60 protein-coding genes (1 of these 60 cut by a window edge) are annotated in these 55,101 nt (G+C 69.8%); 30 read left to right on the top strand and 30 right to left on the bottom strand.

Annotation, left to right across the window (positions count from 1 at the left end; all coding sequences use genetic code 11):
- Positions 1-872, bottom strand: the 5' portion of a protein-coding gene (locus ACZ5IK_RS28710) for an ABC transporter substrate-binding protein (RefSeq protein WP_465490540.1). It extends 769 nt beyond the left edge of the window; 872 of the gene's 1,641 nt are visible here — the first part of the coding sequence; it begins with the start codon at positions 870-872; the stop codon falls past the left edge of the window.
- A gap of 9 nt (positions 873-881) precedes the next feature.
- Positions 882-2,222 (bottom strand): serine hydrolase domain-containing protein, encoded by a 1,341-nt coding sequence (locus ACZ5IK_RS28705; protein WP_465490539.1) that lies wholly within the window; start codon positions 2,220-2,222, stop codon positions 882-884.
- A gap of 617 nt (positions 2,223-2,839) precedes the next feature.
- Here ACZ5IK_RS28705 and ACZ5IK_RS28700 point away from each other — a divergent pair.
- The 3 genes from ACZ5IK_RS28700 to ACZ5IK_RS28690 all read left to right on the top strand — a co-directional run bounded on the left by ACZ5IK_RS28700 (position 2,840) and on the right by ACZ5IK_RS28690 (position 4,585).
- Positions 2,840-3,253, top strand: a complete 414-nt coding sequence (locus ACZ5IK_RS28700; RefSeq protein WP_465490538.1) for a hypothetical protein — start codon at positions 2,840-2,842, stop codon at positions 3,251-3,253.
- Positions 3,254-3,353: 100 nt separating this feature from the next.
- On the top strand, positions 3,354-4,031 hold the full coding sequence (locus ACZ5IK_RS28695; protein WP_465490537.1) for a DsbA family protein: 678 nt from the start codon (positions 3,354-3,356) through the stop codon (positions 4,029-4,031).
- The gene (locus ACZ5IK_RS28690) at positions 4,028-4,585 is read left to right on the top strand and encodes a vitamin K epoxide reductase family protein (RefSeq protein ID WP_465490536.1); all 558 of its coding nucleotides are present in this window, start codon (positions 4,028-4,030) and stop codon (positions 4,583-4,585) included. Before ACZ5IK_RS28695 ends, ACZ5IK_RS28690 begins: the two co-directional genes overlap by 4 nt.
- A 45-nt stretch (positions 4,586-4,630) precedes the next feature.
- Here the strand turns inward: ACZ5IK_RS28690 and ACZ5IK_RS28685 are convergent, their stop codons facing one another.
- Genes ACZ5IK_RS28685 through ACZ5IK_RS28675 form a run of 3 tightly spaced genes read right to left on the bottom strand, consistent with a single transcriptional unit; the run spans position 4,631 to position 7,350 of the window.
- On the bottom strand, positions 4,631-5,857 hold the full coding sequence (locus tag ACZ5IK_RS28685; RefSeq protein ID WP_465490535.1) for an MDR family MFS transporter: 1,227 nt from the start codon (positions 5,855-5,857) through the stop codon (positions 4,631-4,633).
- A complete protein-coding gene (locus ACZ5IK_RS28680; protein WP_465490534.1) occupies positions 5,854-6,951 on the bottom strand; it encodes a PLP-dependent cysteine synthase family protein in 1,098 nt (365 codons plus the stop codon). The genes ACZ5IK_RS28685 and ACZ5IK_RS28680 overlap by 4 nt, the downstream gene beginning before the upstream one ends.
- Positions 6,952-7,005: 54 nt before the next feature.
- Entirely contained in the window at positions 7,006-7,350 is a 345-nt protein-coding gene (locus tag ACZ5IK_RS28675) for a hypothetical protein (RefSeq protein ID WP_465490533.1), read from the bottom strand.
- A 143-nt stretch (positions 7,351-7,493) separates the two neighbouring features.
- On the opposite strand from ACZ5IK_RS28675, the gene ACZ5IK_RS28670 reads away from it, so the two are divergent.
- From ACZ5IK_RS28670 to ACZ5IK_RS28655, 4 genes are all read left to right on the top strand, one after another.
- A complete protein-coding gene (locus ACZ5IK_RS28670; RefSeq protein ID WP_465490532.1) occupies positions 7,494-8,546 on the top strand; it encodes a C40 family peptidase in 1,053 nt (350 codons plus the stop codon).
- Positions 8,547-8,583: 37 nt separating this feature from the next.
- Positions 8,584-8,943 (top strand): BlaI/MecI/CopY family transcriptional regulator, encoded by a 360-nt coding sequence (locus ACZ5IK_RS28665; protein WP_465490531.1) that lies wholly within the window; start codon positions 8,584-8,586, stop codon positions 8,941-8,943.
- Positions 8,940-9,857, top strand: a complete 918-nt coding sequence (locus ACZ5IK_RS28660; protein WP_465490530.1) for a M56 family metallopeptidase — start codon at positions 8,940-8,942, stop codon at positions 9,855-9,857. Before ACZ5IK_RS28665 ends, ACZ5IK_RS28660 begins: the two co-directional genes overlap by 4 nt.
- A gap of 343 nt (positions 9,858-10,200) precedes the next feature.
- Entirely contained in the window at positions 10,201-11,295 is a 1,095-nt protein-coding gene (locus ACZ5IK_RS28655; protein ID WP_465490529.1) for a S1 family peptidase, read from the top strand.
- Here the strand turns inward: ACZ5IK_RS28655 and ACZ5IK_RS28650 are convergent.
- From ACZ5IK_RS28650 to ACZ5IK_RS28630, 5 genes are all read right to left on the bottom strand, one after another.
- Complete coding sequence (locus ACZ5IK_RS28650; RefSeq protein ID WP_465490528.1) at positions 11,268-11,678, bottom strand: hypothetical protein; 411 nt, start codon at positions 11,676-11,678, stop codon at positions 11,268-11,270. The two genes, ACZ5IK_RS28655 and ACZ5IK_RS28650, sit on opposite strands and share 28 nt — an antisense overlap.
- An 85-nt stretch (positions 11,679-11,763) precedes the next feature.
- Entirely contained in the window at positions 11,764-12,894 is a 1,131-nt protein-coding gene (locus ACZ5IK_RS28645; RefSeq protein WP_465490527.1) for a VanZ family protein, read from the bottom strand.
- The gene (locus ACZ5IK_RS28640) at positions 12,887-13,192 is read right to left on the bottom strand and encodes a hypothetical protein (protein WP_465490526.1); all 306 of its coding nucleotides are present in this window, start codon (positions 13,190-13,192) and stop codon (positions 12,887-12,889) included. The genes ACZ5IK_RS28645 and ACZ5IK_RS28640 overlap by 8 nt, the downstream gene beginning before the upstream one ends.
- Positions 13,193-13,288: 96 nt before the next feature.
- A complete protein-coding gene (locus ACZ5IK_RS28635) occupies positions 13,289-13,537 on the bottom strand; it encodes a hypothetical protein (RefSeq protein WP_465490525.1) in 249 nt (82 codons plus the stop codon).
- A complete protein-coding gene (locus ACZ5IK_RS28630; RefSeq protein WP_465490524.1) occupies positions 13,534-14,460 on the bottom strand; it encodes a MurR/RpiR family transcriptional regulator in 927 nt (308 codons plus the stop codon). The genes ACZ5IK_RS28635 and ACZ5IK_RS28630 overlap by 4 nt, the downstream gene beginning before the upstream one ends.
- A 135-nt stretch (positions 14,461-14,595) precedes the next feature.
- On the opposite strand from ACZ5IK_RS28630, the gene ACZ5IK_RS28625 reads away from it, so the two are divergent.
- The 3 genes from ACZ5IK_RS28625 to ACZ5IK_RS28615 are packed head-to-tail and all read left to right on the top strand — an operon-like array spanning position 14,596 to position 17,632.
- The gene (locus ACZ5IK_RS28625; RefSeq protein ID WP_465490523.1) at positions 14,596-15,987 is read left to right on the top strand and encodes an MFS transporter; all 1,392 of its coding nucleotides are present in this window, start codon (positions 14,596-14,598) and stop codon (positions 15,985-15,987) included.
- Positions 15,984-16,421, top strand: a complete 438-nt coding sequence (locus ACZ5IK_RS28620; RefSeq protein ID WP_465490522.1) for a GAF domain-containing protein — start codon at positions 15,984-15,986, stop codon at positions 16,419-16,421. The genes ACZ5IK_RS28625 and ACZ5IK_RS28620 overlap by 4 nt, the downstream gene beginning before the upstream one ends.
- Positions 16,418-17,632: a metal-dependent hydrolase family protein gene (locus ACZ5IK_RS28615; protein WP_465490521.1), complete on the top strand. Its 1,215-nt coding sequence runs from the start codon at positions 16,418-16,420 to the stop codon at positions 17,630-17,632. Before ACZ5IK_RS28620 ends, ACZ5IK_RS28615 begins: the two co-directional genes overlap by 4 nt.
- Positions 17,633-17,699: 67 nt before the next feature.
- Here ACZ5IK_RS28615 and ACZ5IK_RS28610 read toward each other — a convergent pair whose 3' ends face one another.
- The 7 genes from ACZ5IK_RS28610 to ACZ5IK_RS28580 form a co-directional block, all read right to left on the bottom strand.
- On the bottom strand, positions 17,700-19,145 hold the full coding sequence (locus tag ACZ5IK_RS28610) for an aldehyde dehydrogenase (NADP(+)) (protein WP_465490520.1): 1,446 nt from the start codon (positions 19,143-19,145) through the stop codon (positions 17,700-17,702).
- Between the two features lie 23 nt (positions 19,146-19,168).
- Positions 19,169-20,170, bottom strand: a complete 1,002-nt coding sequence (locus ACZ5IK_RS28605; RefSeq protein WP_465490519.1) for a proline racemase family protein — start codon at positions 20,168-20,170, stop codon at positions 19,169-19,171.
- Positions 20,171-21,082, bottom strand: coding sequence for a dihydrodipicolinate synthase family protein (locus ACZ5IK_RS28600; RefSeq protein ID WP_465490518.1), 912 nt, complete (start codon positions 21,080-21,082; stop codon positions 20,171-20,173).
- On the bottom strand, positions 21,079-22,428 hold the full coding sequence (locus ACZ5IK_RS28595) for an FAD-dependent oxidoreductase (protein ID WP_465490517.1): 1,350 nt from the start codon (positions 22,426-22,428) through the stop codon (positions 21,079-21,081). Before ACZ5IK_RS28595 ends, ACZ5IK_RS28600 begins: the two co-directional genes overlap by 4 nt.
- A complete protein-coding gene (locus ACZ5IK_RS28590) occupies positions 22,425-22,691 on the bottom strand; it encodes a (2Fe-2S)-binding protein (RefSeq protein WP_465490516.1) in 267 nt (88 codons plus the stop codon). The genes ACZ5IK_RS28595 and ACZ5IK_RS28590 overlap by 4 nt, the downstream gene beginning before the upstream one ends.
- On the bottom strand, positions 22,688-23,860 hold the full coding sequence (locus tag ACZ5IK_RS28585; RefSeq protein WP_465490515.1) for an NAD(P)/FAD-dependent oxidoreductase: 1,173 nt from the start codon (positions 23,858-23,860) through the stop codon (positions 22,688-22,690). The genes ACZ5IK_RS28590 and ACZ5IK_RS28585 overlap by 4 nt, the downstream gene beginning before the upstream one ends.
- A gap of 78 nt (positions 23,861-23,938) precedes the next feature.
- On the bottom strand, positions 23,939-24,538 hold the full coding sequence (locus tag ACZ5IK_RS28580) for a helix-turn-helix domain-containing protein (RefSeq protein ID WP_168214308.1): 600 nt from the start codon (positions 24,536-24,538) through the stop codon (positions 23,939-23,941).
- Between the two features lie 245 nt (positions 24,539-24,783).
- Between ACZ5IK_RS28580 and ACZ5IK_RS28575 the strand changes: the two genes are divergently transcribed.
- Positions 24,784-25,923, top strand: a complete 1,140-nt coding sequence (locus tag ACZ5IK_RS28575) for a metalloprotease (RefSeq protein WP_465490514.1) — start codon at positions 24,784-24,786, stop codon at positions 25,921-25,923.
- A 44-nt stretch (positions 25,924-25,967) separates the two neighbouring features.
- Here ACZ5IK_RS28575 and ACZ5IK_RS28570 read toward each other — a convergent pair whose 3' ends face one another.
- Complete coding sequence (locus ACZ5IK_RS28570) at positions 25,968-27,383, bottom strand: aminopeptidase P family protein (RefSeq protein ID WP_465490513.1); 1,416 nt, start codon at positions 27,381-27,383, stop codon at positions 25,968-25,970.
- A 90-nt stretch (positions 27,384-27,473) separates the two neighbouring features.
- Here ACZ5IK_RS28570 and ACZ5IK_RS28565 point away from each other — a divergent pair, with 90 nt between their 5' ends.
- Together ACZ5IK_RS28565 and ACZ5IK_RS28560 are read left to right on the top strand one after the other, a co-directional pair.
- Positions 27,474-28,460, top strand: coding sequence for a LysR family transcriptional regulator (locus tag ACZ5IK_RS28565; RefSeq protein WP_465490512.1), 987 nt, complete (start codon positions 27,474-27,476; stop codon positions 28,458-28,460).
- Positions 28,461-28,553: 93 nt separating this feature from the next.
- Positions 28,554-28,766 carry a hypothetical protein gene (locus ACZ5IK_RS28560; RefSeq protein ID WP_465490511.1) on the top strand — a complete coding sequence of 71 codons (213 nt, stop codon included), beginning with the start codon at positions 28,554-28,556 and terminating at the stop codon, positions 28,764-28,766.
- Here ACZ5IK_RS28560 and ACZ5IK_RS28555 read toward each other — a convergent pair.
- Positions 28,763-29,320, bottom strand: a complete 558-nt coding sequence (locus ACZ5IK_RS28555; protein ID WP_465490510.1) for a carboxymuconolactone decarboxylase family protein — start codon at positions 29,318-29,320, stop codon at positions 28,763-28,765. The two genes, ACZ5IK_RS28560 and ACZ5IK_RS28555, sit on opposite strands and share 4 nt — an antisense overlap.
- 68 nt (positions 29,321-29,388) lie before the next feature.
- On the opposite strand from ACZ5IK_RS28555, the gene ACZ5IK_RS28550 reads away from it, so the two are divergent.
- Entirely contained in the window at positions 29,389-29,727 is a 339-nt protein-coding gene (locus ACZ5IK_RS28550; RefSeq protein WP_465490509.1) for a winged helix-turn-helix transcriptional regulator, read from the top strand.
- Between the two features lie 230 nt (positions 29,728-29,957).
- A complete protein-coding gene (locus tag ACZ5IK_RS28545; RefSeq protein ID WP_465490508.1) occupies positions 29,958-30,416 on the top strand; it encodes an STAS domain-containing protein in 459 nt (152 codons plus the stop codon).
- A 13-nt stretch (positions 30,417-30,429) separates the two neighbouring features.
- Here the strand turns inward: ACZ5IK_RS28545 and ACZ5IK_RS28540 are convergent, their stop codons facing one another.
- Entirely contained in the window at positions 30,430-30,774 is a 345-nt protein-coding gene (locus ACZ5IK_RS28540) for an STAS domain-containing protein (RefSeq protein WP_465490507.1), read from the bottom strand.
- A 159-nt stretch (positions 30,775-30,933) separates the two neighbouring features.
- Between ACZ5IK_RS28540 and ACZ5IK_RS28535 the strand changes: the two genes are divergently transcribed.
- Positions 30,934-31,347 (top strand): ATP-binding protein, encoded by a 414-nt coding sequence (locus tag ACZ5IK_RS28535; protein ID WP_465490506.1) that lies wholly within the window; start codon positions 30,934-30,936, stop codon positions 31,345-31,347.
- A gap of 12 nt (positions 31,348-31,359) precedes the next feature.
- Here the strand turns inward: ACZ5IK_RS28535 and ACZ5IK_RS28530 are convergent, their stop codons facing one another.
- The 5 genes from ACZ5IK_RS28530 to ACZ5IK_RS28510 all read right to left on the bottom strand — a co-directional run bounded on the left by ACZ5IK_RS28530 (position 31,360) and on the right by ACZ5IK_RS28510 (position 35,467).
- Complete coding sequence (locus ACZ5IK_RS28530) at positions 31,360-31,911, bottom strand: DUF4232 domain-containing protein (protein WP_465490505.1); 552 nt, start codon at positions 31,909-31,911, stop codon at positions 31,360-31,362.
- Positions 31,912-31,936: 25 nt separating this feature from the next.
- A complete protein-coding gene (locus ACZ5IK_RS28525; protein WP_465490504.1) occupies positions 31,937-32,461 on the bottom strand; it encodes a DUF4232 domain-containing protein in 525 nt (174 codons plus the stop codon).
- A gap of 488 nt (positions 32,462-32,949) precedes the next feature.
- Positions 32,950-33,525, bottom strand: coding sequence for a dihydrofolate reductase family protein (locus ACZ5IK_RS28520; RefSeq protein WP_465490503.1), 576 nt, complete (start codon positions 33,523-33,525; stop codon positions 32,950-32,952).
- A gap of 85 nt (positions 33,526-33,610) precedes the next feature.
- Entirely contained in the window at positions 33,611-34,282 is a 672-nt protein-coding gene (locus tag ACZ5IK_RS28515; RefSeq protein WP_101607485.1) for a response regulator, read from the bottom strand.
- Positions 34,283-35,467: a sensor histidine kinase gene (locus ACZ5IK_RS28510; RefSeq protein ID WP_465490502.1), complete on the bottom strand. Its 1,185-nt coding sequence runs from the start codon at positions 35,465-35,467 to the stop codon at positions 34,283-34,285.
- A 179-nt stretch (positions 35,468-35,646) separates the two neighbouring features.
- Between ACZ5IK_RS28510 and ACZ5IK_RS28505 the strand changes: the two genes are divergently transcribed.
- Both ACZ5IK_RS28505 and ACZ5IK_RS28500 read left to right on the top strand, forming a co-directional pair.
- Positions 35,647-35,880 (top strand): hypothetical protein, encoded by a 234-nt coding sequence (locus ACZ5IK_RS28505; protein ID WP_465490501.1) that lies wholly within the window; start codon positions 35,647-35,649, stop codon positions 35,878-35,880.
- An 89-nt stretch (positions 35,881-35,969) separates the two neighbouring features.
- Entirely contained in the window at positions 35,970-38,282 is a 2,313-nt protein-coding gene (locus ACZ5IK_RS28500; protein ID WP_465490500.1) for an ATP-binding protein, read from the top strand.
- A 3-nt stretch (positions 38,283-38,285) separates the two neighbouring features.
- Here the strand turns inward: ACZ5IK_RS28500 and ACZ5IK_RS28495 are convergent, their stop codons facing one another.
- From ACZ5IK_RS28495 to ACZ5IK_RS28480, 4 genes are all read right to left on the bottom strand, one after another.
- Entirely contained in the window at positions 38,286-39,440 is a 1,155-nt protein-coding gene (locus ACZ5IK_RS28495) for a helix-turn-helix domain-containing protein (RefSeq protein WP_465490499.1), read from the bottom strand.
- A gap of 190 nt (positions 39,441-39,630) precedes the next feature.
- Positions 39,631-40,383, bottom strand: a complete 753-nt coding sequence (locus ACZ5IK_RS28490; protein WP_465490498.1) for an NPP1 family protein — start codon at positions 40,381-40,383, stop codon at positions 39,631-39,633.
- A 51-nt stretch (positions 40,384-40,434) separates the two neighbouring features.
- A complete protein-coding gene (gene ilvD, locus ACZ5IK_RS28485; RefSeq protein WP_465490497.1) occupies positions 40,435-42,114 on the bottom strand; it encodes a dihydroxy-acid dehydratase in 1,680 nt (559 codons plus the stop codon).
- A 63-nt stretch (positions 42,115-42,177) separates the two neighbouring features.
- Positions 42,178-43,458, bottom strand: a complete 1,281-nt coding sequence (locus tag ACZ5IK_RS28480) for a hemolysin family protein (protein ID WP_465490496.1) — start codon at positions 43,456-43,458, stop codon at positions 42,178-42,180.
- A 128-nt stretch (positions 43,459-43,586) separates the two neighbouring features.
- Here ACZ5IK_RS28480 and ACZ5IK_RS28475 point away from each other — a divergent pair, with 128 nt between their 5' ends.
- The 3 genes from ACZ5IK_RS28475 to ACZ5IK_RS28465 are packed head-to-tail and all read left to right on the top strand — an operon-like array spanning position 43,587 to position 45,638.
- Positions 43,587-44,921: a cytochrome P450 gene (locus ACZ5IK_RS28475; RefSeq protein ID WP_465490495.1), complete on the top strand. Its 1,335-nt coding sequence runs from the start codon at positions 43,587-43,589 to the stop codon at positions 44,919-44,921.
- A gap of 49 nt (positions 44,922-44,970) precedes the next feature.
- Positions 44,971-45,360 carry an LLM class flavin-dependent oxidoreductase gene (locus ACZ5IK_RS28470; RefSeq protein WP_465490494.1) on the top strand — a complete coding sequence of 130 codons (390 nt, stop codon included), beginning with the start codon at positions 44,971-44,973 and terminating at the stop codon, positions 45,358-45,360.
- Positions 45,357-45,638, top strand: coding sequence for a hypothetical protein (locus ACZ5IK_RS28465; RefSeq protein ID WP_465490493.1), 282 nt, complete (start codon positions 45,357-45,359; stop codon positions 45,636-45,638). The genes ACZ5IK_RS28470 and ACZ5IK_RS28465 overlap by 4 nt, the downstream gene beginning before the upstream one ends.
- Positions 45,639-46,373: 735 nt before the next feature.
- On the opposite strand, the gene ACZ5IK_RS28460 is transcribed toward ACZ5IK_RS28465, so the two are convergent.
- Positions 46,374-46,748 carry a winged helix-turn-helix transcriptional regulator gene (locus ACZ5IK_RS28460; protein WP_465490492.1) on the bottom strand — a complete coding sequence of 125 codons (375 nt, stop codon included), beginning with the start codon at positions 46,746-46,748 and terminating at the stop codon, positions 46,374-46,376.
- Positions 46,749-46,796: 48 nt separating this feature from the next.
- Here ACZ5IK_RS28460 and ACZ5IK_RS28455 point away from each other — a divergent pair, with 48 nt between their 5' ends.
- The 9 genes from ACZ5IK_RS28455 (at position 46,797) to ACZ5IK_RS28415 (ending at position 54,998) form a co-directional block, all read left to right on the top strand.
- Entirely contained in the window at positions 46,797-47,726 is a 930-nt protein-coding gene (locus ACZ5IK_RS28455; RefSeq protein WP_465490491.1) for an NADP-dependent oxidoreductase, read from the top strand.
- 60 nt (positions 47,727-47,786) lie between these two features.
- Entirely contained in the window at positions 47,787-48,269 is a 483-nt protein-coding gene (locus ACZ5IK_RS28450; protein ID WP_465490490.1) for a hypothetical protein, read from the top strand.
- Between the two features lie 62 nt (positions 48,270-48,331).
- Entirely contained in the window at positions 48,332-49,330 is a 999-nt protein-coding gene (locus tag ACZ5IK_RS28445) for an AraC-like ligand-binding domain-containing protein (RefSeq protein ID WP_465490489.1), read from the top strand.
- Positions 49,331-49,370: 40 nt separating this feature from the next.
- Entirely contained in the window at positions 49,371-50,138 is a 768-nt protein-coding gene (locus ACZ5IK_RS28440; RefSeq protein WP_465490488.1) for a MoaF C-terminal domain-containing protein, read from the top strand.
- Between the two features lie 10 nt (positions 50,139-50,148).
- Positions 50,149-50,541: a nuclear transport factor 2 family protein gene (locus ACZ5IK_RS28435; RefSeq protein WP_465490487.1), complete on the top strand. Its 393-nt coding sequence runs from the start codon at positions 50,149-50,151 to the stop codon at positions 50,539-50,541.
- Positions 50,538-51,728 (top strand): ABC transporter substrate-binding protein, encoded by a 1,191-nt coding sequence (locus ACZ5IK_RS28430; protein WP_465490486.1) that lies wholly within the window; start codon positions 50,538-50,540, stop codon positions 51,726-51,728. Before ACZ5IK_RS28435 ends, ACZ5IK_RS28430 begins: the two co-directional genes overlap by 4 nt.
- A 12-nt stretch (positions 51,729-51,740) precedes the next feature.
- Positions 51,741-52,601 (top strand): branched-chain amino acid ABC transporter permease, encoded by an 861-nt coding sequence (locus tag ACZ5IK_RS28425; protein ID WP_465490485.1) that lies wholly within the window; start codon positions 51,741-51,743, stop codon positions 52,599-52,601.
- Positions 52,588-54,306: a branched-chain amino acid ABC transporter ATP-binding protein/permease gene (locus ACZ5IK_RS28420; RefSeq protein WP_465490484.1), complete on the top strand. Its 1,719-nt coding sequence runs from the start codon at positions 52,588-52,590 to the stop codon at positions 54,304-54,306. Before ACZ5IK_RS28425 ends, ACZ5IK_RS28420 begins: the two co-directional genes overlap by 14 nt.
- Positions 54,303-54,998, top strand: coding sequence for an ABC transporter ATP-binding protein (locus ACZ5IK_RS28415; protein ID WP_465490483.1), 696 nt, complete (start codon positions 54,303-54,305; stop codon positions 54,996-54,998). The genes ACZ5IK_RS28420 and ACZ5IK_RS28415 overlap by 4 nt, the downstream gene beginning before the upstream one ends.
- The last annotated feature ends 103 nt before the right edge of the window (positions 54,999-55,101 follow it).

The following is a 55,101-nucleotide window of genomic DNA, read 5'->3' as shown; positions in this document are numbered from 1 at the left end:
CGCTGTTTCGGGTTCGCGTTGACGGTGATGCTCTCGAATCTCAGTCCCGGCGACGAGATGACCTCGAACCCCGCGGACTCGAGGTTGGCGACCGAAGTGGACGGTACCGTCCGGACGGCGTCGAGCTGACGGCTCTTCAGCGCCGTGATCATCGCGTCGTCGGAGCTGAAGAACTGGATGCCGAAACCCGCGATATGCGGTTTCGGCCCGTAATAGGCCGGATTGCGTTTGAACAGGGCGACCTGCTTGGGTACGTGCCGGACGAGGACGAACGGACCACCGGAGACGACCGGGGCGTTGTTCGGGAAGGTGGTCAGCGCCTCCCCCTCGCCACCGGCGTACTCACGCCAGACGTGCTCGGGCAGGATCGGCACGCTCATGAGCCGGTTGAGGACGTTCGCCACGGGGCGGGAATACCGCAGTACCAAGGTGTTCGGGTCAGGTGTGCTCGCTTCGTCCAAATCGGACACATAGTTGGCGAGGCCTGCGGTCGGGCCGTCCTTGAACGCGGCGATCGTGTTCAAGGTCCAGGCCGCGTCGGCCGCCGTGAGCGGCGCGCCGTCCGACCAGGTGGCACCGGGATGCGTGTGGAAGGTCCAGGTCCGCCCGTCCTCCGAGGTGGTCCAGGCGCTCGCGAACTCCGCGACGAACTTGCCTTCCGGATCCAGCTGGACCAGCGTCGGATAGATCTGCTCGTACACCGCGAACGCCGTCGTCACCACGGAGACGAACGGGTTCATCGAGTCGATGGCCTGGTCGGAGCCGAGGCGGTAGATGTCACCGTCGGCGGTTTGGCTTCCGGCACGGGCGCAGGCGCTCAGGCCAGTGCAGGCCAGGAGCACCGCGGCGAGTGCCGCTAACGCTTTTCTCATCGATTCCACCTACGGGGTGAACGTGCGGTACAAGGGACATCCGGAGTAGTCGGCGCGGATCGCGGCCCCGTCGATGACGACGTCGAAACGCAGCCGCTCGGGCGAACGCTCGTCGGACCCGACGCGGAAAGCACCGTCCGGCAAGGGAACGAGCTGTTCCGGCTCGCCGCCGCAGACCGAGACCCACAGGTTGTCCCCGGATGCGTGGACGTGGAGATTCGACAGCCAGGGGTTGTGGCAGCGGTAATGCCCGACCACGGCCGCCCATCGCTTCGGCGGGTTCTCCGCGGGTGGCGGTGGAGCAGGTTTCTTCAGCGGCGGCGCGAACTCGGGCGACAGCACACCGTCACGCCCGGCCCGCGCGGCCGTGACCAGGTGCACGGCCAAGTCCAGCCACGGTCCGACGCCGTTGGCCAGGACGGCGGCCCCGATCCCGGCGTCGAGATCGCAGGCGATCGCCGCGTGGTAGCCGATCATCCCGCCGGTGTGCCAGGCGTGCGGACGGCCGTCGAGGTCACCGACCTGCATGCCGAGCCCGTACGCGCAGCCCGGGTAGTCCTCCTCGTCGAGGATGGCGGGCGTGAGCATCTCCCCCACCTGCCCCGTCTCCCTGCCGAGTAGGAGCCGCAGCCAGGCCGTCATGTCTCTCGCCGTCGCCGCGACACAGCCGTCCGCGGTGGCGTTCTCGATCCAGGTCGCGGGGACGACGCCGTCCTCCCGGACGGGGTGACGGTCGTCGTAGCGCGGTTCGTACCCCACCGCCAGACGCGACCGGAGGTCATGAGTGACCGCGGGTGCGGAGGCGTGCATCCCGAGTGAGGCGAGCAACTCGCCGAGAAGCTCGTGATACGGCCGCCGGTGGACGGCCTCCAGCACGAGGCCGAGCGCCTTGTACCCGGCGTTCGAGTAGTGGAACCAGGTTCCCGGCGGCGTCGTCGCCTCCGTGTCCCGCAGCGCCCACACCTCGAAAGTGGCGTCCGGGGAGACGTCCGGACCGGCGATGATCCCCGCCGTATGGGTCATCAGGTGGCGGAGCGTGATCGGCTCGTGGCTCGACCGCACGGAGAACCACGGCAGGTAGGCGGTGACCGGCGAGTCCAGGTCGACGAGGCCCGCATCGCGGGCACGCAACAGCAGGACGCAGGTGAAACCCTTGGTGATCGACCCGATCTGGAAGAGCGTGTCCTCGGTGACCGGCGAACCGGCGGCCTGGTCGGCGTGACCGAACACTCCGGACGAGACGACTTCCTCGCGGTCGGTCACCGCCACGGACAGACCCGTGGCGAACGACCGATCACACAATGTCTTTCGGCAAACTTCGTCCGGCACGAAGGACGCGGCTGCGCTCATGCTGACTGGAACCTCCGGGACCTCGACGTCCGATGGGGCGCCAGTATGTGTCCCGGCCGAAACAGAGCACTTTGGACGAGCCGCCAGAGATTCGGGCACGGCCTTGTGGGTCCGGCCATAGCAGCGTCGGACCGTCTACTGTGGCCCGCGCCGTGGCGGGGATGGAAGATCCCGAACAGGAGGAGGACTTCGCCGACAGGGTGCGGCAGGATGACAAAGTCGCCGAACCGCGACCCCGAATCGCCACTCACGACCAACCCAACCCACCACGGCCCGCCACCCTGGTCACCCGAAGTACGTGAAGGACCCCTTCCTTGCGCCTAGGTACAGGAAGGGGGCCTTCACGTACTGGGAAAGGTGTGAAGGTCGCGTTTCCTCGGCTGAGCCGAGGGAAGGGGGCCTTCACGCGGCCCGGGGGTGTGTGAGGGGAACTTTGAGGGCCCCAGGGTCCCTCAAGGCGGCCTTCACGGACTGCGCGACCCGAAGTAAGTCGGACACCGCCGACGACCAAGGACAAGTTATTGACCCGAATCGCCACTCACGACCACCCGCACCGACGCCTCACCGCACCCCCGAACTCGCCGTGGCTTTACAAGGTCACCTTTACCCTGCTGTCCGTGCCCGGCGGAAAGACAGCGACGACGGCCGCGCGGCTTCTCGCCGTGCTGGCCGTGCTCACCGCTGTCGCCCTGCTGCAGAGCGCGCTGTGCAGTGACGGCGCCGCGGCGGCGGGCTCACCCTGCGCTCCCCTGTTCGCCGCCGAAGCGACCCACGCCACAAACCCGGCGAGCGAATGCGACCCGGGCACGTCCCACCTGAGCGCCGACCACGCCGCCTGGCTGGTCCCGGCCGAACCGCCGCACAACCACCTCGACGACGTCACGGGGATCGGCGCGGCGCTGCTGGCCGCTCTCCTCGTGCTCGTCCGGCGCAGCCGGCCCGCGACAGCGGGCGTGCCGCCGGGCACCCGGGCGTTCAAGCGTCCGACGGCGACACCTCTTCTCGTCCAGCTCTGCGTTTCCCGCACCTGATCGGCAGCCCCGGTCGTGACCGGTCCGCCCTCGCACCGAGGGCGGACCGGTCATGCCCCACGCCTTCAGTTGCCCGGATCCGAGCTAAGGACTCAGCAGAATGACCAAGAATGCCAAGGTTTCCCTGACGGTCGTGGCCGTCGTGATCGCGGTGGTGGCCGCGTTGCTCGTCTTCACCAGGCTGGGCGAGGACGCCCCTGCCTCGCAGACCGGCGGCGACGGCGAGCCTCCCGCGGTACCCGCGTCGCTCCTGGTCCGGCCGGACAGCCATCGCCTGTCCGATCCGGCCGGTGCCAAGGTGACCGTCGTGGAGTTCCTCGACCTGGAGTGCGAAGCGTGCGGCGCCGCGTATCCCGGCGTCGAGCGGCTGCGCGCCGAGTACGGCGACCGCGTCACCTTCGTGATGCGCTACTTCCCCATCCCCAGCCACCAGAACGCCGAGCTCGCCGCGCGGACCGTGGAGGCCGCGGGCAACCAGGGCAAGCTCGAACCGATGTACCGCCTGATGTTCGAGCGGCAGTCGCAATGGGGCGACCAGCAGGTCTCCCACCGCGAGACCTTCCTCGGCTTCGCACGCGAGCTCGGCCTGGACCTGCCCGCCTTCGAGGCCGCGCTGGACGATCCGGCCACGCTCGGCCGGGTCCAGGCCGACCGCACCGACGGCGCCAACATCGGCGTCGAGGGCACGCCGACCTTCTTCGTCAACGGCGTCAAGTTCTCGGGGTCGCCGTCCTATCAGGCGCTCAAGGGCGTCATCGACCGGGAACTGGCGAAATGACGCCCTTCGCCACCCGCGTGACGCCGTGGGTGCTGCTGGTCGGCGGCGCCGTCGGCCTGGTGGCGGCGTTCGTGCTCACCATCGAGAAGATCAAGCTGCTCAAGGATTTCTCCTACATCCCGACCTGCAGCATCAATCCGGTCCTCAGCTGCGGATCGATCATGAAGACCCCGCAGGCGGACCTGTTCGGCTTTCCCAATCCGTTGCTGGGGATCGCCGGGTTCAGTGTGGTCGTGACGACCGGTGTCGCGCTACTGGCCGGCGCACGGCTCCCTCGCTGGTACTGGCTGGGCCTGCAAGCGGGTTCGTTTCTCGGTGTCGTCTTCGTGCATTGGCTGATGTTCCAGAGCCTCTACGTCATCGGCGCGCTCTGCCCGTACTGCATGGTCGTCTGGGCGGTCACCATCGCCGTCTTCTGGTACACGACCCTGCACAACCTCCACAAAGGACGGATGGTCGTCCGCTACCACAGCGTGGTCCTCGTGGTCTGGTACGCGGTCATCGGCGCCGCGGTCCTGCAGGCCTTCTGGGACTACTGGAAGACGCTCGTCTGACACCGCCGCGAAGGCCACCGGCGGTCGGTGGCCTTCGCGGCGGCACTACACCGACACCAGACGCCTGCCCCGGTCGAGAGCGCGCAGCCCCACCGCACAGGCGACACCGAGCACTGTCAAGGCGAGCCAGGGGATCTCCGGCCAGCCCGCCCGGCGCGCGAGGTCGAAAACGGTACCGGTGAAGAGATTCCCGAGCAGGATGCCCACGCCGACGATCGTGTTGTAGAAGCCGTAGTGCGTGGCGACCAGCCGGTCACCCGACAGCCGGACGACGGTGTCCATCTCGAACGGGAAGACGACGACCGTGCCGACGGCCAGCAGCGCGGCGGAGACGAGCAACCCCGCCCCGGCCGTGACCGGACCCGCCCTGGCGACCGTCAGCGGCGCGACGAACGCCGCGGCCATGAACACCATCCCCGACGCGAGGCAGGTGCCGGGCGACCACCGGTTCTTGAACCAGGCGGTGATCTTGAGCTGACCGGCGATCGCAAGACCGCCCGAGATCACGAACAGCCCGGCGATGAGCGCGGTGGCCGACGTCTCCGAGCCCGTGATCCGTCGCGCCTCCATCGGAAGTGCCAGATAGGTCTGGAAGGAAAGCACGTACGAGCCGATCATGACCAGCGCGAAGAGCAGGAAGGCGCGGTTCCCGGCGACGACCCGCCAATCCGACCAGATCGACGACCGTTCCCCCTCGCTTTCGTGCGCGGGCAGCGCCCGCACCTGCACCACGGTCAGGACACCGAAGACCGCGGCGGCGACCAGGCAGGTCAGCCGGAAATCGACGGCCGTCAAGGCCAGCCCGACCACCGGGCCCGCGAGGATCCCGCCCTGGTAGAACACGTTGAACACCGAGAAGGCCTCCAGCCTCCGCTCCCCCGCGTCCACCGCCAGATAGGCGCGGACAGCCGGGTTGAACAGGGCTCCGGCGAAACCGGTGGCCGCGGACGCGACGATCAGCGACGGCAACGAGGACGTCACGCTCAACAACGCGAAGCCCGCCGTCCGCAGCACACATCCGGCGACGATGAGCGGTTTGTAGCCGAACCGGTCGGCGAGCGTGCCCCCGACCAGGAACATGCCCTGCTGCGAGAAGTTGCGGATGCCCAGCACCAGGCCCACGGCCCAGCCCGCCAGTCCCAGCGGGCCCGCGAGATAGCCGGCGAGGTACGGCATCAGCATGTAGAAACCGACGTTGATGGTGAACTGGTTGACCATCAGCACTTTGCTCGGCCGGTCGAAGGACCGGAACCGCTCGGGAAATCCTGTCACAACGCGGGATCCACGATCGTGCGGCAGCGGGTCCAGCGTTCCACCACCCGCTCGCCGGGATGGCCGACGACGTCCGGTTCCCTGGCCGGGACGACGTCGAGCAGGCCGTGTCCCGCGCAGTATTCGTCGTTGTAGACGGTGTCGAAGTAGCGCTGCGGGCCGTCCGGGAAGATCGCGGCGATCCGCACGTCCGGATCGTGCGTGCGCGCCAGCCAGGCCGCGACGAGGGCGACCGCGCCGACACTCCAGCCGCCGGTCGCGTACTGGGCGGCGGCGAGACGGCGGCAGGTCCAGACGGCTTCGGCGGGCGCCACCCAGTGGATCTCCTCGAAAGCGTCGTAGTCGACGTTGCGCGGATGGATGCTCGACCCGAGCCCGCGCATCAGCCGTGAGGTGGCGGGTTGCCCGAAGATCGTCGACCCGACGGTGTCCACGCCGACCAGGCGCAGATGCGGGAAGTACCGCCGCAGCGCGCGGAAGGTCCCGGCCGAATGCCCGCCGGTGCCGACCGAGCACACCAGGACGTCGATCCGGCCCAGTTGCGCGGCCAGCTCGTCGGCCAAGGTCGCGTACGCGGCCACGTTGTCCGGGTTGTGGTACTGATCGGGGCACCAGGAGCCTGGCCGCTCTTCGAGCACCCGCTGGACGCGGTCCCGGCGCGCCTGCTGCCAGCCGCCCGCCGGATGGGGCTCGGTGACGAGGTCGACCCGGGTGCCGTGCGCGGTGAGCATGCGCCGCACGATGGGCTCCATCCCCGGATCGGTGACCAGGGTGACCGGATGGCCGTGGACGATCCCGGCCAGCGCCAGCCCGAGCCCGAGCGTCCCGCTGGTCGACTCGACGATCATCGCGCCGTCCGCCAGGTCGCCGCGGGCCTTGGCCGCTCCCACCATGTGCAACGCGGGGCGATCCTTCATGCCGCCGGGGTTGAAACCCTCCAGCTTGGCCCAGAAACCCTTGCCGGATCCGGTGAGCCGTTCGTCGATCCACAGCACGGGTGTATTGCCGACGGCCAGCGCCGGGGACACGCAGCGGGCGGCGGTACTGAGGAGGCGGGAAGGCGCGAGAGGTTCATGAGGGAGGACAGCGTTCATCGAGGATTCGTCTTTCTGTGCTGTGCGGGCAAGACCGGACCGGCGCGGGAACGGTCACGTCCGGGAGACGCACAGCTCGGTGAGTATCCGGGGGCCACTCCGGTCGAACGCGATCGACCGGGGGCTCTCCCTCACCGGGGACGAAAGGACGGGTGACGAGGCGAGCGGAGGCGGAGAGTCCGGGATGGACGGCGAGGTGTCGCTTCGCACCGCGACCGCGGAGAGCGGCCGGGAGTGCAGGTGTCCCTCACTCGGCGGGCACGACGAATCGTGCGAGGCCGCCGCGACGACGGCAGTTTCGCCGGGCCCGTCGAGGCAGCCGTAAGCCTGCGTTCCCGCCACGACCAGCAGCAGCAAGGCCACCGCGAGCCGACGAAGAGTAGCCGGAGAGACACTCACGGTTCCCACCGTAGCAAAGATCGACTAGAACTCCCATGACGGTTAGTACTAATGGACTTAGTAGCACTTCACCGGGCACTCACACCGGCCCCCGTACTACTAAGCGCAATAGTTGAACCTGTGCGACAGGAGATTCGGCACCCGTGACACCACACCGGCGTTCGCCGCGGCACCCCTTCGCCGCCACCGCCGCCCTCATGATCCTCGGCTTCGGCGCGCTCCCCGCCAGCGCGCAACCGGCACCGTCGCCGGACGGCCAGGACCCGATGCGGCGCTACCAGGAACTCGGCGCGCAGGCGGCCAAGGCCGACGAGGATCTGCTGGAATCACAAGACCGGCTGAAGGCCCGCGAGACCGAACGCGACCAGGCGACGGCCGCCCTCGGCCGGGCCGACGGCGATCTCACGCGGGCACAGTCGGCCATCGATCGCTTCCGGCCGCAGGTCGAGGCGATCGCCCGGTCCGCGATGAACGGCCACCAGCTCGGCAACGCCGTCCTCCTGCTCGACAGCGGCAGCAGACAGGAGTTCCTCGACCGCTCGTCCGCGCTGTCGGTACTGGCCGAAGAGAAGGCCAAGGCGTTGAACGGCCTGCGTGACGCGCTCGGTTCCGCGCAGGCCGCTCGCACCACGGCGGCGAACGCACGGGAAACCGCCCTGCTCGCGGCGAACGACGCGACCGTGGCGCTGGACCAGGTCCGCACGCGCAAAAAGGACCTCGACAGCCGGATCGTCGAGGTCAGGAACGCACTCGGTGCACTGCCCGCGTCGGACAAGGCGAAACTCGGCAAGGTCCAGGACAAGGGCTCCTATCTCGGCCCGCCCGGCGCAGCGAACGACGCGCTGCAGGCGGCACTGTCCAAACGGGGCTCGGAATACCAGTGGGGCGCCACCGGACCGGGCGAGTTCGACTGCTCCGGCCTGACGTCGTGGGCGTACAAGCAGGCGGGCGTCTCGCTTCCGCGCACCAGCCGTCAGCAGTACACCGCGGGAAAGGCCGTCCCGCTGGACCGGCTCGTCCCCGGCGACCTCGTCTTCTACGACGACGGCACCGGCGATCCGGGGGCGATCCATCACGTCGGCATGTACGTCGGCGGCGGCAAGATGGTCGACGCGCCGACCGAGGGCCAGCTGGTCGACGTCCGGTCGATCAAGGGCGACGGGCACCTGATGGGCGCGCGGCGCATCGTCGGGTGACCGCGGGGCACGCAGTATCCTTCCGTGCGGAGGTGTCATGCAACGGCTGGGCGAGCTCGAAGCGTCGGTGATGGACGTGCTCTGGAATTCGGCGGAACCCTTGCGGGTCCGCCAGGTGCTCGAGGCGATCAACCGGGATCGCGACCTCGCCTACACCACGGTGATGACGGTGCTGGACAATCTGCACCGCAAGGAATGGGTCGTGCGCGAAATGGAGAATCGCGCCTACCGCTATCGCGCCGTGGCGACCCGTGAGGAGGCCACCGCGCAGAGCCTGCGCGAACTCCTCGACTCCTCGGAAGACCGCGAATCGGTGCTGCTGCATTTCGCGCGCTCGGTCACCGAAGAGGAGTCCGACATCCTGCGGCGGGCGCTGCGACGGAAGCCCAAGCGATGATCCTGGCGGCGGTGCTCCTGTTCGGCGTCGCGGTGATCGGCTGGTTCTCGCCCCGGTTGCTCGGCAGGCTGACCACCGGCGGGATCACTCCCGGTACGGCGCTCGCGTGGTGGCTGCTCACCGCGCTCGGCGTGCTCGCCGGCACCCTCGGCGCCGTCCTTCTCCTCGTACTACCGGACCACGGTCCCGCCGCGGCGATCACCCGGATCCTCCACGATTGCTGGGCGGCGGTCGGGCACAGCGGCCTGCCCGCTCTCGATCCCCTCGTCGGCGGTTTCGCCGGGGCGGTCGTCGTGATCGCCGCCACCCGGCTCACCGTGACCTCGGCCCGGCGCCGGAAACACAGCACCCTGCTGCACCGGCGTCACCGGGACGCGCTCAGGCTGACAGGCACCCGCGACGAGCGGCCGATCGCGACGCTGTGGGTGCCCGACGAGCGGCCGATCGCCTACAGCCTCGGCGGCCGCGACGGCCTGATCGTCGCCAGCCGGGGCCTGGCGGGCAAGCTCACGTCCCGGGAACTGAACGCGGTACTGGAACACGAACGCGCGCACCTGCGCGGAAGGCATCACCTGCTGGCCGGATGCGCCGAAATCCTCGGCCGCACGTTGCGGTTCGTCCCGCTCATGCGCGAACTCCCCGGCGCGGTCCGCCTCCTCGTCGAGCTGGCCGCCGACCGGGCGGCCGCGACCGGGCACGGACCGGAAACCGTGCGATCGGCCCTGCTGTCGATCCAGGCCTCGGAAGGCGGCGACACCGCGCTCCGGTTGCGATGGCTGGCGCGGCACCCCGGTGGTCCGTCCCGGTTGCCGGACCGGGTGCGGGCCGTCGCGGGCGGAACCCTCGCGTTGTTCGCCGCGCCCGTGCTCACCGTCGGCCTGATGTTCACGGCGGGACTCCTTTCCTGCTGGTGAGCGAAAGAGACGCGTTCGTCACCAATGCGGGCGAACGGGTTCAGCGCCGGACACAATCAGGTGATCCGCCGTTTCTCGACGTTCGCCCCTTTTCCCGAACGGGTGGCCGAGCGTCGCTTATTGTCGCGTGCGACTGGACGAATCGGGGACGGCAATTCGGGCAAGCTCCACTCACAAGAGTGAGCTATGCCGGGAAATCCCCGTTCCATTGAGCCGGTAAGGCGAATTGCCGGTGCAACTCAAATGGCGGCATTCGGCCGATACCCCGTTGTCGTAACGTCGGACGAGAGGCGCTTCTCAGTACACACCCCGCAACGAATTCCGCAATCCCATGGAGGTTTTCGTGATCCGACGTCCTCTGCGCACCATGACCGCGGTGATAGGCGCCGCGGCAGCCGTCACCGCCTTCGCGACCCCGGCTTCGGCGGCGACATCGGTGCTGAACGAAACGGCGGGTCCGGCCACGTTGGCCGCCTCGCAGCAGAAGATCGGCACTTCGCTCGGCACCACGTTCGCCGGCTCTTGGCTGGACACGACCACCGGCGAACTCGTCGTCGGCACCACCGACGCGGGCCGCTCGGCCGCGATCCGTTCGGCGGGCGCGATCCCGAAGGTGATGAAGCACAGTTCCGCCGAACTGACGAAGATCCAGTCCACATTGGACAACAGGACCGCCGGTCTTCCCGGCTCGGTCGCGGGCTGGTACGTCGACGCGCCCGCGAACGAGGTCGTGGTCGAGGTGGTCGGCGGCGACTCAGCCGGACTGGCCTGGGCGGCGGCCGCCGGCGTCCCGGTCCGGGTGGACCAGGTGAAGAGCGCGCCAAGGCCGTTGTGGAGCGTGGTCGGCGGACAGGGTCTCTACTTCAACGGCGGCGCCTGTTCGGTCGGGTTCAACGCCCATGACGACGACGACAACTACGTGATCACCGCGGGCCACTGCACCGAACTCGGCGGCACCGTGCACGGCGTCGACGGCACGATCGGCCCTGTCGCGAAGTCGTCGTTCCCCGGTAACGACTACGGGACCATCAAGGTGACCCACTCCGACGTCTCGACCCCGCCCCGGGTCGACCGGTACGGGGACGGCACCGACGTGCGGATCGAAGGCTCCGAGGTCGTCGCCGTCGGCGGCCGCGTCTGCCGGTCCGGGATCACCACCAAGTGGCAGTGCGGGCGGGTCGAAGCGCTGGACCAGACGGTGAACTACGGCAACGGGAACATCGTGCGGGGCCTCACCCAGACCAGCGCCTGCGCCGAGCCGGGTGACTCCGGCGGCTCGTACGTCAGCCGTCCCTCGGCGGGTTCCGGCACGAAGCTGGTGCAGGCACAGGGGATGACCTCGGGCGGCTCCGGTGATTGCAAAGAAGGGGGCACCACCTTCTTCCAGCCCGTCAAGGAGGTGCTCAACCGCTACGACCTGACCCTCGAAAAGGACTGATCGCCGAAGAGGGGCGGCCGGTGCGACGGCCGCCCCTTGATCTCCCCGGCGAGTTCGCGTGCTTCGCGGACCAGCGCCTCGATTTCGGTCCATCGGCGGCGGATCCGCTCGTGATCGGTGACCAACGTGCCGGAAACCATGCCCAGGAACAGGTTCGCGTCCGCCCCGATCTCCGCGAGCCGCAGGAAGGGACGGTGGTCCGCCGCCGTTCCCGCGCCGTGCGCCGCCGCCCATTCCCGGGCACGCAGCCCGGCGTCGTGACAGGTGTCGACGAGGAAGGAGCGGATCTCCTCCGGCCGGTCCCCCGGGCTCGCGGGCGGTTTCCCCATCAGCGGGAAAATGTTCCAAGCCACCGAGAGCAGGCAGTCGGCCACGTCATCCATCGACTCCACGTCCACCGCGGGGAGTGTTCCGGCCCGTGCCTCCTGCCAGGTGGAATGACTCGCGTGAACGACAGGGTCGACCCGATCAGGTGAGTGGCGGTGTGGGGCCACCGCGCACGTCGACGGCAGGCTCCCGGTCCGGGCTCTCGATTTCGCGCAGGTCGACGATCTCCAGTCCGGCGACCAGCCCGGACAGTCCTTTGTGGCCCAGAGGCCGGATCGCGAGAATGCCGCTGACGAAGAACAACAGGTTCGCCAGTGGCTCGAATCCGCTGTTGACCGCGGAAGCCAGGGTGAGCAGCGTGAAGTAGCCACCGGACCCGGCCAGGAATCGCACGATCATCCGCCACAGGGCGGGCTTCCCGCCGTCCGGCCCGGCGGGCCGCAGCAATACGACCCGCTGGCCGAAGCTGGCGCCGTTGCCCGCGACGGGGACGACGAACAACAGGAGCACGGCGGGCAGCAGGGTGGTGGTCAGAGCCGCGACCACGGTGTCCGGTTCGCCCGCCACGAGAGTCGTCACGATCCCGATGGTGGTCCCGAGCAGGACGACCGAGACGAAGTCGACGGCCATCCCGAGCAGACGTCGGCGCGCGGTGACCGGTCGCGGCGTTCCCGGTGGCGCGGACGGCTCGTTCCCCGGCAGCAGCCGCAGCAACGGGGCGAGGCCGAACCCGACGGCGGCGCCGAGGGTGTTGGTCAGCAGGTCGTCGACGTCGGCGAGCCGGTACGGGCAGTCGAACAGGAACCAGACGCCGGTGAGCTGGGTGCACTCGATGAACAGGGAGACCGCGAAACCGAGGGCGACGGTGACCGCGAAACCGCGCCGGAAGAGATGCCGTACGAACATGCCCAGCGGCACGAACAAGGCGACGTTGAAGACCGCCTGCTGGACCGCGGGATTGCGCAGGAACGCGCGCAGGCCCGCCCCCGCCTGTTCGCGGCGGATGTCGGCGACGAACTGGAACGGGCGCAGTTGCAGGTGACTCGTCGCGTGCTCGGCGCACCACGCCGCCGTCGTCTGCGGGATGGGGAGCAACGTGTACGTCCACAGTGACATGGCGTAGACCAGGAACCCGAACACCAGCAGGACCCGCCACAACCCGAGTTCGCCGCGGCGCCGGTAGCTCGCCGCGATGTACGGGACGGCCAGGATGCCCGCGAGCGCGAAACCCGCGAACACCGCGATGACCGCGGAGATGGTCGGATCAGTCACTCGCGGAAGCTAACAACGCGCGCTCCGGCGCACCCGTTACGCCACCTGGCCGGGTGACGGAGTCGGCCGGGGCGACGGCTCGCTGATGCGCGAGCGCGGCGATGGCGAAGGTCAGATGGACGACGACCCAGTTGCGGTCTTCGTGGTGGATCCGCTGCAACAGGTCGAGAGTGGCGTCGCCAGGGCTGCGGCCCTGACGACAGGCGTCGATGAACGCCTGGGCAAGCTCGTCGACGTTCCGCCGGAACTCCGCGAAGGGGTCGGCGGAGTGGCTGTTGGTGCAGAAATCCACGGTCACGTCACTCAGCGTTCCACAACGCGACACAAAGTTACGACCTGGCGGTTCCGGAATCACTCACGTGAGGTAGTCCCGGGCCGATCTCTGTGCTCTGCGTCACGCCGACGCGAGCGAGGCGGGCATCCGGCGTTCCCGTTCGGTCGCCTTGACCCGGCGGGTGACCGGGAAGCGCTGGTCGAGTTCGACGAGCAGCGGGGTCGCCGCCATCAGCGCCAGCAGTGCGAGCCCGGCGTATGCGCCCAAAGTCGCGATCATCGTCATTTCGGCCTCCTCGATCCCCGTACCGCCTGTTCCGGCGGCCTGGAACCAGGATCGCTGCCCGACGGGGTGCGGCGGATCGGTCATCCGGCGGAGGTGCCTCGACCGGTCGGCCTTTTCGGCACCATCCTTTCGGCCGATCCCGGACGGCGGTGCAGCAGATCGAACCGCGACCACATGGCTTCGGCCGCCTCGATGGATTCGCCGGTGCGGACGGGATCGACGGCGGCGAGCTGCGCGACGATGGCCTGCACCAGGCTCATCCCCGCGGTCAGCGACGGGAAGAAGGTCACGCCTTCGGCGGGCACCATCAGCACCTGCTCGACGGCGCCGGCCAGCGCGGGACTGGCCGCGTCGGTGATGGCGAACGCGCGTGCTCCCCTCGCCTTCGCCTCGTCCGCGGCGAGCACCGTACTTTCGTACAGGCGCCAGAAACTGATCGCGATGAGCACGTCGTCGGCGGTGAGTTTGGCCGTGGCGTTGGCGAGTTCCGCGTCGCCCGCGGTGATCGCGTGGACGTCGTACCCGGCGAGCCGGGCGTTGTGCGCGAACGCGATCCCGACCGCGGCGTAGCTGCCGTCGGCGATGACGAGCGTGCGGCGCGCGGCGGCGACGGCCTCCGCGACGTTGCGGATCTCGTCCTCGGTGGCCCGCCGGTTCAGCAGGGCGAGGCTGTCGAGGTCGCGGCGCAGCGACGCCGAGCCCGGCGAGTCCACGTCCCGGTGTTCCTCGGCCACCTGAGGCGCACTCAGCGACGACATGTACCGCGCCCGCAACTCCTGTTGCAGCGCGGGCCAGCCGGCGAAACCGAGCGCCTGCGCGGTGCGGGTGACGGTGGCGACGTTGACCCCGGCGAGCTGGGCGAGTTCGGCCGTCGACCCGAACGACGCCCGGCGCGGTTGCGAGACCAGCACTTCGAGCACGGCGGCCGACTTCGGCCTCAAGCCGCGTTCCGGCGTCCGATCCCGAAGCCACGCCTCGAAACCGTCACCGGTTCCCGTCTCTGTCACGCACACCCTCCCTCGACCGCGCCACGGTAACGCATCGTGCCCGACGGACCACCTGCAACAACCATTGCAGTTTTACGGAAACGCAGTATACGTTGTCCGCACTCCTCGTCGCCCGAACCACGGAAGGCGTTCCCCATGACGCTTCTGGCACGGCTGGACCGGCTCCCTTTGAGCCGTCCCCACTATCTGCTCCTGCTCATCGGCGGGCTCGGTTACACCTTCGACGGCATGGACTCCGCCGTGGTCGCCTTCCTCCTGCCGAGCGCGAAAGCGGTCTGGGGGCTCGACAACGGGCAGCTCGGGCTGATCGGTTCGGCGACGCCGTTCGGCTTCCTCTTCGGCGCGATCGCCGCGGGCCTGCTGGGCGACCGCATCGGCCGCAAGAAGGTCATGATGTACGCGCTGGCCTTCTACGCGGTGTTCTCGGTGCTCGCCGCTTTCTCCCCGAACTACGAGATCTTCCTGGGCGCCCGGGTGCTGGCCGGGGCGGGTGCGGGCGCCGAAAGCGCGATCATCGCGCCGTTCCTGTCGGAATTCGTCCCCGCGAAGCGACGCGGCTGGTTCGTCGGCGCGCTCGCCGGATTCTTCTCGTTCGGCTTCGTCATGGCCGCGCTGATCGGGCGGTTCGTCGTGCCGACGGTGCCGGAGGGCTGGCGGGTCGCCCAGCTGATCACCGCGCTGCCGATCGTCATGCTGCTGTGGTGGCGCCGGTCCCTGCCGGAATCGCCGAGGTTCCTCGTCGCGAACGGGCGTCACGCCGAGGCGGAGAAGATCGTCGCGAAACTGGAGCGGGACGTCGAAAAGGCGACCGGGCAGCCACTTCCGGCCGTGGCCGAGACCGATACCCGGCCCGCGACGGAAACCCCCAAGGTCAACCTCTTCAGCGCGCTGAAGTTCCTGTGGAGCCCGGCGATGGCACGCCGGACCGCGGTGATCTGGACCGTCTGGTTCGTGATCACGTTCTCCTACTACGGCTTCTTCTCCTGGATCCCGACGCTGCTCGTCGAGCGCGGCATCACCGTGACCAAGAGCTTCGAGTTCTCGATCATCATCTACCTGGCGCAGATCCCCGGGTACTTCTCCGCGGCGTGGCTGTCGGAACGGCTCGACCGCAAGCACACCATCGCGCTGTACCTCGCGGGCTCGGCGGTGAGCGCGTTCTGGCTGAGCCAGATGGACGCGCCGTGGTCGATCACCCTCGCCGGGGCGGTGCTGTCGTTCTTCCTCAACGGCACCTACGCCGGTGTGTACTCCTACACCCCCGAAGTGTTCCCGACCTGGATCCGCGCCAGCGGGACCGGCCTGTCCAGCGCGTTCGGCAGGCTCGGCAGCATCCTGGCCCCGACGATCATCGGCCTGTCCGCCGCGAGCCTCGGTTTCGCCGGCGTCTTCGGCCTGACCACCGCCGTCCTGGCGGCCGGGGTGGTGTGCGTGGTCGTGTTCGGCCTGTCCACCGCCGGCCGCTCCCTGGAAGAACTGACCGAACACGGCGCGCCCGTGGAAACCGCCAAGGAGATGACGAAGTGACCGTGTCGCTGTCCATTGTGGAGGACAAAACCCGAGCGACGATCGGCGTAAGGCTGTTCACCGTGCTGGCGTGGGTGCCCGAACGGCGGGCGCTGCGCCGCGTGCACAGCAGCCACCCGGCGGAGTATCCGGTCGGCGGTGAGAAGACCGTCGAGGTGGCCGCGGGCTGGCTGGAGCGGTGCATCACCGGACAGGAACCCTATTTCGGGCCGGACAGCGCGGCGGTGCGGGAGATCTTCGCCGACCACGACCTCATCGACAGGCTCGGCTGCGGGGCGGTGATCAACGTGCCGGTGGTGGACCATGGCCGCACGCTCGGCGTCCTCAACATCCTCGACGCCGAAGGCAGCTACGACGACGATTCCGTCACCGCCGCCCGATCTCTGGCACCGTTGGCGGTCCCCGCCCTGCGCGAAATCCTGGAGGCCCGATGAACGGCTCACTGCTGCTGCGCAACGCCCGTCTGCTCGACCCGGTCACGGGCGAGTACACCGAGGGCGATCTCCGGTGCGCCGACGGCCGGATCGTCGAGACCGGCACGGGTCTCGCCGCCGGCGACGTCCGGACCGAGGACCTGCACGGCGCGTTCGTGCTGCCCGGCCTCGTCGACGCGCACGTGCACGTGACCGCTTCGACAGCGGACCTGGGGTCGCTCCCCGCGTCGTCACCGTCCTATGTGACCGCGCACAGCGCCCGCACCATGAGCCTGATGCTGGACCGGGGCTTCACCACGGTCCGGGATGCCTCGGGCGCCGACTACGGTCTCGCCGACGCACAGGCCGAGGGCTTGTTCCGCGGTCCCCGTCTGCTGTTCTGCGGGCGCGCGCTGAGTCAGACCGGCGGCCACGGCGACAGCCGGACCCGCGGCGCCAACGCCAGCGAAGACCACCCATGCTGCGCGGGTCTCGGCCGGGTCGCCGACGGTGTCGACGCGGTCCGCGCGGCGGCGCGCGACGAACTGCGCAAGGGCGCGCACCACATCAAGGTGATGGCCTCCGGTGGCGTCGCCTCCCCCACCGACCGGGTCGACTCGACGCAGTACTCCGCCGAGGAACTGCGCGCGATCGTCGAGGAGGCGGAGGCGGCCAACCGCTATGTGGCCGCTCACGCCTACACCGCCCGCGCGGTGAACCGCGCGCTGGAGCTGGGCGTGCGGTCGATCGAGCACGGCAACCTGATCGACGACCTCAGTGTCGAACTGTTCCTCCGGCACGACGCGTACCTCGTGCCCACCTTGGTCACGTACTGGGCGCTGAAGGAGGAGGGGCGCGAGCACGGTCTGCCGGAATCCAGCTGGCGCAAGGTCGACGACGTCCTCGGCGCGGGCATGGCCGCACTCGACAAGGCCGCCCGGGGCGGGGTGAAACTGGTGTACGGCAGCGATCTCCTCGGCGGGATGCACCGGCACCAGAACCACGAATTCCGGCTGCGCGGCGAGGTCCAGCCCGCTCTGGACGTCGTCCGCTCCGCGACGTCGACAGCGGCAGACCTGCTGAACCTGACCGGCGAGATCGGCACGCTGGCCCCCGGCGCGCACGCGGATCTGCTCGTCGTGGACCGGGATCCGCTGGAGGACATCGGCGTCCTGGCCGAGCCGAAGGGCTTCCGGCACGTCATCCAGGGCGGGACGGTGGTCTCCGCCTGACGCGTTTCGTCCTCTGGTTGCGGTAGTTGCGCGTGCATGTATCGCAACTAGAGGACGAAACGCGGGGTCAGGAGAAGCGCTGCGGGACGTCCCAGGGGTTGTCGTCCCGCAGCGGTTCGGGCAGCAGGTGCGACGGCCAGTCCTGATAGGACACCGGACGCAGAAAGCGTTCCACCGCCGCCGTCCCGACCGACGTCGACGCCGGTGAGGTCGTCGCCGGATACGGACCGCCGTGCTGCATCGCGGCGGTCACCGCGACCCCGGTCGGCCAGCCGCCCCACAGGATCCGCCCGCTGCGGTCGGCCAGCACCGGACGCAGCGCCTCCACGTCGCCCGCCTCCGAGTCCAAGGCGTGCACGGTCGTCGTGAGCTGCCCCGGGAGCGCCGCCAAAACCGGCACGACGTCGGAGAGCCGCGAGTACCGCACGATCACGCCCAGCGGGCCGAAGCACTCCTCCGCCACGTCCGGGACGAAATCGGCGAGGTCGATTTCGAGCAGCCGGGCCCCGGCTCCCCCGAGGATCTCGCGCATCCCCGGGATCGCGGCCAGCCGCTCCGCGACGGTCTCGAAGCCGGAGGCGATGCGATCGTTCAAGAACGACCCCGCCGTCACCGCTCGCAAGCGTTCGGCGACGAGATCCACGAACGGACCCGAAGACGGCGCGAACACCAGGCCGGGATTCGTGCAGAACTGGCCGTTGCCCAGCGTCAGCGAACCCGCGTAGCCCGTAGCCAGTTCTTCGGCACGCGTCTCGACGGCACCGGGCAGGACGATCACCGGATTGACACTGCCGAGCTCGCCGTGGAACGGGATCGGAACCGGCCGGTCGGCCGCGATCCGCGCCAGGGCGAGCCCGCCCGCCACCGATCCGGTGAAGGCCGCGGCCGCGATCGCCGGATGCCGCAGCGCCTCCACTCCGGCGGCTTCCCCCTCGACGAGACCGAGAAGCGGACCCCACCGCCCGAGCGCCTCCACGACGATCGACGCCGTCCGGCGGGAAAGCTCCGGATGCCCCGGATGGGCCTTGACCACCACCGGGCATCCGGCGGCCCACGCCGCCGCGGTGTCCCCGCCCGCCACGCTGAACGCGAAGGGGAAGTTGCTCGCGGCGAACACCAGGACCGGTCCCACCGCCGTGCGATACCGGCGCAGGTCCGGCCGGGGACCCGGTGGCCACGACGGATCGGCGCGATCGATGCGGACGTCGTAGGACGAACCGCTCTCGGCCGCGAGCAGGCGCAGCTGGAACGTCGTGCGGGCCAGCTCGCCGGTCAGCCGTTTCGTCCCCAGCCGGGTTTCGGCGTCGGCGATCGCGATCAGCGCCGGGCCCGCCGCGTCCAGCGCGTCGGCCACGCCGGTGATCACCGCCGCGCGTGTCTTCGGGTCGATGGCGGCCCACGCACCGGCGATCTCCGCCGCCTGGACGATTTCCTTCATTGGTTCCTTCCTGGTGGCCTGAAGGGGACTTTCCCCGCATCTCGTGCGGCGAAGGGCGCTTTCCCCGCATCGCATGCGGGGAAAGGCCCCTTCAGCTCTCAGAGGACGAAGCCCGCCGGGAACGGATCGTCCGGGTCGAGCAGGTAGGTGGCGTTGCCGGTGATCCACGCGCGCCCGGAGAACTCCGGCACCACGGCCGGGACACCTCCGACGGTGGTCTCGGCGACCAGCTCACCGGTGAACGTGGTGCCGATGAACGAGCTGTTCTCGAACGGCGTGTGCAGTGGCAGCTCGCCGCGGGCGTGCAGCTGGGCCATCCGGGCCGACGTGCCGGTGCCGCACGGCGAACGGTCGAACCAGCCGGGGTGGATGGCCATCGCGTTCCGCGACGCGCGGGCATCCGACCCCGGGGCGAGGAACTGGACGTGCTTGCAGCCGCCGATCAGCGGATCGGCCGGATGCTTGGGCGGGCGCTGGTCGTTGATCGCCGCCATGATGTCCAGTCCCGCCGCGAGGATCCGGTCCTTCTCCGAGCGCTCGAACGGAATGTCCACTTGGGACAGTTCGAGGATGGCGTAGAAGTTGCCGCCGTAGGCCAGGTCGTAGCGCACCTCGCCGAGCCCGGGCACCTCGACCGACGCGTCCCGCTCGGCGAGGAAGGACGCGACGTTGCGCAGCTTGACCCGTTCGGCCCGGCCGTCCCGGACGTCGACCTCGGCGTGCACGAGCCCGGCCGGGGTGTCCAGGCGCACCACGGTCTTCGGTTCGGTCACCTCGACCATCCCCGTCTCCACCAGCACGGTCGCCACGCCGATCGTGCCGTGCCCGCACATCGGCAGGCACCCCGACACCTCGATGTACACCACGCCCCAGTCGGCGTCCGGCCTGGTCGGTGGCTGCAGGATCGCGCCGCTCATGGCCGAATGACCGCGCGGCTCGTTCATCAGGAACCGCCGCAGGTGGTCCAGGTGCTCCATGAAGTACCGGCGGCGCTCGGCCATCGTGTCACCGGGGATGACGCCGACCCCGCCGGTCACCACCCGGGTCGGCATGCCCTCGGTATGCGAGTCGACGGCGGTGATCGACCGGATCGACCGCACCTACTCCACCCCCAGCGAGGCGAGCGCGCGCCGCATGTCGGCGGTGACCTGCTCGCGGTGCTCGTCGGTCAGCGGTCCGCGCGGCGGACGGCAGGGTCCGCCGTAGCGGCCGACGAGATCCATGCCGAGTTTGATGGCCTGGACGAACTCGGTGCGCGAGTCCCAGCGGAACGCGGCCACCAGCGGTTCGTACAGCGCCCTGGCCTCCTCGAGTTTCCCCGCCCTCGCCAGTTCGAACAGGCGTACCGACTCGGCCGGGAACACGTTGGGGAAGCCGGCGAACCAGCCTGTCGCGCCCATCAGCAGGCTTTCCAGCACGACGTCGTCGGCGCCGCTGATCACGTCCAGGCCCGGCGCCTGCTCGCGGATCTCCAGCACCCGCCGGACGTCACCGGAGAATTCCTTGACCGCCACCACGTTGTCGATCGCCGCGATCTCGGCCAGCAGCGCCGGGGTGAGATCGACCTTGGTGTCGATGGGGTTGTTGTAGACCATCACCGGCAGGCCGACCGACGCCACCGCCTCGAAGTGGGCGAGGACTTCACCGCGGTTCGCGCGGTACATCGTGGGAGGGAGGCACAGCAGGCCGCCGGCACCGTCTTCGGCGGCGATTTCGGCCCAGTGCTTGGCCTGATGCGACCCGGGACCGTGTACGCCGACGACGACGATGCCGTCCTTCCCCACTGTCTCGATCGCGGTACGGGCGGCGCGGCGGCGTTCGTCGTCGGTGAGCGACGAATACTCGCCGAGGGAGCCGTTCGGGCCGACGCCCCGGCAGCCGTTGTCGATCAGCCACCGGCAGTGCGCGGCGTAGGCGTCGTAATCCACGGCCAGCCCGGCGGGTGCCGATGCGTCCGCCCGGTACGGGAGGGCGGTCGCGACGACGACGCCACCGAGGTCGGGGGTGCTCATTCAGGTTCTCCTTCGGTTCGGGCGGCGAGTTCGCCGAGCCGGATCGGCTGGGCGATCGGGCGGTGGTGCCGTTCGGTACCACCGCAGAGTTCGGCTACGGCCGGACCGCACATCCGGCCCTGGCACGGGCCGAGGCCCGCCCGGGTGCCGAGTTTCAGCGCGTGCGGGCCGGGGCAGGCCGGATCGGCGGTCGCGCGGACGAGTTCGCCGTAGGTGGTTTCCTCGCACCGGCAGACGATCGTGTCCTCGCGAAGCCAGCGTCGCCAGGCCGTGCCGATCGGATGCGCCGTGGCGAGGCGTTCGGCGAACGTGCGGGCACGGTCGCGGGCGCGGATCAAGGCCGGGCCGGGCGTTTCCCCCGCGGCGAGACGGCCTGCCACCGCGCCCTCGGCCGCGGCGGTGACCGCGCCACCGATACCGGTGATCTCGCCCGCGGCGAAGACACCGTCCACTGTGGTGCGTTGGCCGCCGTCGACCCGCACGAACCCGCCGTCCAGGACGCAGCCCGCGGCGACGGCCAGTTCGGGTTGCGGGACGAATCCGTGGCCGACGCAGACCGCGTCGACCTCGTACGTCCGCTCGGTGCCGGGGACGACCGACCAGTCCGCACGGACCTCGGCGGTCACGACCTCGCGGACGCTGTCCGCGCCTCGCGCTTCGATCACGGCCCGGCCGAACCGGTACGGGACACGATGGCGGGCCAGCGTCGCGGCGTAGCGGGCCAGTTCGCCCGCCTTGCCCGCGTGGGCGGCCAGGCGCCACGGCCGCGCCGACCATCCTTTCCGGACGGTCGCGAACGGGTTCGCCTCCAGCACGGCGACCACCTCGGCCCCGATATCCAGCAGCGATTCCGCGACCGGCAGCAGGAACGGTCCGGCCCCGGCGACGAGTACCCGCCTGCCGATCGCGACCCGCTCCCCTTTCGCCAGCGCTTGCGCCGCGCCCGCGGTGTACACGCCGGGCAGTTTCCAGCCGGGGAACGGCAGGGTGCGGTCGTGCGCGCCGGTCGCCAGGATCAGCGCGTCGGGAACCAAGGTGAGCCGCTGTCGTCCGCCGCCGTCGGACTGTCCTCGCAGGACGTGCACCCGGTTCTCCGCGCGGTCGAACGCCCAGACGGTGGAGGCGGGCCACCACTGGCACCTCGGATGCGCGAGCAGACGGCGGCGCCGGGTGAACTCGGGTCCGCCATGTTGTGCCGCGTGGGCCTCCGGCGGCATGCGGTGATACTGGCCGCCGGGCGATTCCGCCTGGTCCAGCACCGTGACGCGGGCACCGGCCCGCAAGGCGTGCTCGACGGCCGCGAGTCCGGCGGGCCCGGCGCCGACGATCACCACATGCCGGCTCACGCGTTCTCCTCCCGTGACTGGGTGCGGATCTCGTCGCCGTCGGCGGCCGGACGGCGGCACGCGCGGACGTCGGGCACGTCGTTGACCGTGAGCACGCAGTCGAAACAGGCGCCGATGCCGCAGAACACGCCGCGTGGCGCACCGGAACGCGTGGTGCGCCAGGAGGTCCGGCCCGCGGCGATCAGCACTCCCGCCACGCTTTGGCCCGCGATCCCGGTCAGGGCTTCGCCGTCGACGGTGATCCGGATCGGCCGGGCGCTCACGCGGCCACCCCGGCCAGTACCGCGGGACGATCCACGGTGAACTCTTCGACCGGCATCGCGGGCTCCGCCCCGGTGAGCAGTTCGCGCAGCAAGCGCGCGGTGCCGACGCTCAGCCCGATTCCGGCGCCTTCGTGCCCGGTGGCGTGCCACAGGTTCCCCAGCCGCGGGTCCTCGCCGAGCACCGGGAGGTGATCGTCCACGTAGGGCCGGAAACCGCCGTACGCCCGCATGATCGCCGCGTCGGCGAGCGACGGGAACAGCCGCAGGGCCTTGACCGCGATGGCGCTCAGCACGTCGGGGCGGATGGCGTCGGCGAACTCCACCCGGCGGCGGGACGAGCCGATCAGCACGGTGCCGCCCCAGGTCGACTCGACGACGGCGGAGGTCTGCAACTCCCCCGAGTCCGCGCCGACAGCGCCGACGTAATCGGCGTCGTAGACCTTGTGCCGGACGACGCCGGGCATCGGGGTGGTCACCAGCACCTCGCCCCTGCGGGGGCGGATCGCGATCGGGGCGCCGAGGCGCGCCGACACCTGACCGGCCCACGGGCCCGCGGCGTTCACGACGACGTCGGCCTCGATGATCTCGCCGGGCACGCGGACACCGGTGATCCGTCCACTTCGGACGGACGCGCCGACGACCTCGGTGTCGGACCGCAGCCGGGCGCCGTGGCGCAGCGCGGAGCCCAGCAGGGCCAGCGCCGCGCCCGCGGGCTGGACCTGAGCGTCCTCCGGGTAGTGGAAGGCGGCGGTCACCTCGCGGGTCAGCGCGGGCTCGGCGTCGGCGAGTTCTTTGGGAGACAACGGATCCGCGCGGACCCCGAGTTGCGTCCCGGCGAACGACGCGAGGGCGCGGGCGCCGTCTTCGGTGGTGGCGACCACGATGCCGCCTTTGGGGTCGTACTCGATCGCCGCGGCGGCACGCGCGTCCTCGTCGGCGACCTCGGCGACGACACGCGGCCACAGGAGAGCCGAAAGCTTCGCCAGTTCGAGTTCGGCGCCCGGTCCCTTGTCGGAGACGAGGACGTTGCCTTCACCGTGCGAAGTGGTGCCCCCGGCGGGACGGCCGCGATCCACGACCACGACGTCGAAGCCCGCCAGGCTCAGCTCGCGGGCACACGCGGCGCCGACGATACCCGCGCCGAGTATGACCACACGCGTTCGGTTCATCGACCCTCCAGCGTTCGGTAAAGCGAACGATCGGAGAGTAGGTTCCCTCCCGGAGGGGTGTCAATACCTGGGGAGCGGTCAGCCCTTCAGCACGGGATGCGGCCTGCCGTCGAGCCGTTCGTCGGCGCGATACTGCAGCAGCAGGACCGAGTGCACCGGCCCGTCCGGCGCGGTGTAGCAATGCGGCTCGCGGGCATCGAAGGCCACGTAGTCACCGGGGCCGACCTCGACGGTCTTGCCCGCCACCTCGACCCGTAACGAGCCGGACTGCACGACGGTGTGCTCGATCCCGACGTGCCCCTGCGACCGCTGCGGCGCGTCACCGCGCACCACCTGGTCGTACACCTCGAAAACGCCGTCACCGGTCTCGATCCGGCGCAGCGGCCGGAGATCCACTCCCTCGCCGCTGAGCACCTCGACGTCGGCGCCGCGCACCACGGTGAGCGCGCCGCCCGCGCGATGGTCGAGCAGATCGGAGATCGCCACCTCCAGCACCCTGGACAGGCTGAACACGGTCTCGATGGTCGGATTGCCGCCGCCGGACTCCAGCTGCGACAGCGTCGCTTTGCCGATCCCCGACCGCCGCGACAGCTCCGAAAGCGAAAGGCCCCTCGCCGCCCTGGCCGCGCGCAGGTTGACCGCGAGCATGTCCCGGATCGAGGGCGTCTCGTCCTCCACCGCTTCTCCCCTGTCGTTCGTCAAACCGTACGACCGGTCGGCGAAGCGTTCGCTTTGCCGATCGAGTTCGCGGACATCATGACACGCCTCCCGGCGGGGAGGGCATAGCCGCGGCCGATGGGGCGACGCGATGGTGGGCGGTGGCGGCCGCGATGAAACTCCTTCACCAACCGGTGTGTCACCGTCGACACAGGGTCACGGGCCACACCGCCCTATCTCCGTATCCCTCGAGCGAGGAGATCCCCGTGCAGCTGATCCGTAGATCCTCATCGGCCGGAAGACGGCTTCGCGCGTTCGGCGCGGTACTCGTCACCGCCCTCGGACTGACCGCGGCAGCGGCCACCGCACCGGCCACTGCCGCCGCGAACGCCTGTCTCACCGGCACACTCGCCTTCGATCATCTCGACGCCGAAGCCGGCCCGAGCAAACCCGTGCGCACCCAGGTGGCGCGGAACGCGAACTGGGAGCTGTGGGGCCGTACCGGCTCCGGCGCCGCGACCCGGCTCTCCAGCGGCATCACCGGCGCGTCCGAAGGCCGGTTCTCCGCCTGCCACCCGGCCTCCCTCACCGAGGCGTACGTCAGGTTCCGGTCGAGCAGCACCTCGATGTGGCGAGTGGTCAAGGCCGCGAACAACACCACCGACTACACGTTCGACTCGGCACGCCGCACGAACGTGTCCGGCACCCAGGACCTCGGCACGGTGAAGGTGCCCTCCGGTCTGCAGCGGGCGTGGAAGGTGGTCGACACGCTCAACGTCCTCTACTGGAAACGCGCCAACCCCGGCTCGTCCTGCTGGACGAGCCGCCAGTCCGACGGGCGCTGCGACCAGATCACCTTCGTCTGGGATCCGAAGGTCGCCGACGGCGGTTATTGGGACTACCCGAACACGAACTACGTCTTCCTCGGCAACACGATGCCGGATTCGAAGCACCTCGTGCTCCACGAAGCCGGGCACTGGCTGCAATGGCAGCTCTACGGGCGCGGCTTCCCGGTGGTCGAGGACTGCAACCCGCACTACATCGAGAAGCACAGTTCGGAGTCGTGCGCGTGGACCGAAGGCTTCGCGGACGCCGTCGCCGCCTACGCCCTCGGCGACTATCGCTACGTCTACGACAACGGCAACTCCTCCAGCTTCCAGAACGACGCCTCGACGCCGGGCTGGGACCGTGGCGACACCGTGCAGGGCCGGGTCGGCTCGTCCCTGCTGGACCTGTGGGCCGCGAACGGGCCGGACGGCGGGAACTGGAACCGCACGATCGCGCTGATGACCCGCGACTTCAGCCAGGACTTCCGTGAGTACTTCACCAAGGACAGGCCCGCCGCCGGGCTGTCCACGACCGGGACGGCGCAGCGGATCCTCGCCGGGCACACGATCTCGTACTGAGCTGAAGGGGACTTTCCCCGCATGGCATGCGGGGAAAGCGTCCTTCAGCCCCTGGCCGCCCGGACCCAGGTGGTGACCTCGTCGGCGGTCGACGGGAAACCGCCGGAGAGCAGGTCGTGCCCGGATCCGGTGACCACGACGTTGTCCTCGATGCGGACGCCGAGACCGCGCAGTTCGGGCGGCACGGTGCGGTCGCCGGCGTGGAAGTACAGGCCGGGCTCCACCGCCAGCGCCATTCCCTCGGCCAAGGTGCCCTCGCGATAGCCGGAGGGATGGGCGGCGGCGCAGTCATGGACGTCCAGCCCGAGGAAATGGCCGGTACCGCAGACGATGTAGCGCCGGTGCTGCTGCCCGTCCGGCGACAGCGCTTCGTCCACCGACACCGGGAGGAGGCCCCAATCGTGCAACCCCGACGCGAGCACCCCCAGCGCCGTCGTCTGGAAGGCGGCGAAGTCCTGACCGGGGCGCACTTCCGCCAGGGCCGCGACCTGCGCCTTGTGCACCAGGTCGTAGACGTCGCGCTGAGCCGTCGTGAACTCCCCTCCGACCGGGAAGGTGCGGGTGATGTCGGCCGTGTACAAGGACTCCAGCTCGACTCCGGCGTCGAGCAGCAGCAGGCTGTCCTCGGTCACCTGGCCGTCGCAGCGCGTCCAGTGCAGGATCGGGGCGTGCGGCCCGGCGGCGACGATCGAGGTGTAGCCGGGGCCGGTGCCCTCGGTACGGGCACGCCGGTCGAAAGTGCCCTGCAGCCAGCGTTCCCCGCCGCCGCGGACCGCCTCGGGCAACGCGGCCAGCACGTCGGCGAACCCGAGGGCGGTCGCGTCGACAGCGTCGCGCAACTGGCCGATCTCCCAGTCGTCCTTGATGCGGCGCAGGTCCGCGAGCACCGTCCGGAGCTGTTCGCTGTGGCCGAAGCCGAACGCGTCGAGCGCCGGGTCGACCCCGGCACCGACCAGGACGCCCGGGTTACGCCCGCGCAAGCCGTGAGGGAGGTCCTCCAGCGGACGGCAGTCGATGCCGAGCGCCTGCCCGTACGCGGCGGGCCCGGCGGCGGTGCCGACCCACAGCGGGCTGGTGTCGGCGTCGCCCACGAAGTCGGGCTCGTCCGCCTCGGCGGGCCGCGGGACGTACAGCGTGGCGTGGTGGCTGTCCCCGGCCGGGGTCAGCACCAGGATCGCGCCCTCGCGCTGGCAGCCGGTGAGCCAGACGAAGTCGCTGTCGGCGCGGAAGCCGTGGAAGGTGTCGTTGGAGCGCACCACGGCCCGGCCCGCCGCGAGGGCGATCCGCCGTCCGGGCAGCTCCGCGGACAGCCTGCCGCGATGAGCGGCGGCGGCCTCGGCGGTGCCGGAAGGCACCTCGACCATGTCGTCTGTCGGCTCCCAGCCGTCACTGATCCAGTTCCGGAACCCCTTGGCGGCCAGCAGCGCGCGCAGATCCGGCCGGGTTCGGTCGCCGGTCATCGGCTCCCCCTTCAGGTAGTCGGACTTCTGACCGCACCCTCACACCGCGAACGGCCCGGCCGTAATGACCGGCGGCGATAGACTCCGCCTATGGCCCTGGAGATCCGGCACCTGCGGGCGATCTGCGCCATCGCCGAAGCGGGCAGCCTCTCGCAGGCGGCCGCCGCGCTGGGCATGTCCCAGCCGTCGCTGACCTCGCTGCTCCAGCGGCTCGAACGGCAGATCGGCGCGCCGCTGTTCGTGCGGAGTCACACCGGCGTGACCCCGACCCCGGTGGGTGAGCAGACGCTGCGCCGCGCGCTGACCCTGCTCGTGGAGTTCGACCGGTTCGAGAGCGACCTCCTCGGCGCGCTGGGCGACGGCCCCGTCCGGCTCGGATCGTCCCAAATGGACTGTCTGCCCACCTTTGTCGAACGGCTGGACGACGCGCTGCCAGGGCTGGACGTGACCGTCCATGTGGAACCGTCCAGCGCGGTACTGGCGCAAGCACTGGCCCGCGCGACCCTCGACATCGCCGTCATCGCCATGGCCGACGACCAGGAAGTGCCGCTGGCGAAGCATCTGGGGCATCGCGTGCTGTTCTCGTGGCTGCCCGTTTTCGTCGGCCTTCCCGCCCGGCACCGGCTCGCCGACGGCTTCGAGGTCGACCTCGCCGACCTCGCCGACGAAGCGTGGATCGGGCCGCCGGGTCCCGAAGACGGCTCGCTGACGTCGCTGCGCGCGGCGACCCACCGCGCCGGGTTCACGCCGCGGATCCGCTTCGAATGCCCCAACGGCGGCGGACGGCACCTGATCGCCGCCGGGCAGGCGGTGCAACTCGTGGAACCGACCGCGCCCGAGCTGCCGGGGATGGTCGTCCGGCCGCTGAAAGACGACCCGATGCGAATGCGGCTCGTGCTCGCGTGGCGCAAAGAGCGGATGACGTGGGACCAGGCGGAGAACGTGTACCGCGCGGTGATGACGTCGTACACGCGGCACGCGATGGCGTCGACGCCGTTCCGGACGTGGTGGGAGCGGCGGCGGAGTTCGCAGTCCGGGGACGGGCTGGTGGACTTCTTCCGGGTGACCGGTACTTGACGCCCACCGCCAGGAAGCGACCGCTTTCGAACAGGTTGTAACCACATCCCGCTTCGCTGCGATTGACCCGGTATCCGCGAACGGAGACGGGGGATGATGACGCAACGGCTGTGGCTGGGCCTGGCGGTCGTCTACACGTGCACCGCCCTGATCCAGCTCTACCTTCTCGCCAGCACCGGCGCCGTCTGGGCCGGGACACTCACCGCGCTCGGCTTCGTGGCGGCACTCCTGTGCACTCTCGCCTCATGGCGGGCCTCGAAGCGAGAACGGGACGACACCAGGGAACTCGACTCGCACCAGTCCTAGCGATCGGGGTACGGGGCCGCCCACGGCTCCTCCTCCAGACCGATGCCGTTGGCCACGTAGGCGATCGTCCGGTACCAGCCGGCGAGCACGAGGAGTTCCAGGAGCCGCGTATCCGGATAGTGCTCGGTGAGCGCGGCCCACGCGTCGCCGGAAACCGTTGCCGTGTCGTGGAGTTCGTCGACGGCGGCGATCAGGGCCCGATGTCGCCGAGACCATGCCGGGTGCGCGGAATCGCCGGAGACGGTCGCTTCGACCTGTTCCGGTGTCAGCCCGACCACCGGTGCGAAAACCGCCGCGTGGACACCCCATTCGTAGCGGCATCCGCAGCGCGCGGTCACCCGCGCGATGACGATTTCCCTGTCCAGGGCGGGTAATTCCCCGTGCGCGAGCAGGCCGGCGCCCAGGACGCGCATGCGCGAGGCCAGGTCCGGGTGGTGTTGCAGCAACCTGAACAGCGCCAACGGTTCGTGCGCCACACCGGGCGGCATCCATTTGCGAAGTGCCTGTTCGACGTCCGCCTCGTAGGGCGGGGTGAGCGGCGCGATCCGTGCCATGACCACCTCGAGTGCTTCGACTTTCGAACCACTATGCTGCTTCGAAAGTCGAAGCACAAGGGGGCGTGATGCCCGAAGACCCGATCCCGCGCCCCGGACGACCGGTCCGCGGCTCCGAAACCGGCCGCCCGCTCATGGCCGCCCTCGACCTGCTGGGACGCCGGTGGACGCTGCGGGTGGTCTGGGAGCTACGCCAGGGCCGGGTCGGATTCCGCGAACTCCAGCGGCGCTGCGAACGCATGTCGTCGAGCGTGCTCACCACCCGGCTCGGCGAGCTCACCGAAGCACGCATCGTCACGACCGGCGACGACGGCTACGCGCTGACACCACTGGGCGAACAACTCCTCGACGCGTTGCACCCACTGGAAAAGTGGGGTCTCACCTGGGAAAAGGCCTTGCACGAGTGACCATGCGCGAGGGTGAATGTCCGTTGTTCACCCGGCGCGGTCTTGCCAGGTGCGGTGAGCAGCGTACGGTGACAGGTACGTGAGGTTGAGTCCACCAGCCCGCGCGAACGACCCGCACGTCCGCGGCCCAGCTCTTTCACAGGGCGACGCGGCGGCGAGTTGACTTGCGCAGCCGTTGTGCAGGCTTACCCGTTGTCCGTCTCGTCCCGGCTTTCCGGGAGACCAGCATCATGACCGACCGAATTCCGTTCACGCGAAGCAGCCGCGACGGCCCCGCCCTCAAAACCGTCGTTCACACGACCGTTCCGCAACCGCGCCCGTCGGACGACCACCTGTTGCGCGTTCAGCGCACCCGATGGAGTGAAAACCTGCTCGTCGTCTCCGCCGCGGGCGAAATCGACCTCGCCACCGCCGGACGGCTCGAGCGCGCCCTGCGGGGCGAACTGCCCACCGCCACCGTGCTGGACCTCACCGAGGTCACCTTCCTCGGCGTCGCCGGGCTGCGGGTCATCGAAACGGCCGCCGCCCGCGGTCACGCGGAACACCGCACGATCGGTGTCGTCGCCAGCACCCGGCCGGTACTGCGGCTGCTGCAACTGTTCGGCGTCGACGCCCACATCCCCGTGTACCGGCACCTCGCCACGGCACTCCGCGAAGTGCCGAAAGCCCTGCCCGCACCGAGGATCTGAGCCGCGAGAGCGCTCAGGATCCGGCGAGCGGCAGCAGAGTGGAGAGCCCCGTCTTCAGCGCCAGCCGCCGGATCGTCGGCGACGGCAGGAAACTCAGGTCGACGCCTTGGGTGGCGCACCGGTCGTTGATCCGGACCAGGGTCGCCAGACCGGTGGAATCGCAGAACTCCACGTCTTCCAGGTCGACGACGAGGCGGCCGGGCACCGGTTCCAGCGCCTCCTCGAAGGTCTCCTTGAGGTCTTCGGACGTCGTCAGGTCGATTTCCCCCGCCACCGCGATCACGACCTGCATGCCATCGGTCCTGGCGACGGTCACCGAGAACGGCACCTCCCGGCCGTCGCCGTCTCCGCTAGTCACCGTCACACTCCCTCACGATCGGCACCCCGCGAGTCCCGAAGATATCGGATGAAGACACCCGCCCGCGCGGCACTCGCACCCCGATCCCGGCGGTGCCTTAGCCTTGACGGTAGATCCGGCGGTCGTGGACCGCGGCGGACGAGGAGGAGAAGCTCCGTGATGCCGATCGACGAGCCGGTGCGGCACAGCACCGACGAGCTGGTCCTCCAGGTCGCCGCAGTCCCCGCCCAGGCCGCCGCGTTGCGGGACGTCCTGGCGAACTGGGCTCTCGAACGGGGCCTCCCCCGCGAGCTGGCCGAGGACCTCAAACTCACCGCCTACGAGGCGATGACCAACGTCGTCAAGCACGCCTATCCGGACGGCACCGATGACAACCTCATGACGATCACCGCCGCGTACGCCGACGGGCACGTCAAAATCACCGTCGCCGACGAGGGCCGGTGGCGCGACGGGCGCCGCCCGGACGGCGGGCGGGGCCTGCCGATCATCCGCGCCTTCGCACCGGAGGCCTCGGTGACGAGCACGCCCACCGGGACGATCGTCCGGCTCGCCTGGCCCTGCCCCTCCGTCTGACCGTTCGCCAGGTCAGCTCACCGGAGGATCGGCGAGGATTCCGTTGACCCAGCTGCCCGGATGCGTCGCGGCGTCCTGCCGGAGCACCGGCAGGCCGGACGGCCAGTCCGCGCTCAGCGCCTCGGTCTGACCGGGCGGGATGGTCACCAGCTTCGCCGGCGTCCAAGAGGTCGAACCCCCGCTGCCGACCGAACCCGGTTCCGTCGTCAGGACGGTGACCGTCGCGGTCGCCGTCGAACCCGCCGGCACCTCGTTGACCCGCACGCCGTTGTCCACGCGCGGCAGGTGGTAGACGGGCCCGTTCGGGTCGTCCGGGCCGACCAGGTCGACGCCGGGCACCCCGTGCAGGCCGCAGGTGTGCGACGAGATGTTCTTGAAGGTCACCGGAACGTCGTACTGGCCTGTCGCCTCTTCGAGCTGCTTCGGCTCACCCAGGGAGACCGCGAGGTCCGCCGTCGCGCATCGCGGCGTGGCGGCTTCCGCCTGACCGGCCACCGTCAGCGCGAGCGTTCCGGTCAGCACGGCGACACCCAGGGAAACACGCTTGATCTGCTTGCTGGACATGGTTTTCCTCCCTCGATCGGCGAAGTCAGACGGTGACAGCGGTGACGGCGGTGACCTGGACGGTGGCGCCCTTCAGCGGCTCCCCGGCGGGCCAGTCCGCGACGACGGGAACGCCATCCGGCCCGGTCGGCAGGTCGAAGGTGATCGTCGTCGGCGTGCGCGGGTTCGGCGCCCCGGCCGAGGCCTGCACGATGCGCGACACGGCCGGATGCCCCTCACGCAGGTTCACCGGTGCCGCGTTCGCCGCGGTCGCGTCCGGCACGGCGGCGACGTCGTCGATCAGCTGCCCGTCGGCGACGAACGTCAGCGCGGTGGGCGCGCCCTGCAGCTTGCAGTTCGTGGTCGGCGAAGCCGCGGTGTAGGTGAGGACGTAAGCCTCGTGGCCCGCCGCGTGCGACGGGTCCGGCGTCACGGACACCTCGACGTCGGAGGCACCGCAGAGTTTGTCGCTCGGCATCGCCCCGGCGACGCCGCCCGCGACCAGGAGCCCGCCCGCGACCAGTCCTCCGACGGTCATCGCCGTGGCGGCCTTCCTCACCTGGACGTTCATGACATCTCCTCCCGCTCGGTGGTCGATTCACGTTGATCGAACTCACTGGGAAAGATGCCCACGTAGCCCGGGAAGATGCGTGAAGATGATGTTGATCCCCCGAAAGCAACCCCGAGGAGTGACGGGCGTCTTTAAGAAAGACGCACCGTGTGCGACTGGCGGCCGTGTCGCGAAAGCTACTTTTGGGGCATCAGGCGTCGCGAAAGTGGCTTTCGCGACACCGGAACGGCTGACGTGGCCGCACCCACTGACTGTCCACACGGGACACTTCAGGTAGCTACTCTGATTGATCGCTTCACGACTACCCCGACCCACACGGGACCGGCGCCCTGGTCGCTTGAAGTACGTGAAGGCCCCCTTCCCTCGGCTCAGCCGAGGGAAGGGGGCCTTCACGCGCGGCCGCTGTGACTGCTGGTGCGTGTGAGGCGATCGTGGCGGTAGGCAAGGGGGTCTTTCACAGCCCGCCAGCGTCGAGACTGGCGACAAGATCAACGGACGACGTCGTAGACCAGCTTCTGGACACCGTTGCCGTACGCCTCGCTCTCGACGAGCTTGAGGCTCTGCTTGTCCTTGTCCGTGTCGCTGAACAGCTTCTTGCCCGCGCCGAGCAGGACCGGGAACAGCAGCAGGTGGTAGCGGTCGATCAGGCCCGCGTCGGCGAGGTTCCGGTTCAGCTCCGCGCTGCCGTGCAGGATGATCGGCCCGCCCTCGGTCTCCTTGAGCTTGGCGACGTCGTCCAGCGAACGCAGGATCGTGGTCTCACCCCAGTTGTCGACCAGCTCGTCTTCCCGCAGCGTGGTCGAGACGACGTACTTCGGCATCGCGTTGTAGCCGGCGAACTCCACGGTCATGTCCGGCCACACCGGCGAGAACGCCTGGTAGCTGGCCCGGCCCATCATCATCGCCGTGGCCTCGCCCTGCTCACGGCCCTTGAGTTCGTAGGCCGCTTCGTCGAACTCGATGCCGTTGAAGGTCCAGCCGGAGTTGCGGTAGCCCGGCTCCCCGCCGGGCCCCTCGACGACGCCGTCGAGCGAGACGAACGCGGTGGCGATCAGGGTGCGCATCTGGTTTCTCCTTGGTCGATCCGAACTGCTTTCGACACTACGTCGACCGGGAAACGGCGGATTCGACACGGCGCCCGAAAAAGTTTCAGCCCTCGGCGTCGCGGACCAGCAAGGCGATCTGGACCCGGTTCTCGACGCCGAGTTTGGCGAGCATGCTGCTCGTGTGGGCCTTCACCGTCGCGACGGTGATGTCCAGTCTCCGCGCGACGTCGGTGTTGGACAGCCCGTCGGCGATGGCGGCCGCGGTCTCGCGTTCGCGGTCGGTCAAGGTGGCCAGCAGATCGCGGGCCGTGCCACGGGACGCCCGGCGCGCGTCGGACGAATGCGGTCCGGTGGCCGCGGCGATCAGCCGTGCCGTGGCCGCGGGCGAGAGCGCGGGTTCCCCGGTGGCGACCGTCCTGACGGCGGCCAGGATCCGGGGCGGCGGGGTGTCCTTGAGGACGAACCCGAGCGCGCCGACGCGCAGCGCGCCCAGCACCATCTCGTCCGAGTCGAACGTGGTGAGCACCAGGACTCGCGGCGGCTCCGGGAGTTTGAGGATTTCTTCGGTCGCGCTGAGCCCGTCGCGACCGGGCATCCGGACGTCCATCAGGACGACGTCGGGCCGCTGCTCCCCCACCACGGCCACCGCGGCGTCGCCGTCGGCCGCCTCGCCGACCACGACGAGGTCGGGTTCACCGTCGACGATGAGCCGCAACGCCATCCGCACCAGATGTTCGTCGTCGACGAGCACGACCCTGATCCGCTCGCTGTCCATTCACTCACTCCCTTCGCGGACCGGCCACGGTAGCCGCGCGGCGAGGACGAATCCGCCGCCGGGCTCCGCGTGGTGGTCCAGTTCTCCGCCTGCCAGCTCGACTCGCTCGGAGAGGCCGAGCAGGCCGAATCCCGAGACGGGCGGACCCGCGGCCTTCCGCGAGGCACCGGAATCCCGGACCGTCGCCCGCAAACCGTCGCCCGCCGTCCCCTCGACGGTGACCGACACCCTGGCTCCCGGCGCGTGTTTCCCCGCGTTGGTCAGGCCTTCCTGCACAATCCGGTAGACGGTCCTCGCGATCGCGGCCGGCGGTTCGCCCGCCGCCGTGGCCGTCAAGGTGACGTCCAGGCCCAGTGACCGCGCGTTCGCGACGAGCGCCGGGAGGTCCTCTAGCGAGGGTTGCGGCGGTTCCAGGCCGTCCGGGCTCGCCCGCAGCACACCGAGGACGTCCCGCAGTTCCTCCAGCGCCTGGTGGGAACCCTCGGCGATACCGCGGGCCAGTTCCGCGACCTGGTCGGCGGGCAGGTCCGGGCGGTGCCCCAGCACTCCGGCCTGCATGGCGACCAGCGAGACCCGGTGCGCGAGGACGTCGTGCATCTCGCGGGCGATCCGGTGCCGCTCCACGATCCGCGCCTCGGCGGCGCGGGCGGCCTGCTCCCGTTCCGCGCTCGCGACCTGTTCCCGCAGGGAGCGCACCTCCTCCCGCCGCGCGCCGATCGCGGCGCCCACGGCCACCACGATGCCCACCATCAAGGTGGGGAGACTGATCACCAGCCACAGCGGTCCCGTCGACTCGCGGTGCGGGTAGAAGTCGGCGGTCAGCACCGCGGTGATCACGGACAACACCGCCGCGACCACCGTCTCCGCCGGTCGCCGCCGGGTTGCCAGCGAACAGAGCGCCAGCAACGACGCGCCGCCCGCCAGGACCGAAACCGTCGAGGAGAGGATGACCGCGAGCGTGATCGTGACGGGGAAACGACGGCGCCACAGCAGCGCGACCAAGCAGGCGAGCGCCACCAGCGGATCACCGGTGATCATCCACTCGATCCTCGGTCCCGACGCCCCCACCGGCAGTTGCGACGCCGTGACGATCCAGATCAGCACGCCCATCGCGGCCGCGGCCAGCAGGCGCCATGCCTGCTCCCACAGCCGGACGGGCGGCGCGGTGGCGGCGTCGGTGATCACCGGCCCATCATGGTCGACCCGGCCGCCGCGGCGCATGAGGGCACAGGACGATCCCGGCTCCGACCTCGGTCGCGGCCGGGATCGACTTTGGTCGGACAAGGCGCGCGACGCGGCGCCGATGTGCCTGCCGCCCATCCCGGTGATGCTGGGCCCTGACCGTGAAACAGGAGGTAGGGAGCATGACCAAGGGCGGCTATCTGGGGCTGCAGATTCTCGGGATGGTGGCCGTCGCCGCCTTCGCGCAGGCCGCCATCCGCAGTCTCTTCGATCATTCGGCGGCCCAGTTGTGGGGAGCGTTCGATTGGGTACCCGGTGAGTGGGGCGGCAGGCTGATCGTGTTCCTGCTGCTCGCGGCTGCCGGAGTGGTACTGGCGGGCTGGGCGCACGACCGCGGCAAGCAAGTGTCCCGCTAGGGGAACGCCGGTCCGCTAGGATCCGCAGCCGGGCGATTTCCGTCTACATCGGACGGAAGTCGCGGGGCTCGTCGATCGCGGGAGAGTGCATGGCGGACGGAGTTGGCTCGCTTTCGGGGTGGTCGGGCGATCCCACCGAAGTGACCAGCTACGTGGGCCGCGACGTCGAGACCGGCGAAGCGCGGCGCCTGCTGGAGGTCTCTTCGCTGGTCACGCTGACCGGACCGGGCGGCGTGGGCAAGACCAGGCTGGCGTGGCGGATCGCGGCGGCCCACCGCGAGGCGACCGCCGACGAGGTCGCGTTCGTGTCGCTGGCCGAACTGCGGGAACCCGCGTTGCTGGTGCCGACCGTGGCGAACGTGCTCGGCTTCGGCGACCGTTCGGCGAAACCGGCCATCGAGGTCGTCGTGGAGGCGCTGCGGGCGAGCCGCTTGCTGCTGGTACTGGACAACTGTGAGCATCTGGTCGACAGCTGCGCCTGGTTCGCCGACACCATCGTCCGGGAATGCCCGCAGGTGACGGTGCTGGCCACGAGCAGGCAGTCCCTCGGCGTGGCGGGCGAGCGGGTCCTGCCCGTGCCGCCGCTGGCGGTGCCGGAGCAAGGCGACTCCTTCGAACGCGTGGTGAGCGACGAGTCCGTGCGGCTTTTCGTGGATCGCGCGACCGCGGTGGCGCCGTCGTTCCGGCTCACCGAAGACGACGTCGAACCGCTGATCCGGCTGTGCCGCAGGCTCGACGGGCTGCCGCTGGCCATCGAACTGGCCGCCGTCCGCGCGCGGGCGTTGTCCCTGCGTCAGCTGGCGGACCGGCTCGACCGGCAGTTCTCCGTGCTCACCAAGGACCGGCGGGGCAGGCCGGAACGGCACGAGACCATGCGGGCGCTGATCGACTGGAGCCACGACCTGTGCACCGGTCCCGAACGCCTGCTGTGGGCGCGCGCGTCGGTGTTCTCCGGCAGCTTCGACCTCGACGCCGCCGAACAGGTCTGTTCCGGCGGCGAGCTGCCGAGCGAACGCGTTCTCGAAGTCGTCGACGGGTTGCTCGACAAGTCCATCCTGCTGCGCGAGGAGTACCCGGGCGGCGTGCGGTACCGCATGCTGGAGTCGGTGCGCGAGTACGGCGTCGACAGGCTGAGCGAGACGGGCGGGACGGCGGAGCGCCGGAAACGGCACCGTGACTGGTTCGCCGAACTCTCCGGCCGGTACGCCGCCGAGTGGCTGGAGACCGATCAGCTCGGCTGGATCGGCAGGCTGCGGCGCGAGCACGCGAACCTGCGCGTCGCACTCGACTTCTGCACCGGCGGTCCCGAGGACGCGGTCATCGGGTTGCGGATGTTGCGCGACGTCAAGGAGTTCTGGATCGTCCGCGGGCTGAACACCGAGGGCCGGATGTGGGTCCGGCGGCTCGACGAGGCCGCGACGGCGGAGGTCCCGGAGCGGGCACACGTGCTGTGGCTGTCCGGTTTCCTGGCGCTGGTGCAGGGCGACATGCCCGCCTATCGGTGCATGGTGGACAGGGCGGCCGCCGAAGCCGAGGCCGGCGGTGACGAGCTCGCCGCCGCGTACGTGCTCCACGTCCGCGCCTACGCCGCGCTGATCGGCAACGACATGCCCCAGGCGTCGCGTCTGTTCGGCACGGCCATCGACCTCTTCCGCGCCCACGGCGACGAGGGCGCGGACCTCTGGGCGAGCTACAACCACGGGCTGGCCATCTGGCTGGACGGCGACATCGACCGCGGCCGGGCGGTGCTCGCCGAATCCGTCGAGCGCTGCGAGCGGCGGGGCGAGGTCTTCTGGCGGGGCTGGGCGCTGTGGTCGCGTGCCGCCGCCGAGTACCTCCAGGGCGATCTCTCCGTGGCGAGCCGCTGCTGCGAGCAGATCCTGCGCCTGCATCCCCGGGTGGACGACCGGGTAGTCGTCGGGTTCACGCTCACCGTCCTGGCGGGCTGCGCGGCTCGCACCGGACGTCCCAACCGAGCCGCGATCCTGCAGGGCGCCGCGATGAACGTCTGGCGCACGGTGGGCGCGTGGCCGACGCGGTACGAGGCGTTCACCGAACCTCTCCAGGCCGACACCGACGCCGTGACGGCGGCGCTGGGCTGGGAGGTCGCGATCAAGGAGTTCGCCGACGGCGCCGCGATGCCCACCGGCGACGCCATCGCGTACGCCCTCGAAGAGCGGTCCCTCACGCCACGGAAACCGGCCGCGCAGGTGCTCACCAAACGCGAGACCGAGATCGCGCACGTGGTCGCCGAGGGGCTGACGAACCAGGAGATCGCCGACCGGCTCGGCATCGCCCGCCGCACGGTCGACACCCACATCGACCACATCCTCACCAAACTCGGCTATTCCAACCGCGTCCAGGTCGCCACGTGGGTGACCCGGTCCGCGGACCCCGCCTGAGGCTCACGCCGCCCTGATCGGGGTGGCCGGCCGGGCCGGTTCGGAAGCGAGCAGATCGGCCCGCAAGGCGATCCGCAGGTCCAGTCGCTCCTCGGGATCGTCGAGCCGGGCACCGAACAGGACACGAAGACGACGGAGGCGGTTGCGGACCGTCTGCGGGTGGACGCCCAGGTTGTTCGCGATCTCGGGCGCCCCGCCGCGGGCGGCGAGCATGGCTTCGAGGGTTTCGGCGAGCTTGGTGCGCTCGTTCGGCGGCAGATCGGCGATCGGCGCCAGGCTGCGCGTGACGAGCGCGCCGGTGAGCACCTCGTCGGCGAACAGCCAGTGCGTGGTCAGGTGATCCGACCAGTGCACGAGAGGGCCGTCCTCGATCACCTCCCGCCGGACCAGTTCCAGCGTCCGGCGGGCCCACCGCAGGGAGGCCGCGGCCTCGGCGGGCGCCACCGCGGGCCCGACCGCGGCCCGTGTCCCCGCCAGGATGCCGCCGATCTCGACGTCGTCGGGTACCAGGAGGTGCGGATATTCGCCGGTGAGGTCGGCCAGTACCTCCGGGCCGAACGAGGCGCGGACCGCGCCGGGCTCCGCGGCGATCGCGACCACGCGGGCGGGCGGGACCCAGCCCGCCTCGGCCGCGAGAGCGACCCACTTCGCGGGCGGACGGCCGCTCAAGATCTCCTTCAACAGGTCGCGGCGCAACTCGGCCACCGAAGGCGTGTGCGCGGCGCGGTAGGCGGTGGTGGAAAGCCGGATCAGGACGTCGGCGCAGCGGAGCAGGGCCTCCACCCCGGTGTCCATCAGGGCCGATCCGGCCCCGGGCTGCCGTGACAACGAGGCCAGCACGGGCAAAGCGCCCCGCCCCGCGGAGTGGTAGGCGCGGGACAGCCGGTCCAAGCCCTTGCCCGCCGCGTATTCGGCGACCCCGAGCTCCCGGAAGGCATCCGCGCCGGCGGCGATGCCCAGCGCGGAGTCCATCGCGTCGTACTCCAGGACCAGCGCGACGAACTCCGTGGCGCGCGTGTCGAACAGGGGCGCGTACTCGGGAAGGGAATGCCGGATGCCGTTGACGACCGCGCGGGCGATCACGAGGGCGGCGGAGCGGGCCGGGGTGGGGCGGACGGGAGCGGAGACAGGGCGGACTGGAGCGTGGGACGCGGTCATCGTCGACCTCCGGGGCAGCGGGAATCGTCGGGCCGCCGAGTCTGCTACCGCGGAGTAGCGGGGCACATCGGGTGAATTACGTACTCGCGTCCATTCGGCCTATGGATCACCCGTTCGTGGTGTTCAGGCCCGGGAGCTGAAGGGGCCCTTCACCGCGTCGCATCCGGTGAAAGGCCCCTTCAGCCCGGCCTCAGGCGTTCGGATCGAACGGGATCCCGGCGGGCTTCGCCTTGGCGAGTTCGCCGGTGAACGACGAGTCCCGGATCCCGAGCTGGGCGCTGCCGAAGTCGTGCCCCGTCAGCTTGTCGCGCAGGCCCGGTGGGTAGCCGTCCCAGCCGACCAGCGGCGGATACTGCCACTGCTTCTTGTGGTTCTCCGGCTCCTCACCGAAGCCCGCGTGCCGGAAGCAGTGCGTGCCGATCCCGTCCTTGTGGTAGATCACCTTGGGGTGCTTGCCGGTCTCGTCCCACGGGACCTGGTCGCGATGCTTGGTCGTGTACTTGCCGTGGGCCGACGTGGACACGTACCTGCCCCAGTCGCCTTGCACCCACACGACGACGTGCTCCCAGTCGTGCCGGTGACCGGCACTCCCGGGGCCCAGCGCGGCCTGGTCCTTTTCGAAGTAGAGCGCGTACAGGTAGGCGCACCAGCCGTTGTTGCACTTCACCCGCGAGTACGCGTTGGTGTTGTCCAAATCGGACAGGTCGCGGCACTGGCCGTTGACGTCGCCGCCCAGCGCGAGCCCTGGCGCGAGAGTGCCGTCACGGCCGATCCCCGGGGTCGGGTAGCAACCGTCGCCGTCGTAGTCGAAGGCCGGTTCGTAGATCCGGTCGGGCCAGGGCGCCGACCAGTCCAGCGCCTGGGGCGGCGCCGCGAAAGCCGTTCCCGTCACGAAGAGCAGGGCCGCGAGAGTGGCCGTGAAGACTGTCGTGAACCGTCGCATGCCGGTTATTGATTCACGACTTGATTCAACACGGAACCTTCCTTGGTCGGCTTACTCGCAAACGGCCCCGTGCGCGGCGCTCTGGACGACCTTGGCGTACTTGCCGAGCACTCCGCGCGTGTACGCCGGAGGCTTGGGCGCCCAGCCCTCCCGGCGTGCCTCGATGTCGGCGATCTCGACTTCGAGGGTCCGGTTCGCGACGTCGAGCGTGATCGGGTCCCCGTCGCGGACGAACGCGATCGGCCCGGCGTCGACGGCTTCCGGCGCGATGTGGCCGACGCAGAGGCCGGTCGTGCCGCCGCTGAACCGGCCGTCGGTGATGAGCAGGACGTCCTTCCCGAGCCCTGCGCCCTTGATCGCGCCGGTGATGGCGAGCATCTCGCGCATTCCCGGCCCGCCCTTGGGGCCTTCGTACCGGATGACGACGACGTCCCCGGCGACGATCCGGCCGTCGGCGAGCGCGTCGAGGGCGGCTCGTTCGCCGTCGAACACCCGCGCGGTGCCGGTGAAGGTCGATTCGTCGAAGCCCGCCGACTTCACGACCGCGCCTTCCGGTGCCAGCGATCCCTTGAGGATGGTCAGCCCGCCGGTCTTGTGGATCGGGCGGTCGAGCGGGCGGATGATCTCGCCGTCGAGACCGTCGGGGGCGATGCCCTCGAGGTTCTCGGCCATGGTCTTGCCGGTCACGGTGAGCACGTCGCCGTGCATGAGCCCGGCGTCGAGCAGCGCCTTCATCACCACGGGGATGCCGCCGACCTTGTCGACGTCGTTCATCACGTACTTCCCGAACGGCTTGAGATCGCCGAGGTGCGGGACCTTGTCGCCGATGCGGTTGAAGTCGTCGATGCGCAGATCGACCTCGGCCTCGCGCGCGATCGCGAGCAGGTGCAGGACGGCGTTGGTCGAACCGCCCAGCGCCATCACGACGGCGATGGCGTTCTCGAACGCCTCCATGGTCATGATCTGCCGCGCGGTGATGCCCTGGCGGAGCATGCCGACGACGGCCTCCCCCGACCGGTGGGCGAAACCGTCACGGCGCCTGTCGACGGCGGGCGGGGCGGCCGATCCGGGCAGCGACATGCCGAGCGCCTCGGCCACCGACGCCATCGTGTTGGCGGTGTACATGCCACCGCAGGCACCCTCGCCGGGGCAGATCGCGCGTTCGATCCGGTCCACTTCGGCACGGGTGATCTTGCCTGCCAGGCAGGCGCCGACCGCCTCGAAGGCATCGATGATCGTGACGTCCTGGCCGTCGACCTGACCGGGCATGATCGAGCCGGCGTAAAGGAAAACGGAGGCGAGATCGAGCCGGGCCGCGGCCATCAGCATGCCCGGCAGCGACTTGTCGCACCCCGCCAGCAGCACGGAGCCGTCCAGCCGCTCGGCCATCATCACCGTCTCGACGGAGTCCGCGATCACCTCGCGCGAAACCAGCGAGAAGTGCATGCCCTCGTGCCCCATGGAAATACCGTCGGACACCGAGATCGTGCCGAACTCGAGCGGATAGCCCCCGCCCGCGTGCACGCCGTTCTTGACCGCCTTGGCGAGCCTGTCCAGCGACAGGTTGCACGGGGTGATCTCGTTCCACGAGGACGCCACCCCGATCTGCGGTTTGGCGAAGTCGTCGTCGCCCATCCCGACCGCGCGGAGCATCCCGCGGGCCGCCGCGCGCTCCAGGCCGTCGGTCACGTCGCGTGAACGAGGCTTCAAATCGGGCTGGTCTTCCGGCATCGGGACACCTTTCTTCGTGGTAGGACACCGGGCACGCTGCCAACCGGAGGCGCCCGGCGCAACTCACCGCTCCGCATTCGCTCCTCGATGCAACGCCACACGCGTGATCGCGTGATGCTCGACGCCGAGCACCTCGGCCGTCCAGCCGGAGACCAGTACCCGGTCGCCCGGCTTCTCCGGGATCCGGCCCAGGATCACCAGGATCAGCCCCGCGATCGTCGCGTACTCCCCCGGCGGCGCGTCGCCCAGTTCGACGCCGACGTCGACGAGGTCGTGCACCGGGAACGTGCCGGGCAGCACCAGCGAACCGTCCTTGCCGTCACGTACGGCGAGCACGTCACGGTCGGTCTCGTCGTAGATCTCGCCGACGATCTCCTCCAGCAGGTCCTCCAGCGTGACCATGCCCGCGACGGCGCCGTGCTCGTCGACGACCAGCGCCATCTGCTCCCGCTCGGCCTTGAAGCTGCGCAATGCGTCCGAAACCCGCAACGAATCGGGGAACACCACGGCGGGCCGGACCACTTCGGCGAGATCGTCGCGGTCTTCGAGCAGATCGCGCAGGCTCACCACGCCGACGACGTCGTCCAGATGCCCGCCGCGGGCGACCGGCGCCCGGGAGTGGCCCGACTCGGCCAGCTGCCGCCGCGCCGACTCGAGGTCCAGCTCCGCCGCGAGCGTGAACACCGCGCGGCGGGGAACGAGCACTTCCCGCAGCCGTCGTTCGTGGATCTCCAGTGCGCCGTTGATGATCATGCGCTGCTCGGCGTTCAGGCCGCGTTGCGCCGAGACCAGTTCCCGGAGTTCCTCGGGCGACATTTGGTCCGGATCGGCTTCCGCCCGTCCGCCCAGCGCGCGCACGACGAAGTTCGTCGACACGCTCAGCGCCCAGACCGCGGGCCTCGAGATCGTCGACAGCAGGCTCAGCGGGCGTGCCACCAGCAACGCCCAGCGCAGCGCGTTCTGCATGGCCAGCCGTTTCGGCGCCAGCTCGCCGAGCACCAGGGTCAGGAAGGTGAGGATCATGGTCACCAGCGCGACGGCCACCGCCCTGGCGGCGTCACCGAGGAAACCCAGCAGTGGCACCACGGGTTCGGCGAGGGAAACCGCCGCTGTCGCCGAGGCCAGGAACCCGGCGAGCGTGATGCCGATCTGGATCGTGGCCAGGAAGCGATTCGGGTCGCGCGCCAGCCGCGCCAGCGTCCGGGCGGACGCGCGGCCGTCCCGCTCCAAGGCCCGCAACTGGCCCTCGCGCAACGAGATCAGCGCCATCTCGCTGCCCGCGAACACCGCGTTGACCACCACCAGCACCGCGACCAGCGCGATGTCGAACCCGTAGCCGCCCACACGCACTCCCCCGGCCCGCCGGAAGTGCAGAACATTACCGAGGGAAACCCCGGCCCGCAGATGTCGAGCCACTCGCTACTGACACGTCGTTCCGATACCTTCGAAGGACCCGCACGGACGGAGTCCTGATGTTCGCACTCAAGACCGCTCCCGCCCGGAACCTCCGGCGCCGGGCGGAGGAGATAGCCAAACCGGTCACCCGCTGGAGCATCGGCCACGCGATCCCCCGGGTGGCCCTGCGGGCCGCGGCGCGCCGGGGCGATCTCCAGGGCAGGCTGTCGGTCGAGGCGAGCGGCGGAACGGACCTGACCGGGCTGTTCGACGAGATCCGCTCGCACGGCGCCATCGCCACCACCCGGGTCGGGCACGTGACCACGCGGCATTCGGCCTGCAAGGAAATCCTCACCAGCGACGCGTTCAAGACCGTCCGGTTCGTTCCGGACAACCCGCTGCTCAACCGGCTCGTCGCCTGGTCGGCGTCCGGGCTGATCCATCCGATCGAACCGCCGTCGCTGCTCGCCAGCGAGCCGCCCGACCACACGCGCTACCGGAAACTCGTCACGCGCGTCTTCACCGCCCGCGCGGTCGAGCAGCTGCGGCACCGCACGCAGGCCATCGCCGACGAACTGCTCGACGGCCTCGACCCGGATGGCCCCGTCGACCTCGTCGAGCAGTACTGCGGGCTCCTGCCGGTCACCGTCATCAGCCAGATCCTCGGTGTCCCGCCCGAAGAACGGGACAAGGTGCTCGCGCTGGGCGGCGCCGCGGCCCCGAGCCTCGACCTCGGGCTGCCATGGAAGACCTTCCGGACGGTCGAAGCCACGCTGGCCGAATTCGACTCGTGGCTCACCCTGCACCTGGAGAAACTGCGGGCGAACCCCGGCGACAACCTGCTCAGCAAGCTGATCGCCGCCCGCGAGGACGGCGTCGGCCTGACCGAGCGGGAACTCAAGGCCACCGCGGGACTGGTGCTGGCGGCCGGGTTCGAGACGACCGTCAACCTCCTCGGCAACGGCATCGCCCTGCTCACCCGGCATCCGGATCAGCTGGGGAAACTGCGCGGGAACCCGGAGTTGTGGAGTAACGCGACCGACGAGATCCTCCGCTACGACCCGCCCGTCCTGCTCACCGGCAGGCTGAGCGCCCGCGACACCGAGATCGGCGGAAAGCCCATCGGCCGCGGGGCGATCGTCAGCACCGTGCTCGCGGGCGCGAACCGCGATCCGGAGATCTTCGACGCCCCGTCCACCTTCGACGTCACGCGGGCGAACGCGCGGGACCACGTGTCCTTCGGCGCCGGGCGACACTATTGCCTCGGCGCTTCGCTGGCGAGGATGGAAGGCGAGATCGGGCTGCGGTCGATCTTCGAGCGCTTCCCCGACCTGCGGCTCCTGAACGGGGCGCGGCGGCGGCAGACCAGGATCCTGCGCGGCTTCGAAACCCTTCCCGCGACCCTCTCGTGAGTGGTAAGGACGGTTAGAACCGTCCTTACCACTCACGAGAAAGTACCGAATGGCCTCCGCCGCGCCCCTCGCAACGCACCCGGCTCTCTCGGTCCTGGACACCTCTCTCATCGCCCACCTCGCGAACGCCACGCGACGGCTCCGGCTCGGCGCGGGCGGGGTCCTCCTGCCGAATCACGCACCGCTCGTGGTGGCCGAGCAGTTCGGCGGCCTTGAGTCCACAAAGGACAAAGGATTTCGGCGAGCAGCTCGACGAACTCCGGGGATTCCTGAACCCGCCCGAGGACGCCGAAGTGAAGGCGGTCCCTGTCCTCGGCGGCAACATCCCGGAACTCTGGCTGCTCGGCCGACAGCGCCGCGCTCGCCGCCGCACGAGGAATCCCCTACGCCTTCGCGCATCACCTGGCACCGAGCGCGCCGATCGAGGCCGACCTGGTGAGCGTGTCGGTCATCGCCGCCGAAGACGACGAACGAGCCGAATGGCTCGCCGGATCCACGCGCCTGAAGGTGCTCAGCCGACTTCGCGGCAACCGTATCCGGTTGCCCAGCCCCGAGGAAGCCGCAGCATTTCCTTACACCGCCGATGATCGCGCGGAAATCATGGTGACCACTCCGCTGTTCCACCACGCCGACCGCCGCCGGTCTTACGAACTGCTCGCCTCGCTACCCGGACGGCTCACGGCGCGTTCGAACAGGTCGGCCAGTTCCCGCGCGTAAGCCGCGACATCGGTGTCCCGCCTCGTCAGCAGTTCGGCCAGCGTCTTCGCGCTCGTGCCCTTTTCGGTGTCAGTCGCGGAGCGGGTGTGTTGTCCCAGGTGACGCCATTCCTGGCCTGGACTAAAGATTCAGACCTATGGGTCGGGTTGGTCGTGAGTGGCGTTTCGGGTCAGAGTGGACTGGTATTGCCTACCTACGTGTGACCAGGGTGAAGGTGGGGTGCGGTAGTCGAGGGGTCGCTCCGGCCTCGGAGCTTGATGACACCGGGATCTCACTGCGGCGGGTTCGTGTGTGGAGGATTTGGGACGGTCACCGTCCTGAATCCTCCACACTCGGTTCACGCGGCCACCTGACCACCACGGGATCGCGACTCAGCGGGTGCCGAAGTTGACGATGAAGGAATTGGGACGTCGAGTGTCCCGATTCCTTCATCGTCAAGGTCAAGACCGTGCCACCTCGCGACCCCCGCGGACGGCAGCCGAGCGGGGAAGATTTGAGACGTTGAACGTCCCGAATCCTCCCCGCTCACCCAGGATCCAGTGGGTAGGCAAATACGGGTCCACCAGAACCCGTATTTGCCACTCACGACCCCGGCTACGAAGCGCACACATGGGCATCAATCGACCATTTGCCCGACCGGAGCTGGCTCATGTGAACAGCCGGAGTGCGGGTCGACTCTCGTCGGCCAGTCCAGATCCGACCCGACCGCGAAACAGGACATGGTTGCCCTTCCCCTCAATGACGAAGGCTCCCGGGATCGGCGTCGAGCGCTTCGAGCACGGCGTCGCCGTTCGCCCTCGCCCACTCGGTCAGGATGTGGATCGGGTCGATCAGCGTCGCGCCGAGAGAGGTGAGCTCGTACTCGACGCGGGGCGGCGCCTCGGCATACGCGTGACGGCGGACGAGTCCGTGCGCTTCGAGCCGTCGAAGCGTCTGGGTGAGCACCTTGCGGGAGATGCCGCCGATCAGGTCGATCAGCTCGCCGTGGCGCACCGGCCCCTCGCTGAGTCCGGCGAGCACGACCACCGTCCACTTGTCGGCGATCACTTCGACCGCCAGACGTGCCGGACAGTCGGCGAGGAAGAGACCACCGGAACCGAAAGCGCTCACGGCGTCAAAGGTACCTGCGGGTTCCTATCGGAAACCTAGTTTGGAGTCATGCGAGTCATCACCCAGCAGAAAATCGGCGGTCCCGAAGTGCTCACCTTCGTGGACGTGCCCGAGCCCCGGCCACTTCCGACCGAGGTTCTCGTCCGGGTCAAGGCGATCGGGCTGAACCCGCTGGAGGCGCGCTTGCGCGCCGGCGAATTCCCTCTGCTCGGCGAGCCTCCGTTCGTCCTCGGCTGGGACATCAGCGGCGTGGTCGACGAGGCGCCGCAAACCTGGCGGTTCAGGCCCGGCGACGAAGTGTTCGGAATGCCGCTGTTCCCGAGGGCGGCCAACGCGTACGCCGAAGTCGTGTCGGCGCCGGCCTTGCACCTGGCACGCAAGCCGGCGTCGCTCTCGCACGTCGAGGCGTCGGCGCTGCCGGTCGTCGGGCTGACGGCGTGGCAGGGCCTCGTCGACCTCGCCGAAGTGAAAGAGGGCGACCGCGTCTTGATCCACGGCGGTGGTGGCGGGGTCGGTCACGTCGCGATCCAGATCGCGAAAGCACTCGGCGCGCAGGTGATCACGACCGCCAGTGGAAGCAAGCGGGAGTTCGTCGAGCAGTTCGGCGCCGACGAGGTGATCGACTACACGGCGGTCGACTTCGCCGAGGCGGTCCGCAACATCGACGTCGTGTTCGACACGATCGGCGGCGACACCGCCGAGCGGTCGCTCGACGTGCTCCGCCCGGGTGGTCACTTGGTGACGGCGGTCGCCGAGGAGGATTCCGCACTCGCCGCCCGGTACGAGGCGGCCGGTGTGCACTTCAGCGGCGTCGCGGTCGACCCCGATCCGGTCGCCCTGCGAGGTCTCGTCGAACTCGCCGAGCAGGGCAGGCTCCGGGTCCATGTGCAGGAGACGTTCCCGTTCGAGCGCGTCGCCGACGCGCACCGGCTGCTCGACGGCGGGCACCTCCGGGGCAAGCTCGTCCTCACCGTCTGACCCGCCAAGCGGGGATTTTTACCGGACCGGCCGGGAAAACCGGTCAGTAACGTCTCGCCGGTGACGACGGACCGCGAAGGCAAGGAAGCGCCGGAGTTGCCCGTCTTCACCGGGTTCGGGTGCCTGATGGGCTTCTTCATGACCGTGCTGGCCCTGATCGGCCCGGCCCTGCTGTGGATCAGTACCCATTTCGCGCCCGGCGACGACGACGGCCTGGTCGTCCTCGCCATGGGCATCGTGTTCACGATCGGCGGCCTGGCGACCGTCGGCTCTCAGCTCTGGCAGAACGCCAAGGCCCGCGAGGCCCACCGCGCGCTCGACAGGACGGGCGTCCGCGCGACCGCCGAAGTCGTTTCCAGCAAGCGGATCTGGGTCGGCGAGGTGAGCACTCCGGCGGACGACGTCGATCTCGTCGTCACCGGTCCCGGGGTGACTCCGTTCAGCGCACGGGTGCTCACCGAGGAGGTCGGCCGCTACGAAGCGGGCAAGGTGGTACCCGTCGACGTCGACCCGAGGACCCTCCTGTTCCGCCTCGCCGACTGACCTCGCGGCGATCATTGCCCGGCAGCATCGTATCGCTTATCGTATATGAAATTCACCCCCCGATGCTGCGAGGTGACCTCGTGACCACCGCCACCGCCGACCCGACCACGACCATGGTCGCGCGAGATTTCACTGATTTCCGCACGGTGGTGTCGCACTCCTTCGTGCCGCTGCACGTGACGAGCGAGCACCGTGACCACTTCCGCGGCCGCATCCGCTCGTGCGGCGCCGACGACGTCCGGCTGACCGAGGTGACCGCGTCCGCGCACGTGGTCGAGCGGACGCCCGAGCTCATCGCCAGGGCGGACAGGCACTACTACAAGCTGAGCCTGATCCTGTCCGGGACCGGGCTGCTGGTGCAGGACAACCGCGAGGCGATGCTGCGCCCCGGTGACGTGGCGTTGTACGACACGCACCGACCGTATTCCCTGGCGTTCGAAGAGGATTTCCGCACGCTGGTGGTGATGTTCCCGCAGCGCCTCATCGATCTCCCCCGGGACCTGGTCGGCCAGCTGACCGCGGTCCCGATGTCCGGCAAGCGGGGCATGGGCAACGTCGTGGTGCCCTTCCTCGCACAGCTCGGCAGCAACCTCGACCAGCTCGGCGGCCCGGCGGGCGTCCGGCTCGCGCATACGGCGGTCGATCTGCTCGCCACGCTGTTCGCGAGCGAGCTCGACCTCGCCCGCGCGACGGCCGGACCGCACCACGAACTGATGCGCCGCGTCCTCGCCTTCATCGACACGAACCTCTCCTCCACCGACCTCGGCCCGGCGCAGATCGCCGCCGAGCACTACATCTCCACCCGGCATCTGCACGGCCTCTTCCACGAACAGGGCACGACCGTCTCGGGCTGGATCCGCACCCGGCGTCTCGAACACTGCCGCCGCGAATTACTGGACCCCGTGCACGCTTCACGGCCCGTCGCCGCCATCGCGGCGAAGTGGGGTTTCGTCGACGCACCGCATTTCAGCCGGGTGTTCAAGACGGAATTCGGCTGCTCGCCGAGCGAACTGCGCCGCGGCTTGACCGTGAGCGATCGGTTGTTGCCGCCCAGCGCGTGACAGCTGGCCCCGCCAGGGCGGTCGCCTCGACGATGACCGCATGCCCGAAGCACCCGAGGAACAGTGGCGCACCTATGACGAGTTCGCCGCCGGAATAGCCACCTATCGCCTGCCGAACGCGGACCTGTCCGGACGCGAGCTCACCGTCACCCTCGACGACGGGACGGCGCTCGCGCTGCGGTTCGAGGACGCGGAAACCGTCACCTGCAACGGCATCAAGGATCCGTACGACGCGGTCGCCGCCCGGGAGGACGTTTTCTTCGTTAATCTCCCCCACGCCAGCGTCGAAGGTGAAGCACTCACCGTCGTCTTCTCCACGACGACACATCGCGCGCTCGCCGTGCGTTCGGTGATCGGCACCGAAGACGTCGAGGGTGTTCCCCGTGTCTCCCAGACGTTCTGGTCCGGCACCACCGACGCGGGCACGCCGACCGGCGAGCGGCCGGGGCCGTCGCGCGACCTGATCGGCAAGCGCAACATCTACCGCTACAGCCCGGAACACCTCTACGAGCACGTGTACGTGTCCTCGCAACGCTATGCCTGGCAATGCCTCGAAGGCGTGCAGCGCGGCCACGGTGACATGGACCTGTCGACGGTGTGGAAGTTCCAGGACGGGCTCTACCTGTTCTGCTTCCGCGAATTCCGCATCGCCGTGGCCAGTGTGTGGCTGCACGACCTCGGCTACGCGCTCAAGACCACCGGCGTCTTCCTCGGCATCACCGGCGCCGGCCGGTCCGAACACTCCCGCGCGGGCGGGCACATCTACCCACTCGGCGCCGTCGCCTATCCCGACGCGCAACCGGTCTAAGGAGCTTCAAGTGTCCAATTCAGACATCATCGCCGCGCACTACGCCGCGAGCGACCGAGGCGACCTGGCGGGCATGCTGGCCCCGCTCGGTCCCGAGACCACCTGGACGGAGGCGGCCGGGTTCCCCTACGCCGGTACCTACACCGGTCCGGAAGCGGTGCGGGACAACGTCTTCGGCGCGATCGCCCGTGACTGGGACGGCTACGGTTTCGCCCTCGGCGAGCTCGCCGACGCGGGTGACACGGTGATCGGCATCGGCACCTACCAGGGCAAGCACCGCGAGACCGGTCGCTCGTTCACCGCCAGGGTCGCGCACGTGTGGAAGTTCGACGGCGGCAAGGTCGTGTCGTTCGAGCAGATCGTCGACTCCGTTCCCGTCGTGAACGCCGCGGAGAACCGGTGAAGCCCGCGCGGCGCCTCGTCGCAGCCGCCGCAGTCCTGCTCGCGGCTGTACTGTTCACCACTGCGGGCTGCGCCGGGGCCGAAAGCGGTGCCAGCGGCCCGATCAAGGTCGGCTCGGTCAACGCGCTGAGCGGCGCGGCCACCTTCCCCGAAGCCTCCCAGGCGGCCAAGGCGGTCTTCGACGCGGCCAACGCGAGCGGCGGCGTGAACGGAAGACAGATCGAGTACAAGGCGCTCGACGACAAGGGTGACCCGGCGGCCGCCGCGGCCGCGGCCCGCGAGGTCGTCGGCCGTGACGAGGCTGTCGCGCTGGTCGGCTCGTCCAGCCTCATCGAGTGCGAGATCAACAACAAGTACTACGAACAGCAGAAGATCCTGTCCATCCAGGGCATCGGCGTGGACCCGGCGTGCTTCTCCAGCCCCAACATCGCCCCGGCCAACGTCGGCCCGTACCACGACATGACGCTGACGCTGCTCTACGGCTCCGAAACGCTGAAGCTGAACGACATCTGCGCGTTGCTGGAGATCGCGGGCAACACGCTGCCCTCGTACCAGGCGGCGATCGACGAGTGGTCGGCCATCACCGGCAAGAAGCTCAAGTACCTCGACGCGACCGTGCCCTACGGCGGTTCCGACTACACCTCCTACATCGTCAAGGCCCGCAACGCCGGGTGCAAGGCGATCACGGTGAACCCGGTCGAGCCGGACTCCATCGGGCAACTCAAGGCCGCCGCCGCACAGGGCTGGAACGACGTCACCTGGCTGCTGCTGACCAGTGTCTACAGCGAGAACTACGCCAAGGCCGTCACCAACGCGGGCGCCGGGGTGTACGTGCCCGCCGAGTTCTACCCGTTCACCGACACGGCCAGCCCGCAGAACAAGGACTGGCACGACCTGATGACCAAGAACAACATCCCGCTGACGTCGTTCAGCCAGGGCGGTTACCTGGCGGCGAAGTACTTCCTCGAAGTCGTCCGCGGGATCAGTGGCGACGTCACCCGCGAGTCGGTGACCAAGGCGCTGCGCGAGATGAAGCCGATCACCGATCCGATGGTCGGCACGCCGTATGTCTTCGGACCGGGCCAGACGCACCACGACAACACCGCTGGCTGGCCGATCAAGCTCGCCTCCGGCACCGGCAAATGGGAGCTCGTGGCGAACGACTGGCTGCGGATTCCCAAGAAGTAACTGGAGGAAACGATGCTGCAGGGAGCGCTGGCCGGCCTGGCCGCCGGCGGACTGTACGCGGTGTTGGCGGTGTGCCTGACGCTGATGTCGCGGTTGGTACGGGTGGTGAACTTCGCCCAGTCGGCCACCGGGATGTTCGGCTGCTACGTGGCGGTGTTCCTGTCCGTCGACTGGGGACTGCCGATGTGGCTCGCCACCATCGCGGGGATCCTGCTCGGCGGGCTGCTCAGCGCACTGCTCGGCTGGATCGTGTCCACCTGGCTCGCCGAGGCGGACACCGGCACCCGCTCGGCGGTCACCGTGGCCGTGCTGCTCCTGCTGATCTCGTTGTCGTTCATCCTGTTCGGCAACAAACCGCAGCCGTTCCACCCGATCCTGGACGGCCCGGCGCTCACCGTCGGCGGGGTGGTGATCAGCCAGGTCACCGTGGTCACCGTCGCGCTGGCGGTGCTGGTGGCGGTGGCCAGCAAGATCGTCCTGAGCCGGACCTCGGCAGGGGTCCAGCTCAGGGCACTGTCCGAACGCCCGACGACGGCGGAGTTGCTGGGCATCCCGGCGAAACGGCTCAGCATCGCGGTCTGGGCGGTCACCGGCGTGGTCAGCACGCTGGTCATCTCGATCGTCGCGCCGTCGCAGTCGAACGACGCGACGTCGCTGGCGATGCTGGTGGTCCCGGCGTCCGCGGCGGCCCTGCTCGGCGGGTTCCGCCGTCTCGACCTCGCTGTCGCGGGCGGGCTGGGCCTCGGCCTGATCCAGGGCGCGGCCGCGCAGGTCGACGGCCTTTCGGTGGTGCGGTATTTCCTGCCGTTCGCAGTGATCGTCGCGCTGCTGCTCTGGTCGCAGCGCAAGGAGGTGTGGGATGCGGCTCGCTGAACAGCGCGGGGTACGCACCGGTTTCCCGTTCGTGGTCGCCTTGGTGGCGATCGCGGTGGGCTACGGCCTGAGCGTCGGGCTCGACGGGTACTTCGTCTATCTGGGCATGAGCGCCGTCGTCGCCGGGATCTCGTTGCTCGGTCTGGGCGTGGTCACCGGCAGCGCGGGGATGATCTCGCTGTGCCAGCTGACCTTCGGCGCCGTCGGCGCCTGGACGGTGTCCGCGCTGAACGAGGCGCAGGCACCCGGCGGGTTCCTCACCTGGCTGCTGCTCGGCGGTCTCGCCGCCGGTGTGGTCGGGGTGCTCGTCGGGCTCCCGGCGCTGCGGCTGCGCGGGATCAACCTCGCCGTCGTCACGCTGGGGCTCGCCGCCGCGGCCGACCTCGCCCTGGTCCAGCTCCAGTTCCCCGGTGTCTCCGGCGGGATTTCGGTGGAACGGCCGGACGCCTTCTCCGACGACCGGTCCTACTTCCAGCTCGCCGTCGTGGTGCTGGTGCTGTGCTGCCTGGCCGTGTACTTCCTCCGCCGCGGGCGCTGGGGCAGCGCCTGGCAGGCGGTGGCGTTCTCCGAGCGCGGGACGGCGGCCGCGGGAACGAGCGTGCGGACGTCGAAGCTGACCGCGTTCGCGGTGAGCGCGACCCTCGGCGGGATCAGCGGTGGCCTGCTCACCGGGCAGGTCGGGCTGGCCTTTCCGGCCAGTTTCACCGCGATCCAGTCGCTGGCGCTGTACGTGCTGGCGATCATGTCGGGCGCGCATCTGATCGACATGGCCGTGTTCGGCGCGGTCCTGTGGGTCGGCGTGCCGGAACTGCTGAAACGCTGGGGAATCCCGCAGGACTGGGGCTTCGTGGTGTTCGGTGTGCTCGGTGTCCAGGCGCTGGCCAGTGGCGGGAACCTGGGCAGCACGGTGCGGCAGGTCTGGTACCGACGGTCCAAGAAGGAACCGGCGAAACTCGATCTCGCCGCCGAGACCGTGGACGTCGAGTCCAAGGCGCCTGGCCCGCCGATGCTCACCGTGCGCGGGCTGAGCGTGAACTTCGGGCACGTGGCCGCACTGTCCTCAGTGGACATAGCCGTCCCGGAACACGGGGTGCTCGGCGTGATCGGTCCCAACGGCGCGGGCAAGTCGACGCTGGTCGACGCGATCAGCGGGTTCCTGCCGAACGCCGACGGCTCGGTGGAACTGGGCGGCAAGCCGCTGACCGGGTCGCCGTCGAACCGGGCCCGTGCCGGCCTGCGGCGGACGTTCCAGCAGGACCGGGTCCCGCCGGGGCTGACGGTCGGGGCGTACGTCAAGTTCCTCGCCAGGCGACGGCTCACCGCCGACGAGATCGGCGACGCCCTGGGCTTCTTCGGCTGTCCGGCCGCCCGCACGCCACTGTCGCAAGTGGACGTCGGCGCCCGGAGGCTGGTCGAGGTCGTCGGGCATCTGCTGGCGCGGCCCCGGGTTCTGCTGCTCGACGAGCCGGCCGCGGGCCTCCCGCACGAAGAGCACGTCGCGTTCGGGGAGCGGCTGAGGCAGGTTCCCGCGCGGTTCGGGGTGTCCGTGCTGCTCATCGAGCACGACCTCGATCTGGTGCGCTCGGTCTGCGACACGATCACCGTCCTCGACTTCGGCCGCGTGCTGGCGTCTGGCCCCCAGGCCGAAGTGCTAGCCGATCCAGCCGTGCTCAAGGCGTACATGGGTGAAACGGAGCTGCTGTGAACGCATTGCGGATAGCGGGGCTGACCGTCACCCGCGGCGCGGGTCCGGTGATCCGGGACGTCGACCTCACCCTCGAACCGGGCCGGATCACCGCGCTCGTCGGGCCGAACGGCGCCGGGAAGACCAGCCTGCTGGAGGCCGTCTCCGGTGTCGTGCCCGCCTCGGCGGGGACCGTCCACATCGGACCGGACGAGATCACCAAGCAGTCGCGGGTCAACCGCGCGCGGCGGGGTCTGGCGCATATCGAGCAGGGTCGCGCGGTGTTCGGCGGCCTGACCGTGCTGGAGAACCTGATGCTCACCGCACGCACCCGCGCGCGGGCCGATGAACTGTTCGAGTTGTTCCCCGAACTGGAGAAACGCCGGGACTCACCGGCGGCGCTGCTGAGCGGTGGCGAGCAGCAGATGGTGGTGCTGGCCCGCGCTTTCGCCGCGCGGCCGTCGTTCCTGCTGATCGACGAGATGTCGCTCGGCCTCGCACCGGTGGTGTTCACGCGGCTGCTGCCGATGGTGACACGGTTCGCCGAGGAGGGTGCCGCGATCCTGCTCGTCGAGCAGTTCACGCACCTCGCCCTCGGCGTGGCGAGCGACGCGCTGGTGGTCTCTTCGGGACGCGTCACCTATGCGGGTTCCGCGCAGGGCCTGCTGGACTCCCCCGGCACCCTGCACTCGGCCTACCTGGGTGAATCCTGAGTCACGGAAGCGGGGGGGGGGGGGGGGGGGGGTGGGGGTGGTGGGGGGGGGGGGGGGGGGGGGGGGGGGGGGGGCCGCACCACCCAACCACCAAAAAATCGAG

This window comes from Amycolatopsis sp. NPDC031561 (assembly GCF_055580625.1).
The sequence above is the reverse complement of the archived record's forward strand: the minus strand, read 5'-3'. Positions and strand labels throughout refer to the sequence as shown.

Coding starts and splice junctions, on each gene's coding strand:
- ACZ5IK_RS28440 (WP_465490488.1), top strand. CDS start 49,371: ATGCCCGAAGCACCCGAGGAACAGTGGCGCACCTATGACGAGTTCGCC.
- ACZ5IK_RS28660 (WP_465490530.1), top strand. CDS start 8,940: ATGATCCTGGCGGCGGTGCTCCTGTTCGGCGTCGCGGTGATCGGCTGG.
- ACZ5IK_RS28420 (WP_465490484.1), top strand. CDS start 52,588: ATGCGGCTCGCTGAACAGCGCGGGGTACGCACCGGTTTCCCGTTCGTG.
- ACZ5IK_RS28680 (WP_465490534.1), bottom strand. CDS start 6,951: ATGAACGCTGTCCTCCCTCATGAACCTCTCGCGCCTTCCCGCCTCCTC.
- ACZ5IK_RS28525 (WP_465490504.1), bottom strand. CDS start 32,461: ATGAACGTCCAGGTGAGGAAGGCCGCCACGGCGATGACCGTCGGAGGA.
- ACZ5IK_RS28515 (WP_101607485.1), bottom strand. CDS start 34,282: ATGGACAGCGAGCGGATCAGGGTCGTGCTCGTCGACGACGAACATCTG.
- ACZ5IK_RS28445 (WP_465490489.1), top strand. CDS start 48,332: ATGCTGCGAGGTGACCTCGTGACCACCGCCACCGCCGACCCGACCACG.
- ACZ5IK_RS28495 (WP_465490499.1), bottom strand. CDS start 39,440: ATGACCGCGTCCCACGCTCCAGTCCGCCCTGTCTCCGCTCCCGTCCGC.
- ACZ5IK_RS28625 (WP_465490523.1), top strand. CDS start 14,596: ATGACGCTTCTGGCACGGCTGGACCGGCTCCCTTTGAGCCGTCCCCAC.
- ACZ5IK_RS28560 (WP_465490511.1), top strand. CDS start 28,554: ATGATGACGCAACGGCTGTGGCTGGGCCTGGCGGTCGTCTACACGTGC.
- ACZ5IK_RS28535 (WP_465490506.1), top strand. CDS start 30,934: ATGCCGATCGACGAGCCGGTGCGGCACAGCACCGACGAGCTGGTCCTC.
- ACZ5IK_RS28455 (WP_465490491.1), top strand. CDS start 46,797: ATGCGAGTCATCACCCAGCAGAAAATCGGCGGTCCCGAAGTGCTCACC.
- ACZ5IK_RS28690 (WP_465490536.1), top strand. CDS start 4,028: ATGACGCCCTTCGCCACCCGCGTGACGCCGTGGGTGCTGCTGGTCGGC.
- ACZ5IK_RS28610 (WP_465490520.1), bottom strand. CDS start 19,145: ATGCGATGCGGGGAAAGCGCCCTTCGCCGCACGAGATGCGGGGAAAGT.
- ACZ5IK_RS28600 (WP_465490518.1), bottom strand. CDS start 21,082: ATGAGCACCCCCGACCTCGGTGGCGTCGTCGTCGCGACCGCCCTCCCG.
- ACZ5IK_RS28530 (WP_465490505.1), bottom strand. CDS start 31,911: ATGTCCAGCAAGCAGATCAAGCGTGTTTCCCTGGGTGTCGCCGTGCTG.
- ACZ5IK_RS28695 (WP_465490537.1), top strand. CDS start 3,354: ATGACCAAGAATGCCAAGGTTTCCCTGACGGTCGTGGCCGTCGTGATC.
- ACZ5IK_RS28520 (WP_465490503.1), bottom strand. CDS start 33,525: ATGCGCACCCTGATCGCCACCGCGTTCGTCTCGCTCGACGGCGTCGTC.
- ACZ5IK_RS28585 (WP_465490515.1), bottom strand. CDS start 23,860: ATGAACCGAACGCGTGTGGTCATACTCGGCGCGGGTATCGTCGGCGCC.
- ilvD (WP_465490497.1), bottom strand. CDS start 42,114: ATGCCGGAAGACCAGCCCGATTTGAAGCCTCGTTCACGCGACGTGACC.
- ACZ5IK_RS28545 (WP_465490508.1), top strand. CDS start 29,958: ATGACCGACCGAATTCCGTTCACGCGAAGCAGCCGCGACGGCCCCGCC.
- ACZ5IK_RS28425 (WP_465490485.1), top strand. CDS start 51,741: ATGCTGCAGGGAGCGCTGGCCGGCCTGGCCGCCGGCGGACTGTACGCG.
- ACZ5IK_RS28490 (WP_465490498.1), bottom strand. CDS start 40,383: ATGCGACGGTTCACGACAGTCTTCACGGCCACTCTCGCGGCCCTGCTC.
- ACZ5IK_RS28635 (WP_465490525.1), bottom strand. CDS start 13,537: ATGACCGATCCGCCGCACCCCGTCGGGCAGCGATCCTGGTTCCAGGCC.
- ACZ5IK_RS28650 (WP_465490528.1), bottom strand. CDS start 11,678: ATGGATGACGTGGCCGACTGCCTGCTCTCGGTGGCTTGGAACATTTTC.
- ACZ5IK_RS28665 (WP_465490531.1), top strand. CDS start 8,584: ATGCAACGGCTGGGCGAGCTCGAAGCGTCGGTGATGGACGTGCTCTGG.
- ACZ5IK_RS28505 (WP_465490501.1), top strand. CDS start 35,647: ATGACCAAGGGCGGCTATCTGGGGCTGCAGATTCTCGGGATGGTGGCC.
- ACZ5IK_RS28555 (WP_465490510.1), bottom strand. CDS start 29,320: ATGGCACGGATCGCGCCGCTCACCCCGCCCTACGAGGCGGACGTCGAA.
- ACZ5IK_RS28615 (WP_465490521.1), top strand. CDS start 16,418: ATGAACGGCTCACTGCTGCTGCGCAACGCCCGTCTGCTCGACCCGGTC.
- ACZ5IK_RS28470 (WP_465490494.1), top strand. CDS start 44,971: ATGGCCTCCGCCGCGCCCCTCGCAACGCACCCGGCTCTCTCGGTCCTG.
- ACZ5IK_RS28705 (WP_465490539.1), bottom strand. CDS start 2,222: ATGAGCGCAGCCGCGTCCTTCGTGCCGGACGAAGTTTGCCGAAAGACA.
- ACZ5IK_RS28570 (WP_465490513.1), bottom strand. CDS start 27,383: ATGACCGGCGACCGAACCCGGCCGGATCTGCGCGCGCTGCTGGCCGCC.
- ACZ5IK_RS28500 (WP_465490500.1), top strand. CDS start 35,970: ATGGCGGACGGAGTTGGCTCGCTTTCGGGGTGGTCGGGCGATCCCACC.
- ACZ5IK_RS28565 (WP_465490512.1), top strand. CDS start 27,474: ATGGCCCTGGAGATCCGGCACCTGCGGGCGATCTGCGCCATCGCCGAA.
- ACZ5IK_RS28550 (WP_465490509.1), top strand. CDS start 29,389: ATGCCCGAAGACCCGATCCCGCGCCCCGGACGACCGGTCCGCGGCTCC.
- ACZ5IK_RS28475 (WP_465490495.1), top strand. CDS start 43,587: ATGTTCGCACTCAAGACCGCTCCCGCCCGGAACCTCCGGCGCCGGGCG.